This window comes from Leucobacter celer subsp. astrifaciens (genome assembly GCF_001273835.1).
GTDB classification, from domain to species: domain Bacteria; phylum Actinomycetota; class Actinomycetes; order Actinomycetales; family Microbacteriaceae; genus Leucobacter; species Leucobacter celer.
On sequence record NZ_JHEI01000131.1, the window covers coordinates 1 to 57,671 of the forward strand.

Below are 57,671 nucleotides of genomic sequence, written 5' to 3' on the forward strand. Positions count from 1 at the left end.
CGGGCACGGTGCGGCCCCGCGAGCGGGGCCCGGCGCGACGCTATCCCTCGCCGCCCGCGCGGCGTCCCGGACGCGTGCCGAGCTCTCCGTCGACCTCGTCGGCGACCTGCGTGCGCCGGGCGGTGTCAGGCGATTCCTGCTGCCAGATCTCCTCGAGGTCCGCGGCCAGCTCGGCGTCCCCTCCGGGCTTCGGCTCGCGAGGGCTCCCGTTGTCGTTGTGCTCCGTCATACCTCCACGGTAGCCCCGGTGGAGAGGACGGCCAAGAGGCTCGGCGGGATTCGCGCGTCGACCGCGGAGCAAGCGCTTCGAATAGGCGACATTCCACGGTTTCGGCCGCTGAATCCGAAGCTCAACGCTGTCTTGAATGACGGTTTCGCCCATATACTGATCTGATGGGCATTTATCGTGATCTGGGACGGAATCCGGGCGTCTTCCGCATACTGGTTTCGCAGCTCACCGCCCGATTCCCGTTCGGGATGCTCTCGATCATCATCCTGCTGCACATCCAGCTCGCCTACGGCGACTTCACCTCGGCAGGCATCGTGCTCGCGACGCAGAGCATCGGACAGGCGATCTCGGGTCCGCTGAGCAGTCGCCTCATGGGGCGGTGGGGTATGCGCCGGGTGCTCACCATCACCTCGCTGCTGTGCTCCGGGCTGCTGGTGGCGATCGCGCTCGTGCACCTTCCGCTCCCCATCGTCGCCGGCATCGCCTTCCTGATCGGCCTCTCGACGCCCCCGGTCACCCCCGCGGTGCGCACGCTGTACCCCAAGCTGGTCCCCAACAACCAGCTCTCGGCGCTGTTCTCGCTCGACGCCTCGGCGCAGGAGATCATCTGGGTGCTCGGCCCCGTGGTCGCGGTGTTCATCTCATCCCAGTTCGGCACCGCGGCCGGCCTGTGCGTCGCCGCCGCCTTCCTGCTCGGAGGCGGAGCCTGGTTCATCATGAGCCGCGCCGTCGGCGAGGTGAAGCTGCTGCCGTCGAGGCGCGGCCTCGGCGCGGTGCTGCGCTACCCGACCGTCGTCATCTCCACCGTCGTCGGGTTCTTCTTCGTGGCCTCGTTCGCCGCGATCGAGGCGGGGATCGTCGCCGCGTTCGCCGGATCGGGCGGGCACGGCGGCTCCGGTGGGCACGGCAGCATCGAGTCCGGCATCGTGCTCGCGATCTTCGCCGGCGGCTCACTGGTCGGCGGCCTGCTCATCGGGCACCGGGCGATGCGTCCCTGGTCACCGCTGCTGCGCATCGGGATCGTCCTGGCCGGCACCGCGGCCTGCCTGGTGAGCCTGAACATGTGGTGGCTCAGCGTCGTGCTCTTCATCGGCGGGCTCGGAACGGCCCCGGTGTTCGCCGCGATCTCGAACATCGTGAGCTCGACGGTCAAGTTCTCCGAGACGGCCGAGGCCTACGGCTGGATCGGCACGGGCCAGCTCGTGGGGGTCGCCACGGGATCGGCGCTCGGCGGTGTGGCCATCGATGCCGGCGGAGCCCACGGGGCGATCCTCGTCTCCACCGGCCTGCTCATCATCGCTGCGGTGTGCGCGGCGGTGACGATCCGCTGGATCCCCGATCTCAAGGGCCGCACCGTCGAGCCGCCGCCCGAGACCGGCACGCTCTCCCTGCCGCTGCCATAACGATCCGGCGACGCCCGGCGAAACCGCCGAATTCTAACGCCGCCCTAACCCGGTGCGACGTATGGTGTGACCATGAAGCGTCGATCAACCCTCCCCGCGCTGCTCGCAGCAGCTCTGCTCCTCGCGCCGCTCTCGGCGTGCGCCGCCCTGCCGGGAACCGGCGGAGGCGCCTCCAGCTCCGAGAGCTTCGCCGGCCCGGAGATCGCCCATGACGCCGCCGGCGCAGACGGAGCGTTCGAGGACAGCACGCAGGCGGTTGAGGATCGATCCTCGCGCTCGGTGATCCGCACGGGCGAGATCTGGATCGAGGTCGCGAACCCCGGTGCCGCCGCCGACGAGGTCGCCGAGATCGCGCAGCGCGCAGGCGGCTCCGTGGAGTCCGTGACCGTGCATCGCGCGAGCGGTGACGCAGCTGCAGGTGCCGATCTCACGCTGCGCGTGCCCGAGGACCGACTCGACGAGACCTACGCGGCGCTGACCGGCGTAGGCGATGTCGTCACCCAGAGCCGCTCGGCCGTCGACGTGACGACCGAGCACGTGGACCTGCAGGCCCGCGTCGCGGCGCTCGAGGAATCGGTGGAGCGGCTCACCGAGCTCATGGCCGGCGCCGAGACGACCACGGAGCTGCTCGAGGCGGAGGCGGCGCTGTCGCAGCGCCAGCAGGAGCTCGACGGGCTGCGCGCACAGCTGAAGTCGCTGGAGGGCCAGGTCGACGAGGCGACCATCTGGGTGTCGCTCAGCACGAGGTCGGCGCTGCCCGGCGGCGGGCCGGCAAACTTCTGGGAGGGCCTGCTCGCCGGCATCGACTCGCTCGGCGCGGCGGGAGCCGGCGCTCTGGTGGTGCTCGGGATCCTGCTGCCCTGGCTCGCGCTCGCGGCGGTACTGGCCCTCGCGATCGTGCTCATCGTGCGAGCCGCGCGGTCCCGGGGCCGCGCGCGTGCGGCCCGTGCCGCGCAGGAGCGGCAGGCGGCCCAGGCTGCCCCGCCGGAGCACGCCGCGCAGACCCCGCCGGCAACCGCCCCCGGCGCCTACGCGGATCCCGCGGCCCCGGTCCCCGCGGCCGACGCCGCGCCTCAGTACCCGCCGACGCCGCCGAGCAACCCGCTGTAGGGCAGCGCGCGGCCGAGGATGCGCTCGGCGGCGCGGTGCCCCGAGCACAGCGCCGCGGTCACGGTCGCAGGATCCTCGGTCCAGGTCGCCTCGCCCGCCAGGTGCAGCACCGCCGCGGCGGCATCGGCGCCCCGGCCGGGTCCGGCTCCGATCGGGGTCGCGATGTCGTCGTGGTCCTCCGGCCGCGACCCCACGGTCATGTAGGCGTACGAGCCGCGCGCGTAAGGATCGTCCTGCCAGTGCGTGATGCGTGTGCGCGCGGGGTCCGGGATCGACTCCCCGTAGATCTCGCGCAGCGCCGTCATCACCGACGCGATCACTCGATTCTCGGGCCAGTCCCGGATCTGCTTGGCGCACTCCCCCGCGGCGAAGGTGAGCAGCGTCGGCTCGCCGCTCGGGCCGCTGAGGTCGTACCAGGAGTGCCACCACTCGGCCGCATCTCCCTGGCGCCGGATCGCGTAGACGTCGGACTCCCAGAAGCGCTCGGGGAATCGCAGGAAGATCTTCTCGAAGGCGTTCATCTCGAGCGCGTCGATGGCTCCGGCCACCGGCTCGGGCAGCGGCGGATCGAACCGCACGGCATCCGATTTCAGCACGCCGATGGGCAGCGTCACCACGGCTCGGTCGGCCGCGAACACGCCGTCGGCGGTCGTCGCCTCCACCCCGGATTCGGACCAGCGCACGCCGGTGACCTCGTGTTCGAGCCGCACGTCGAGCCCCTCGGCGAGATGCGTCGCGAGCCGATCGTATCCCTTGGGGAACACTACCTCGTCGCCCTCGATCGCGTCGTCGTCGAGGCCGTGCGCGTCGAGCAGCACCGCGTCGGCGCCGTACTGCTCTTCGGAGCGGTGGTACAGGAACTCGGTCACCCGCTCGGCACGCTCCGGGTCCCACCCCTGCTCGGCCGCGACGGCGCTCACCGCGGCGTCCGAGACGTCGGCGTACGAGCTGTCAGCAGCCGTCTCCGCGATCACCCGCACCAGCTGCGCGTCGACCGCCGCGACATCCGCGATGAACCGCTCCGCCTCGGCATCGCTCAGCCGCCCGCCGTCGGGCCCGTAGTAGGCGATGGGCCGCCCGCCCGCCTGGTAGCTGCCCACCGTGAACTCGGTCGCGGGCATGCCGAATCCGCTCGTCACCTCATGCAGGGGGCTGTTCGAGATGCCGTGGATCCACGAGGCCCCGAGGTCGGTGACGCGGCCGTGCTCCCGCTCCGAGTGCACGCGCCCGCCGATCCGGTCGCGGGCTTCGAGCACCACTACCCGTCGGCCCGCTGCAGCGAGCAGCCGCGCCGCGGTGAGTCCGGAGACACCCGCGCCCACCACGATCGTGTCGAATCGCTCCGTCATCGGATCCTGCACCTTCTCTGCTGAGACTCACCGTCGAGCGACGCCGTCCGAACGACACCGCACATCGGGAACAGAATACCCGGGCATCATCGGCGCTGCGCGCGATCGCCGTCGCCGCGCGGGTCAGCGCGTGCGGGCGGCACGGGAGTCGAGCGCCTCGAGCAGCGAACGCTCCTTCCTGATGACGCCGGGGTTGCGGCGCAGCCAGGGACGGAGGACCCTCGTCACCGCGGGCATCATGACAAAGGTCATCAGCGGCGCGAGCACGGTCACGACCATCGCCGACCGCAGCGGGATCGCGATGTCGCCCCACCACGGCAGCAGCGAGATCGCCCACGCCGACAGCACGTTCACGGGGTACATGCCGATCCAGATGGCCAGGGCCTGCTTCCACCGCTGCGGGGCCGATCGCACCACGACGGTGCGGATGCCGCCGGTGCGGGTGTCGACGCTGCGGCGCAGCTGCGGCCCGTCGAACCAGCCCTCGATGCCGGTGCGACGCTGCACCCGCGCATCGAGGACGAGCGGGGAGCCCTCGTCGAGCCAGCGCCGTCGCTGTTCCGACTGCTCCCAGCCGATGAGCGAGCGCTCATCGGCGAACCGGTAGATCACGTGCAGCACGCTCTCGTCGCCGCTGTCCCGGATCACCCCGCCGCCGAGGCACCCCTCGAACTCGCGGGCGAGGCGGAGCCCCTCCTCGACCCAGGTGACGGCGTCACCGGTGCGAGCCGGAAGCGTCTGCCGCCTGACCTCGACGGTTACGGGGGTTCCCATGCCGACCATTCCAGCGCAGGACTGTGTCCTCCGCGTTACGCTCCGTCACCGGTGCGTGAAGTCCCGGTTACGTTTCGCGCAGCGGGTCTCGGGCAGAGACCCGCCGCGATCCCGACTCACTCGTCCGGCACCAGCACCGGGGTGTCGCGGTTCAGGCTCTCTCCGCGGAAGAACACCCTCGAGTTCGGCCGCAGCCACCAGATCGACATCAGCACGAAGCCGAGGAAGAGCGCACCGACGCCGATCACGAACGCACCGCCGACGCCGAGCAGCACGGTCTCGCTGTAGTCGGTGCTCCACATGTCGATGCACGACTGCACGAAGGCGTAGCCGAGCAGCAGGCCTCCGAGCGCCGGCAGGATGCCGCGCATCCAGAGATTGCGCGCGCTGTCGCGCAGCGTATCCCGGAAGTACCAGACGCAGGCGAACGAGGTGATGGCGTAGTACAGCGCCACCGCGAGACCCATCGAGGTGAGCGAGTCGGCGAGCACGTCCTCGGAGATGATCGACATCGCCACGTAGTAGATGATCGCGGTGACGCCCATGAGCGTGGTCGAGAACCACGGCGTCTTGAACTTCGGGTGCAGCTCGGCGAACTTCGCGGGCAGCGCCCGGTAGACCGCCATCGAGAGCGTGCCGCGCGCCGTGGGAAGGATCGTGGTCTGCGTCGAGGAGGCGGCCGAGAGCATCACGCCCAGGAGCAGGAACCAGCCCCACGGTCCGAACAGCACCCCGCCGAGCACCGAGAACACGTCATCGAGGTTCGCCTCGTTCGTGAGGCCGAAGCCGGTGTCGCCGAAGCCCGCGAACATCATCACCGCGATCGAGACGCCGACGTAGAGGATGATGAGGATCACGATGCTCGACAGCGCCGCGCGTCCGGGCGTCTTGCGCGGGTTCTTCGTTTCCTCGTTGAGCGCGAGGCAGGTGTCCCACCCCCAGTAGATGAAGAGCGCCAGCAGCACGCCCTCCATGAAGCCCGACCACTCGGTGAGCTGGGCCGGGTTGAACCACTGCCAGTCGAAGGCGACCGATCCCGCGTTGCTGCCGTCAAGCGCGTGCACGAGCGCGAGCACGCCGAACAGCACCATCGCGGTGATCTGGACCGTCATGAGCACCATCTGCAGGCGCTCGCCCATCTGCACTCCGATGGTGCTGACGAAGGTCATGATCGCCATGAACACGACCGAGGTCGCGACCACGATGGTACGGTTGTCGGCGAATTCCTGATTGCCGAGCAGCAGCCAGAAGTACTTGCCGGTGATCTCGCCCACGTTGGCGAGCACCATGATCGCCGACACTGCGACCGCCCAGCCGCCGAGCCACCCGACCACCGGCCCGAAGGCCTTGGTGCCCCACACGAATGTGGTGCCGCAGTCCGGCATCTCGCGGTTGAGCTCCTGGTAAGCGAAGGCCGCGAAGATCATCGGGACACAGGCGACGATGAACACGAGCGGCGCCTGCGCGCCGACCGCGAGGATCACGTAGCCGAGCGTCGCGGCGAGCGAGTAGAGCGGGGCCGTCGAGGCCAGGCCGATGATCGTGGAGCCCACCACCCCGAGCGCCCCGGCATTGAGGCCCTTGCCGACGTGGATATGACCCGTGTCGGTAGCGTTGCCCAGCGTATGTTTTGCCATGGGCCTATTCTGGGGCATCCGAGCACGTTCCGGGAACCGGCTCCCGCCTCTCCGCGACGACGCTGTTCCCCGTCGATGTCGTCGATATCAGCAATGCATTGCGTGAAGTTATGGCTCATATTGCATTTTGTAACAATCGTGTTTGGCCTGCGGGTTCCTCGAACCTACGCTCGGTGTTCATGACCCCCTCCCCGTCGCCGCGCCCTGCGCCGGCCTCTCGCCGACGACCCGCTCGGCTCCTCCTCACCGCCGCCGTCGTCGGACTGCTCGCCCTCTCCTCCTCCTGGGCGAGCGGCGCGCCGGCGGAGGCCGCGGTGTCCGACCGCTACAAGTACTTCGGCAGCTCGGCCTCGGGCACGAGTATCCGCACCACCGCGTCCGCATCGAACTTCTCCACCCGGCTCTACAACCTGACCGGCCAGAGCGGCGCCACGAGCACGAGCGGCTACTCGGTGGATTTCGGCGGCACACCGCCCCAGAACAACAACGACTACACCGAAGCGGCCTGGGCGGAACTGCCCCGGGCCTCGGCCGTGGAGAACGAGGGCCGAGTGGAGTGGATCCTGAAGAACTCCTATCCGCGCGTCACGACGACCGTTCTGCGCGATACGCTCCGAGCCACGGCCGGCTATCAGGCCTTCCCCACCGGCTACTTCTCGGAGAGCGATGCGATCGCGGGAACGCAGGCCGCGATCTGGCACCTGACCGATGGCGTCTCGCTCGACCTGGACAACACCAACCCGAACAACGCACGCGTCAAGCTCCTCTACCAGTACCTGCTCGAGTTCTCGGAGGGCCAGGCGCCCGCTTCGGCGCAGAGTCCCCGCGTCGAGATCCAGTCCGGAACGGGGCGCACCGAGTTCTCCGTCGAGCCGCAGAGCGCCTTCGGCCCCTTCGTCCTCGATGCGAACATCGAGGCGACGCCGACCGTCACCGGCCCCGCCCGGCTCGTCGACGCCTCGGGTCAGGCCCTCACCGGCCCCCAGAGCGCCGGGACGACCTTCTGGGTGCAGCCCACCGCATCTCCCGCGGCAGCCGGCTCTGCGACGATCTCGGCGCAGACCGCCTCGGCCACCACGACATCGGTGCACGCGATCTTCGGCAGGCAGCAGGTCTCCCCCTTCGCCGCCCGCGAGACGCTGTCGACGCTCTCGAGCTCGTCGCAACGCGCCACCGACAGCCTCGAGGTGAGCTGGGAGATCGACCAGAACTCCCCCGAGCACTACGACGCGAACGGCGAGGCCACCGAGCGCGGCTACGTCTACCACCCGCGCGCCGAGCTGAGCCCCACCCTCGAGCGGATCTTCTTCACCGACGGCACCACGACCCGGACCGACCTCGTGGGCCTGACCTCGACGGGGGCCCATCAGAGCGCGAACGTCTACTCGGCCGCGTTCGCCGACACCGCCGTCGACGCAGCCCAGGGCCCGAATCTGCCGAGCGGCACGCGCTTCCAGGAGGAGGACTGGTCCGCGAACGGGCACCTGACCGAGAACCCGCACCAGGGCGCCGTCGCACGCGTGCTCCAGAGCTCCTACCCCGAGCTCAGCGTGGCGCAGCTCACCGCGGATCTGAAGGCCGCGAATCGGCTGCCGCAGAACTCGGGGAACGTGAAGAACTGGGAGGCGATCGCGGGCACCCAGGCGGCGATCTGGCACTTCACCGACGGCAAGCGCCTCGACACCACACGCTATGCGAGCCCCGTCTCCGCCTCCTCGGCAGCGACCGCGGAAGGCTTCGACCCCGGGGCCGTGCTCGACGGCGATCCCTCGACCGGCTGGCGCGCCGCAGGCCCCGGCGAAGCGATCCTCGAATTCGCATTCCCCGCCGACTTCGAACCCCGCTCCTACGCCGTGACCACGCTCGCGGGAGGCGAGCAGGGCGGCACACCGACGTCCTGGAGGCTGCAGCGCAGTTCCGACGGCGTCACCTTCTCCGACGTCTCCACGGGATCGGTGAGCCACACCTTCGCGGGCGGCGATCCCGAGACCCGCGCCAGCAACAACATCCCTCCGGGCGCGAGCTACGGAGCCTATACGACGATCTACCGGATCGTGTTCTCCGGAGCCGCCGATCCCGAGCAGCCCGTGCAGATCGGCGATGTCGCGTTCACCGGCTTCGGCGTCTTCGGCACGCAGCCGAACTACGAGTATCGCGAGTACGCGAACGGCACGAACGTGGTGCAGACCTACCTGCATCTCGTCGCGCTGGGCGAGTCGCAGCCCGTGCCGAACCCCGAGCCCGCCGCGGCGCTCACAGGAGCGCAGGAGCGCTACGAACGAGACGACCTCGCCGCACCGATCGGGCCGTTCCTCTACGAGGGCGCACTGGCCGCCGAGATCACTCTCACGGGCCTCGACGCCGCCGCGGGGGCCGGCCTGCTGCTCCCGGCAGACGCGCTGCCCGATCCCGCCCCGGCAGCAGGAGGGGATGCGACCGCCGCGCCGCAGATCTCGGCCGCAGCACCCGCCGCGTACGCAGGCGCGGAGCCGGTGAGCAGCCTCGTGCTCGCCCCGGGCGACTCCTTCTATCTCCAGCCGGGCGACGACGAGAGCGGCGAGGCCGTGTTGACGGCGATCACCACCGCCGTCAACTGGACCACCGCCCGGGCGCTGACGGGCACCACCCAGGCGGGTTCGCCCGGGCCGACCCTGACCCGGCTCGGCGTGCAGGCCACCCGCGCATCGTTCACCTTGCACGTGCCGTTCTCCCTCGCGCAGGGGTCCGGCGAACCGCCGGTCGAGATCGACGACGAGGAGCCGGTTCCGATCGACGACGAGGCACCCGCGACGGACGACGACGCGCCCGTGACGGACGACGACGCGCCCGTGACGGACGACAAGACCTCGGATGTCGAGACGGTGTCCGATCGGACACTGGAGGTCGCACCGTCGACGGCGGCTCCGGCCGGCTCGCTCCCGGAGACCGGGGCCCTCGGCGACGCGGCGACGCGGCTCGCGGTGGCCTCTGCCGCACTGCTCGCCCTCGCGTTCGCCGCCTTCGCCGCAGCACGGCCCGTCCTCACGGGACGACGGAACCTCTCCGTCCCCGCAACGGAGCGGAGCCGACCGTGACCCCGCTGCTCGCTCTCGGCGCGCTCCTCGGGCTGCTCGCACTGACCGCCGTCCTGGCCGTGGTCGTGCGGAAGCGACCCGGTCGCGCGCGGCGCATCGAGCACGGGGACGGCCTGGTCCCCCAGGAGCTCGGCGTCGATCGCCTCGGCCCGGAGGGCACGGTGGTGCAGTTCAGCACGGCGTACTGCTCCCGCTGCCCCGGCACGCGCCGTGTCCTCTCAGAGCTCGTCACACGCTACGCAGGCGTCGACTTCGTGCACGTCGATGTCACGGACCAGCCCCGGTTGGCCTCGAAGCACAAGCTGCTGCAGACGCCCACCGTGCTGATCCTCGACGGCGGGGGCGTGCCCCGATCCCGCTTCACCGGCACCATCGACCGTCGCACCATCACCCGAGAACTGGAACTGATCGCAGGAGATCCTCATCATGACTGACACAGACAGCTCCCCCGCCGGCGCAGACCGGCCCGCCGGCGCCATCGACGCGCGCGGCCCGCGGGTGAGCGCGGGCTTCACCTCTCTGCTGCTGCTCGTGGGCATCGCATTCGCCCTCATCGGCAATTCGACGGAAGGATCGCTGGCGTCGCTGACCCTGGGCGAGCGCGTCGCCGATCCCGGCTTCCTGATCCTCGCCCTCGTCGCACTGCTGTTCGCGTGGTCGCTGATCTCGGCGAAGACCCAGCCCCTCTCCGCCCTGTTCCGCGCGGTGATCCAGCCCCGCCTGTCGGCTCCGACCGAGTGGGAGGATCCGCGTCCGCCGCGCTTCGCCCAGGGAGTCGGGCTGGTCGTGGTCGGAGCAGGGCTCGTGCTGCACCTCATCGGCGTGCCGTGGGCGCTCGTGATCGCGGGAGCGGCCGCCTTCGTGGCCGCCGCGCTCAACGCTTCGATCGGCTTCTGCCTCGGCTGCGAGATCTACCTGCTGCTCGCGCGCGCCGGGATCACGGGCCGTGGTGGCGAACGGGCGGCATGAGCAGCTCCGATAGAAACTGATTCCGTAGCTCAGAAGAGGTTTCGCTTTCGATTTCGTCGAATAAATCGCGGTAGGACGCTCAGAACTCGGCGCGAGCCCAGCTAGTGCTGCGCAGCGAGGTGTGCGAGACTGGGCGCGTACCAATCCCCGACGAAGTCACTAAGGAGTGAGTCATCTATGGGCACCTTCGCCGTCATCAATCCGGCCACGGGCGAGACCGTTGCCGAGTACCCCGACGCGACCGCTGAGGAGATCGAGGCCAGCCTGGCCTCGGCGCAGAAGGCCTACCAGGAGTGGGCCCGCAAGACGACCGTGGCCGAGCGCGCCGCACTGGCCGCCCGCGCCGCCGAACTCTTCGACGAGCGCAAGGACGAGCTGGGCGCCATCATCAACCGCGAGATGGGCAAGCCGCTCGACCAGTCGATCGGCGAGGCGGAGTTCTCGGGTGCGATCACGGCCGCGTTCGCCGCGAACGCCGAGAAGTGGCTCGCCGACGAGGAGCTCGAGGTCGAGGACGGCCTGCGCTCGTTCTTCCGCTTCCAGGGCACCGGCGTGATCCTCGGCATCATGCCGTGGAACTACCCGTACTACCAGGTCGCCCGCTTCGCGGTGCCGAACCTCATCCTCGGCAACACGATCGTGCTGAAGCACGCGGCGCAGTGCCCCGAGTCGGCGCTCGCACTCGAGCAGCTCTTCCGCGATGCGGGCTTCCCCGAGGGCGCCTACGTCAACGTGTTCGCGACCCACGAGCAGATCGCCGACATCATCGCCGACGACCGCATCCAGGGCGTCTCGCTGACCGGCTCGGAGCGCGCGGGCGCGATCGTGGCCGAGCAGGCCGGTCGCGCGCTCAAGAAGTGCGTGCTCGAGCTGGGCGGCTCCGACGTCTTCCTGGTGCTCGACACCGATGATCTCGACCACGCGGTCGAGCACGCCGTGGGCGGCCGCATGGAGAACACCGGCCAGGCCTGCAACGGCTCGAAGCGCATCGTCGTGCTCGACAAGTACTTCGACGAGTTCAAGGAGAAGTTCGTCGCCGCGATCGGCGGGCAGAGCTACGGCGACGACTTCGGTCCGCTCTCCTCGGCTCAGGCCACCAAGACGCTGGCCTCCCAGGTGCAGGGTGCGCTGGATCAGGGCGCGGAGGTGCTCGTCGGCAACAACGAGCCCGAGGGCAACGTCTTCACCCCGACCGTGATCTCGAACATCACGCCGGCGATGGACGTCTACAGCCAGGAGCTCTTCGGCCCCGTCGCGCAGCTCTACAAGGTGTCGAGCGACGAGGAGGCCATCGAGCTGGCCAACTCCTCCCCCTACGGCCTCGGCTCGGTCGTGATCTGCGACGATCTCGAGCGCGCCGAGCAGGTCGGCAACCAGCTCGACGTGGGCATGGTCTTCATCGGCGGCGCCGGCCTCGAGGGCGCCGACGTGCCCTTCGGCGGCGTGAAGAAGTCGGGCTACGGCCGTGAGCTCGGCAAGGTCGGCATGCTCGAGTTCGCCAACAAGAAGCTCTTCCGCTTCGCCGCGAAGTAGGCTCGGACAACAGAGAGGGCCCCGGGATCCGTTCAGGATCCCGGGGCCCTCTCTGCGTCCGCTTCCCCGCCGGCGCCGGCGCACCCGAACCCGGCGTTCGAAGCCGATGGTTCCAGCGCCGATACTTCGCCCGGTTTCGAACGCGCAGCGCGGGTCGAGCCGCGGTGCCGCCGAGTCGAACGCTAGTTCTCCAGCAGCAGTCCCTCGAAGAACTCACCCAGCTGCTCGGGGCGGTCGAGCGGCAGGATCGCCGATACGTAGTGGTCGGGACGCACCACGACCACGGCGCCCTCTCGCGAGATCCCGCGCAGCTCGAAGATGTCCTCATCGGGCAGCGCCGCGTAGATCTTCTCGTAGTCGGTCAGCCCGAAGGGCCCCGATGCGGGCAGGAAGAGCCTCGATGCCTGCGAGATATCGACGCTGTGATGGTGCTGCTGGTACACCGCCTTGACATCGAAGATCGCGTCGATGTCCGCGCCCTCCGGGGTGAAGCGGTGCAGCGGCGACGCCTCGTTCGAGAGCACCCACTCGGCCCAGCTGTTCAGGCGCTCGCCCGAGGCGTCGGCGAAGGCGTACACGCGGAAGCGGCCGTCGGCGCGATGGTGATGCCCCAAGTGCAGCTCCACCGCGTCGGAGACGCGCGTGGTCCTCACCGACTTGAAGCGCTTGCCGATCGGGAACCCGGTCGCGAGCTCCTGATTCGCGCCGTCGCTCGTGAGCATCGACTCGGTGTACTCGGTCATGAACCCCGCGGGGAACTCCGCGGTGCGCACGTAGAACTCCGCGACCTCGTCCGGGGAGTCGAACTCCTCGGGCTTCTTCGCCATGAGCGTCGACCACTCGTGGTCGAAGTCGATGAGGTTCTTCGAGGTGACCCAGCGCTCGTCCGAGTACGTCTTGAGCAGGGACTCGGGGCTGCGGCCCTCGAGCACGTAGCCGAGCTTCCAGCCCAGGTTCCAGCCGTCCTGCATCGACACGTTCATGCCCTGCCCGGCCTTGGCGCTGTGCGTGTGGCAGGCGTCGCCCATCAGGAACACGCGCCCCTTGCCGTCGGGCGAGGTCGCCGCGTCGTCGAAGCGGTCGGTGAGGCGGTGCGCCACCTCGTACACGCTGTGCCAGGGCACGTCGCGCACCTCGAGGGTGTAGGGGTGCAGGATCGCATTCGCCCGGGAGATGACCTCCTCGAGCGGGGTGTCGCGCACCTTGCCGCCGTCGTTCTCATCGGTCTCGCCGAGGTCGACGTAGATGCGCGCCAGGTGGTTCCCCTCCCGCGGGATGTGCAGGATGCTGCCGGCCTCCGAGTGGATGATGCACTTCTTGCGGAAGTCGGGGAAGTCGGTGAACGCGAGCACGTCCATGACGCCCCACGCGTGCAGCGAGCTGGAACCGGCGAGCGAGCCGCCGATCGAGCGGCGCACGGCCGAACGCGCCCCGTCGGCGCCGATGACGTACTTCGCGCGCACGACGAGGGTCTCGCCGTCGCCGCCCTCCTCGGACTTGGCGGTGTTGATCCCCGCTCCACTGTAGCCCGAGACGCGGCGCAGCGTCACCGCGACGGGGTACTCGCCCTCGCCCGTGACCTCGAGGTCGATGAACTCGTACCCGTAGTCGACGTCCCCTCGGGCCGGGGCACGGCGCGCGTACTCGGCGAAGTAGTCGATGACGCGGGCCTGGTTGACGATGAGGTGCGGGAACTCGCTGATGCCGCTCGGGTCGTCGGGCGTGATCGAGCTGCGGACGATGTTGGCCGGGTTCTCCGGGTCGGGCGTCCAGAAGTCGGTCTCGGTGATCTGGTAGGCCTCCTGGATGATCTGCTGCGCGAAGCCGAAGGCCTGGAAGGTCTCGACGCTGCGCGCCTGGATGCCGTCGGCCTGGCCGAGCACGAGACGTCCGTCGCGGCGCTCCACCACGCGGGTCACCACGTTCGGGAACTGCGCGAGCTGGGCCGCGGCGACGATGCCCGCCGGTCCCGAACCGACGATCAGCACGTCGATCTCCTCGGGAAGCTCCTCCGGGCGGTTCAGGCCGACGCCTGCGGCGGGCTGAATCCGAGGATCGGTGGAGACGTATCCGTGGTGGTGGAACTGCACTGTTTCTCCTCACTGCGCCGTGGCGGTGGATTCCACGTCACAATGTTCTATAATTGAACATGAAGTTTGAATATCGCACAGTAAGGATAAACCGCCTCGCGCGTTCGCACAACATCCGACTCCCCGGCATCCGCCAGAATGGTTCACATGACTTCCACGAGCGACACCCCGGCGGCCACCGCCGGCTCTCAGACCGCAGGGTCGCAGACCCTGGCCCGAGGCCTCCGCGCGCTCGAACTGCTCGCCGAGGCCGAGCAGCCGCTCTCCATCGCCGACCTCGCGCAGCGGCTGGGCGTGCACCGATCCAACGCATACCGCGTGCTGCGCACCCTCGAGCAGCACCGCTTCGTCACCCGCGACCAGGCCGGCCGGATCCGGCTCGGTCCGAAACTCACCGTGCTCGCCCGCGGCGTCGCCCCCGCCCTGCACACCGCCGCGATGCCCGCCCTCACCGAACTCGCATACGAGCTCGGCATGACCGCGTTCGTCACGGTGCTCGACATCGACGACGTCGTGACCCTCGCCACCGTCGAGCCCGCGAACGTCGCCGCCAGCGTCGCCCGGAACCCGGGCGTGCGCCACCCCGTCGATCGGGGCGCCCCCGCCCGGGCCATCGAATCGTCCCTCACCGCCTCGGAGCGCAAGGCCTTCCTCGGTTCCGGCGAGCTCAGCGCCGCAGCCATCGAGGCGCGCCGCAACCGCTACGCCCTCAGCCACGACGAGGTCATCGACGGCGTCACGAGCATCGCCGTCCCCCTCCGCATCGACGGCGAACCCCCCGCCGCGGTCGCCGTGGTGCACTTCAAGCTTCCCGAGCCCCTCGACTCCGTCGTCGAGGCGCTGCACGACGCCGCAGATCGCATCGCGCAGAGCTACCGCTGATCCCGACCCGCCGATCGAGCCCCGTCGAATTCACGGCGCCCGCCCGCCGATCGAGCGGAGTCGAAATCACGGCAAAGCCCGCCGATTGAGCGGAGTCGAAATCACGGGCGCAATGCCATGAATAGTCACTGTCGAGGAACGACTCGCGCGATATGTACTATAGGTAGCGTCCAGCTCGGTCGGTCCGTCTCCGACCCGGCCGGCTAAGGCGCTCGAAAAAGGGGCGTTGCTGTCAGGGCTACGACGCCCGGCGAGACATACACGGTTTCCCTTGTCATTCGAGTTCTTCTCAAAAGGATCTGTGATGTCCACTTCTGCCCCCACGCTCGTCTATACCCTCGCGACCGCGCTCGCCCGCCACGCCGACCGCAGCTTCGGCCTCATGGGCAACGGCAACGCCCACCTCATCCAGAGCCTCTCGGAGCTCGGCGTGCCCTACACCGCCGTGCGCCACGAGGCCGGCACCGTGGCCGCGGCCGACGCGTACACCCGCGTCAGCGGCCGACTCGCCATCGCCACCACCACCTACGGCGCCGGCTTCACCAACACCCTCACCGCCCTGGCCGAGGCCGCACAGGCCCGCACTCCCATGCTCGTCGTCGTCGGCGACGCCCCGAGCGGCGGTCCCCGCCCCTGGGACGTCGACCAGGAGATGCTCGCCGCGGCCCTCGGCGTGCGCACCCACATGCTCTCCGTCGCCGGCATCGAGCGCACCGTGGATCGCGCCGTCTCGTACGCGCAGCGCGTGCGTCGCCCCGTCGTGATCGCCATCCCCTACGACCTCGTCACCGAGTCGGCCGTCCAGCCCGCGATCGCCTCCGCCGAACCGCAGGGCATCGACCTCAACGACCCCGCCGTGCTCGCGTCGCTGAGCGCGTCGGTCGCCGAGATCGCCCCGGCCCAGCCCGTCGCCCCCGTGGTGCCGCAGGGACTCGGCGGTCCCGCCGGCCACCAGATCGAAGCGGCCGTGCGCGCGCTGCTCGAAGCCGAGCGCCCCGTCGTGATCGCCGGCCGCGGTGCGCACCTCTCGGGCGCATCGGCCGAGCTCGGCGCCATGGCCGACACGCTCGGCGCACTCACCGCGAGCACCGCGCTCGCCCGCGGCATCTTCCCGGACCAGCGCTTCGACCTCGGTGTCACCGGCGGCTTCGGCCAGCAGGCGGCCATGGCGACGATCGAGGCCGCCGATGTCGTGCTCGTGGTGGGGGCGGGCCTCAATCAGTTCACCATGCGCTTCGGCGACCTCTTCGGGGCCGGTGCCACCGTGATCCGCATCGACGACGAGCAGGTCGCTCCCCCGAAGACCAACCGTCCCATCACGCACCTGCTGCTGCAGGGCGACGCCCGAGCCACCCTCGGCACGCTGCTGGGCGCGCTCGTCGAGGCGGGCCGGGTGCCGGGCGGCTGGCGCGAGAGCGTACTCGGCCTCGAGCCCGGAGGGGCGCTGCGCGTGCGCGACACCGGCTTCGCCGAGCACCCCGACGGCATCTGCGCCGACGGTCGCCTCGACCCCCGCAGCGTCGCCACCCGCGTCGCCGAGCTGCTGCCCGCGGATCACCACATCACCACGGACGGCGGCCACTTCATCGGCTGGGCAAGCATGTACTGGCCCATCGCCTCGCCCGAGCGCCTCATCATGGTGGGCACCGCCTACCAGACCATCGGCATCGGCTTCCCCACCGTCGCCGGTGTCGCAGCCGCAGCCCCCGGCACCACCACGGTGCTGAGCACGGGCGACGGCGGCGGCCTCATGGCGCTCGCCGACCTCGAGACCGCGATCCGCACCTCTCCCAGCAACGTGATCGTGGTCTGGAACGACGGGGCGTACGGCGCCGAGGTGCATCTCTACGGGGCCATGGGCCTGGACGAGGCTCCGATGCTGATCCCGGACATCGACTTCGCGGGCGTCGCGACTGCGCTCGGTGCGCAGGGCGTGCAGGTGCACCGCCTCGAGGACCTCGAGGCCCTGCGCGCCTGGACCGCCGCCGGCGCGCAGGGCACGATCCTGCTCGACTGCCGCATCTCCCGCAGCGTCGTGGCCGAGTACCAGCGCGAGATCCAGCGCGTCAACGGCCTCGACGTGGAGTAGCGGACACCGCTCACGTCCAAATACTTCGGCTCTCACCGTTCGTTCGGACGGAAACCTGTGAATTCGTCCGAATGAACGGTGAGAGCCGAAGCATTGGCGGTGGCCGCCGGGACCGCAGTCTCATCCCCCTCCGCCCGCCGGTTTCTCTCCTCGCGCGCCACCTTCCCTCTTCGCGCGCCAGTAGTTGTCACCTCAGGGCACGCGAGGCAGCATCTACTGACGCGCGAAGGTAGAGGAGCGACGGGGAGGTGAGTCGGGATCAGGAGAGCGGTAGACCGTGTGCACTACCTCCGGGCAGTAGCGGCCCGGTCTCACCCGCGGGTGGGATCAGGCCGCTACTGCTCGGCGCGGGTGTAGACGGGAACACCCTCGATCCAGGTCGAGACCACGCGGGCGCGGTGCAGCTCATCGCTCGGCATCTCGAACGGATCGGGTTCGATCACCACGAGGTTCGCGAGGTAGCCCTCGCGCACGCTGCCGGTGTCGTGATCCCGGTGGTTCACGTAGGCGCTGCCGGAGGTGTAGGCGGCGAACGCCGTCGCGAGGTCGAGGCGCTGGCGTTCTCCGCCCAGGGGTTCGGCGTCGACGCCCGGAGCCACACGGGTGACGGCGACGTGGATCGCCGCGAGCGGATCCGCGCTCGACACCGGCCAATCGCTGCCCGCGGCCAGGCGCGCGCCGTGCGCGTGCAACTCGCCGAACGGGTACTGCCGGGCCTCGGCGCCCTGCTGCAGGAAGGGCAGGGTGAGGGTGTCGAGCTGCTCCTCGTGCGTGGCCCAGAGCGCCTGGAGGTTCGCTATCGCGTCGACCTCCGCGAAACGCGGGGTGTCGGCTGCGGAGACCACCTGCAGGTGAGCCAGGTGATGCCGCCCATCGCTCGGGCCGTTGGCTGCGCGAGCGGCCCGAACGGCATCGAGCGCGTCGCGCACGGCTCGGTCGCCGAGGGCGTGGAAGTGCACCTGCATGCCCGCCGCATCGAGGCGGACGACCGCCTCGCGCAGAGTCTCGGCATCGATGAAGGAGATGCCGTGGTTGCAGGTGTCGTGTCCGCGCGCATCGCGGTAGGGATCGATCATGGATGCCGTGAAGTTCTCGGCGACCCCGTCGACCATCATCTTGACGGTGCCGAGCTCGAAGCGCTCGGCCGATCCGCTGTCGCGGCGCTCGTCGCGGCGCGACAGCATCGTGTCGATCTGCTCAAGACCGGCCGCGCGATCCCACCACTGGGCGCCGACGACGTGCACCTTGAGCGCACCCTCCGCGACGGCCCTGAGGTAGACATCGCGGCTGCCCATCTCGGCGCCCTCGTCGCCCACCCAGGCGTCCTGCCAGCCCGTGATCCCCAGCGCGAGCAGCTCCTCCTGCGCTCGCAGCAGTCCGCGGTAGGCGAGTTCTCCATCGGTCGCGGGCTTCACCGCCGAGAAGAGGCCGCCGGCCCCCTCATGGAAGGTCCCGGCAGGGAAGCCGTCGGCCTCGCGCTCGATCCGCCCGTCCTCCGGGTCGGGGGTCGCAGCATCGATCCCCGCCCGCCGTATGGCCTCGGTGTTCGCCCACGCGCTGTGATGATCGCGGCTCATGAGGAAGACGGGTCGATCCGGGACGATCGCGTCGAGCAACGCGCGACTCGGGGACCCTCCTGGGAAGTGATCCATCGACCATCCCCCGCCCAGGATCCACTCCTCCTCCGGGTACGCCGCCGCGTAGGCGGCGACCGTCGCGACCGCTTCGTCGGCGTTCCCCGCCTCCGTGAGGTTGCACTGCAGCAGCTCAACGCCGGCTCCCACGGGATGCACGTGCGCGTCTTGGAACCCCGGAGAGAGCAGTGCTCCTTCGAGAACGATCCTTCTGGTGGTGGGGCCGACAAGCGCATCGGCCTCCGCTTCGGGGACGACGGCGCTGATGCGCCCCCCGGTCACGGCCACGGCGTATCCCGTAAGTGGATCTCCTGAGCCGGTGAACACGGCTCCTCCGGTGAACAGCAGATCGGCGGCCATGTCGGTTTCCCCTCGTCGTCGGCGGGATCGGTGTGATCGGGACAGCGTGAGCGCACCGCGGCGGACGCTTCGCTCATCTCTGAGGCGATCCGCAAGGATGTCACCTCGCTCCAGAACTATCCGATCACGTCGTCGAATCACCCGTACCGATGCGAACACGAGCCTACCGCGGGCGGCGGTCTCAGAGCACGCCGACCGCGATCCCGCCTTCCTCGGCGGGGCCCGAACCCCCGGGAGTGTCAGGATCGCGCCGCGAGCCCCTCAACGAGCCGCGCGAAGGACTCGTAGGCGCGCCGGGGGTCCATCGTCTGCGCCGCCACGCCGATGGCGGCCTCGCGCAGTGCCCCGACCAGCAGCACGGCGGCGCCCCCCGCGTCGACGTCGGCGGCGACATCGCCCGCGGCCTGCGCCCGCTCCAGCTCCTCGCGGATCGACACGACGCTCGCACCCGAGCCGATGCCCCGCTCCTCCCCGTCCACGACCAGGGTGGGGCCGGAGACGTTGTAGAAGTGGCCGATGCGCGCGTCGCCGGCCAGATCGAACATCGCACGGGCGTGCGCCACGATCCTGCCCCGCCAATCGTCCGCGGCGAGCACGGCCTCGCGCGTCCGCTCGACGAGCTGCCGGCCGAGTCTCGCGTAGGCGGCGCGCAGCAGTTCGTCGCGACCGCCCGGGAAGTGCGCGTAGACGGTACCGCGGGAGATGCCCGACTCCGCCGAGATGCGATCGATCGTCGTCTCCGAGAGCCCCCCGCCGGCGACGACGGCGAGCACCGCGTCGACGAGCTCGCGCCGGGTGCGCAACTGCCGCCGCTCGCGCAGACTGGTCGGTCGGCTCTCGCTCTCCCCGTTCACACTGCCCATTCTAGGGATCACCCTCCACCCCGCTCTCCACCGTGCCCTCCACCCCGGGACACGCCGCGCACACCACGAACCGGCACTTGTGCAGACGACCTCACTTTTCTATACTCGGAGTATAGTTTTCTGCCGGGATCCCAGCAATCACGTCAGTTCCTCGAAAGGACACGCATGATCACCGTCGATCTCACCGCGGCGACAGAGCTCGCTCGCGAGGCCCTCGCCGAGTACGGCCTGGCGCCCGACACCGAGCTCACCCTGCTGAAGCAGCGCGAGAACTTCGTGTTCTCGCTCGGCCACGGCGGCACGGACTACGTGCTGCGCGTGCATCGTCAGGGCTATCACAGCGACGAGGAGCTCGGCTGCGAACTCGACTTCGTGCGCGCCCTGCACGGCGAGGGCGTTGCGGTGCCCCACTTCGTGCCCCTGAGCGATGGCCGCGGCTTCTGCGTAGCGGGCGCCGGGCACCCGGCCGGCGCGCACCAGATCGACCTGCAGCACCTGATCCCCAACCACGGCAACTTCGGCGACGAGCGCACGGGCGTCGACGGCACCGCCGCGATCGACCCCGCCGACTTCGCCGAGCTCGGGCGGCTCGCGGCGCGAGTGCACGATGCCACCGAGCGGTCGGGCTACACGATGGCGGTTCCGCGCGACGACTGGGACCTCGACGGCCTCGTCGGCCCGGAGCCCGCCTGGGGCGATCCCCTGCGCATCGAGGAACTCGCCGGCGAGGATCGCGCGGCCGTCGTGGCCGCGATCGCGCGCATCCGCGAGGAACTGGGCGCCTACGGCTCCCCCGCTCACCGATTCGGCCCCATCCACGCCGACCTCACGCCCGAGAACGTGCTGCGCACCCCCGGCGGTCTCGTGCTCATCGACTTCGACGACTTCGCGGCCGGCTGGCACCTCTTCGACCTCGCCACGGCGCTCTACTTCTACACCCCGCACCCCCGCTACGCCGAGTACCGCGACGCGCTCTTCGGCGGATACGAGTCGGTGCGACCGCTCGACGACGCCGACCGGAAGGTCTTCCCGGCGATCCTGCTGGCGCGCGGCCTCACCTACCTCGGCTGGTCCGCCGACCGCCGCGGCGAACCGACCGCGGAGTGGCACGCCACCACGGTGCTCCCCCACATCGTCCGACTGTCGCGCGAGCTCGTCGCCTCCGCATGAGCGTCGTTCCCGCCCGACCACCGATTCCGTATTCGTGGGCGAGATCCTGCGACTCGCTCCGCTCGCGCAGGATGACGAACGGGACCACCCGCTCCCGCAGGATCACGAACGAGACCACCCGCTCCCGCAGGATGACACCAGAGAAACCCGAGGAGAACGCAGAATGACCTCCAACGCCGAACTCATCGAGCGCCGCAACCGCACGATCGGCCCCTACTCGCCGCTCTTCTACACCGAGCCCCTGCAGTTCGTGTCGGCCAAGGGCGTGTGGTTCACCGAGGCGAGCGGCGAGCGCTACCTCGACGGCTACAACAACGTGCCGCACGTCGGCCACTGCAACGACCGCGTGGTCGCCGCGCTCGCCGACCAGGCCGCCACGCTCAACGTGCACACCCGCTACCTCAACGAGCGCGTGGTCGACTACTCGGAGCGCCTGCTCGCCACCTTCGAGCCCCGCCTCGACCGCATCTTCTTCGGCAATTCGGGATCCGAGGCCAACGAGCTCGCGATCCGCATCTCGCGCCAGCTCACCGGCAGCACGGGCATGATCGTGTCCGACTACAGCTACCACGGCACCACGATCACCCTCGCCGGGCTCACCACCGGACTCAAGACGGCGATCCCCCTCGACCCGAACGTGCGCACGCTGCGCATCCCGGATCTGGATCGGGATCCCCGCCCCGAGGCCGAAGTACTCGCGGAGACGCTCGCCTCGCTCGACGCGTCGATCGCGTCGCTGCAGGAGGCCGGCTTCGGCGTCGCCGCCTGCCTCTTCGACCCCCTGTTCTCCACCGAGGGCATGCCCCGCCTGCCCGAGGGCCTCGTGCAGGGCATCGCGGATCGCGTACGCGCCGCCGGCGGCATGGTCATCGCGGACGAGGTGCAGAGCGGCTTCGGGCGCACCGGCACCCACATGTGGGGCCACCAGTACGCGGGCATGGCGGCGGACCTCGTGACCATGGGCAAGCCGATGGGCAACGGCCATCCCATGTCGGCGGTGGTGACGAGCGAGGACGTGCTCGATCGCTTCGGCTCGCAGAACGAGTTCTTCAACACCTTCGCGGGCAACCCGGTCTCGGCCGCCGTCGGCGAGGCCGTGCTGCTCGAGATGGAGGAGGAGCAGCTCATGGCGCGGGCGAAGACCCTCGGCGACGAGGCAGCCGCGCGCTTCCGGGAGTTCGCCGCGCGCTACGACTTCGTGCGCTCGGCCAAGGGCGTCGGCATGTTCCTGGGGCTCGATTTCGCCGTGGACGGCGAGCCCGCTCCGCAGCTCGCGAAGCAGGTCGTCGAGGCGATGAAAGCTCGTAAGGTGCTCATCTCGAGGATCGGGCGCGACGAGAGCGTGCTCAAGGTGCGCCCGCCGCTCGCCTTCGGCGCGGAGGAGCTGCCGATCCTGCTCGACGCGCTTGCCGATGCTCTGTCGGAAGTTTAAGGTGTATCCTCTCGGCAGGTAGATCGAAGAAGGTGATTGGCTGTGCAGATCGCTCCGCAACGAGGCGGCGCCTCGCGCCCAGAGTCTCGCCCCGCCCAGGTCGACAGCCTCGGGGGCTTTCGCAATCTGGTGTCATCGTCGTTCGTGCCGCTGCGCATCAGCACCGAACGCGATGACGCCTTCTCGGCCCGGCTGACAGCCGCAGACGCCGACGACATCGTCTTCACGGAGGTGGCCGCGAGACCTCACCTCGTCGAGCGCACCCCCGAGACCATCGCCAGCGGCGGCAGCGGCTACTACAAGGTGAGCCTGTTGATCTCCGGCAGCAGCATCCTCGTGCAGGACGGCCGCGAGCTCGTCATGCGGCCGGGCGACCTGACCGTGTACGACACGTCGCGCCCCTACTCGCTGCTGTTCGGCGAGGAGTTCCGCAACCTCATCATGATGTTCCCGAAGGACCGGCTCGACATCCCGATCCCCTTCACGGAGCAGCTCACGGCGGTGTCGTTCGCGCAGGAGCACAGCGGCCTCACCCCGGTGATCACGACCTTCCTCTCCCAGTTCCCCGCTCAGCTGACGCACCTCTCCGACCGCGTGCGCGCGAAGCTCGCCCACACCAGCCTCGATCTCATGGGAACGCTGTTCTCCACCATCCTCGACGCCGACCCGGGGCAGCGCGACCCGCACCAGGTGCTGCTGCAGAAGATCTACAGCTACATCGACCTCCACCTCGCGTCGCCCGAGCTCTCCCCCGGCAGCATCGCGGCCGCGCACTACATCTCCACGCGGCACCTGCACTCGCTGTTCCGGCAGGCCGACACCACGGTGTCGACCTGGATCCGCGAGCGGCGTCTCGAGCGCTGCCGCACCGATCTGCTCGATCCGGTGCTCAGCGACCGCACCGTCTCCGCGATCGCTGCGCGCTGGGGCTTCACCGACGCCGCGCACTTCAGCCGCGTCTTCAAGGCGAGCTACGGCGTCTCGCCCAGCGAGCTGCGCCGCTTCTGATTCGTGCTCCGAGCGCCCGCCCGGCCCCTCGGCCGAGCGGGTGCTCGGTGCGCCTTCTGCAGCGCCGGATCCGCGTTTTCGGCGCCACACCGCAACCGAGTCGTAATACTCGTTGTCCAGCAGTGCACGGGCATTGTCTGTAGCGGTGCTGATCGGTTCGCGACGCCCCGCGAGTGCTTACAGTGAGAGCACATTCCGAGCGATGAGGCTCGCCTGGCGCGCACCGCCCTCGGAACCCCGCTGTATCGATTCCAAGGGAGGAAGCCGGGACGATGACGACCCCCGACACCAGCACCATCGCAGCCGACCCGAACGAGTGGCGCACCTACGACGAGTTCGCCGCGGGCATCGACACCTTCCGACTGCCGAACACGAGCCTCGAGGGCCGTTCCCTCTCCCTCGTCCTCGAAGACGGCTCCGGGCTCGACCTGGTCTTCGGCGCCGATACCGCCCGCTGGAGCGCGACCGGCGCCTTCGCCACGGACGGCGAGCTGAGCGACCCCTACGACGCCGTGCGCGTGCGCGACGACGTCGTCTTCGTGAACCTGCCCATCGAGTCGCGCGAGCGCGAGGCCATCACCGTCGTGTTCTCGGAGACGACGCATCGCGCGCTCGTCGCCCGCTCCGAGATCGGCGAGGAGGACGTGGAGGGCGAGCCCCGCGTCGACCAGACCTTCTGGTCGGCCGTCACCGACGCGGGCGAGCCGAGCGGTGAGGTGCCGGGGCCGTCGCGCGATCTGATCGGCATGCGCAACCTCTACCGCTACAGCCCCCACCACCTCTACGAGCACGTCTACATCTCGAGCCAGCGCTACGCATGGCAGTGCGTGGAGGGCGTGCAGCGCGGGCACGGCGACATGGACATGTCGACCGTCTGGAAGTTCGCCGACGGCCTCTACCTCTTCTGCTTCCGCGAGTTCCGCATCGCCGTCGCGAGCGTGTGGCTGCACGACCTCGGCTACCAGCTGCACACGACCGGCGTCTTCCTCGGCATCACCGGCGAGGGTCGGGCCGAGCACTCGCGCGCAGGCGGTCGCATCTACCCGATCGGCACCGTCAAGTACCCCGACGTGCAGCCGGTCTGACTCCGATTCACTGCTCCATTCCCACTCCATCCATCCGAGAGGACACACCATGAAATCACGCATCCTGGGCGCTGCCGCGCTGACCGCGGCAGCCGCACTCGTGCTGAGCGGCTGCGCAGGCGGTGAGGGCGGCGGCGAAGGCGCACCGATCAAGCTCGGCTCCGTCAACACCATCAGCGGCCCCGCCACCTTCCCCGAGGCCTCGGAGGCCGCGAAGGCGGTCTTCGACAAGGTCAACGCCGACGGCGGCATCAACGGCCGCATGATCGAGTACAAGGTCACCGACGACAAGGCCGATCCCGCCACCGCCACCGCATCGGCGCGCGAACTGGTGGGCAGCGACGAGGTCGTCGCGCTCGTCGGCAGTGCGTCGCTGCTCGACTGCGAGATCAACGCGAAGTACTACGAGCAGGAGGGCGTCCGCTCGGTCCAGGGCATCGGCGTCGACCCCGGCTGCTTCAGCTCGCCCAACATCGCACCCACCAACATCGGCCCCTTCAACGACACCACCCTCACGATGCTCTACGGTTCGGAGGAGCTCGGGCTCGAGAACCTCTGCGTGCTGACGAGCGTCATCGGCTCCACCGGCCCCGCCTACCAGGCCGCGGTCGACCGCTGGAGCGAGATCACCGGCAAGCAGCCCACCTTCGTCGACGACACCGTGCCCTACGGCGGCGCCGACTACACGCCCTACATCGTGAAGGCGCGTGAGGCCGGCTGCGACGGCATCGTCGCCAACTCGGTCGAGCCCGATGCGATCGGCCTGATCAAGGCGGCGAACCAGCAGGGCTGGGACGACGTCACCTTCCTGCTCCTCACCTCGGTGTACAGCGAGAGCTTCGCGGCCGCCGTCGACAACAGCGCGGCCGGCGTCTACGTGCCCGCCGAGTTCTACCCCTTCACCGAGGACAGCGACGTCAACGCCGACTGGAAGGCGCTGATGGACGAGAACGGGATCACGCTCACCTCGTTCAGCCAGGGCGGCTACCTCGCAGCGACCTTCCTGGTGGAGGTGCTCGAGAGCATCGACGGCGACATCACCCGTGAGAGCGTCAACGAGGCGCTGAGCGGCATGGCTCCGATCGCCAATCCGATGATCGCCTACGAGTACCAGTTCGACAAGATCGCCGCGCAGGACTTCCAGCCCGGCGGGTGGCCCGTCGTGCTGAAGTCGGGCACCAACGCCTGGGAGCAGGCGGCCGACGACTGGCTGATGATCCCGGCGAACTGACCCAGCCGGCTTCAGACCGGTTCCGCACCCAACCGCTGCCCGGGTGAGTGAGCGGAGCGAATCGAAACCACTCCTCGTGAGGATTTCGACTCGCTCCGCTCGCTCGATCGGCAGCCAGCTCTGAAGGAATTCCATGCCTCACAGTCCCCACCCCCGACCGGTCCCGCGGAGGCGGCCGTGAACGGCGGCGCGCTGCTGCAGGGCGCGCTCTCGGGTCTCGCCGCCGGCGGCGTGTACGCGGTGTTCGCCGTCACGCTGACCCTCATGTCCCGCCTGGTGCGCGTCGTCAACTTCGCCCAGGCCGCCACCGGCATGTTCGCCGCGTTCATCGCGGTCTGGTTCGCCAGCAAGCTCGGCATGCCCGTCTGGCTCGCGACGGTCGCCGGCATCGTGGTCGGCGCGCTGCTCGCCGCCATCATCGGCTGGATCGCCGCGACCTGGCTCTCCGAGGCCGATCTCTCCACGCGATCCGCGATGACCGTCGGCCCCTTCCTGCTGCTGATGTCGCTCTCCTACATCATGTTCGGCAACAAGCCGCAGCCCTTCTCCCCGATCTTCAACGGCCCCGCGTTCACGGTCGCGGGCGTCGTGGTGAGCTGGGTCACCGTCATCACGGTCTCCCTCGCGATCGCGGTCGCCCTCGCATCGGCGCTCGTGCTGCGCAAGACGACGATCGGCACGAAGCTCCGCGCGCTCTCCGACCGCCCGACCACGGCGGAGCTCATCGGCATCTCGTCGAAGCCGCTGGCGATCGGCGTGTGGGCCGTGACGGGTGCGATCAGCGCCATCACGATCCTCATCATCGCGCCGACCCAGTCGAACGACGCCGTCAGCCTCTCCATGCTCATCATCCCCGCGGCCGCGGCCGCGCTGCTCGGCGGTTTCAAGCGCCTCGACCTCGCGGTCGTGGGCGGTCTGCTGCTCGGCCTCATCAACGGCATGGTGGCGCAGATCGGCGAACTGGCGCTCGTGCGCAACTTCGTGCCGCTCCTGTTCATCGTGATCCTGCTGCTGTGGTCGCAGCGAAAGGAGGTGTGGGATGCTGCTCGCTAATAGACGCCTGCGCAACGTCCTGCCCATCGCCGTCGCCCTCGTCTCGCTCGGAATCGCCTGGGCGCTGAGCGTGGGGCTCTCCGGATACACCGTCTACCTCGCGATCAGCATGGTGACGGCGACGATCTCGATCCTCGGTCTCGGCGTGGTCACCGGCTCGGCCGGCATCATCGCCCTGTGCCAGCTCACCTTCGGCGCCATCGGCGCATGGGTGGTGACCTTCCTCAGCAAGCACGAGGTCCCCGGCGGCTTCGCACTGTGGCTGATCGCGGGCGCGGCCGTCGCGGCGCTCGCCGGCGTGCTGCTCGGCCTCCCGGCGCTGCGCCTGCGCGGCGTCAATCTCGCCGTCGTCACCCTCGGCGCCGCGGCCGCGTTCGACGTGCTGCTGGTGCAGACCCAGTTCCCCGGCCAGACCGAGGGGCTCTCGGTGGAGCGCCCCGGGCTGTTCTCGAGCGACCGGCAGTACTTCTTCTTCGCGATGATCGTGCTCATCGTCTGCGCCTACCTGGTGTTCCTGCTGCAGCGCAGCCGGGTCGGCAGCAGCTGGAAGGCCGTGTCCTTCTCGGAGCGCGGCACCGCCGCCGTCGGCCAGAGCGTGCGCCTCGCGAAGCTCTCGGCATTCGCGGTGAGCGCCGCGCTCGGCGGCGTCGCGGGCGGCCTGCTGGCCGGTCAGGTCGGGATCCCCTACGCCTCCAGCTTCACGCCGATCATGTCGCTCGCGCTCTACATCCTCGCGGTGATGAGCGGCGCGTACCTCATCGACATGGCGATCTTCGGCGGTGTGCTCTGGGTGCTCGTGCCCGAACTCCTCAAGCGGTGGGGCGTGCCACAGGACTGGGGCTTCGTGATCTTCGGCCTGCTCGGCATCCAGGCCCTCACGAGCGGCTCGAACCTCGGCGAGGCGATCCGCGGCGGATTCCGCAAGCGGGCCAGGAAGCGCAAGGCGGCCGGCCCGGAGACGGTCCCGAGCGAGGTGGGCACGAGCGTGCTCGACGTCTTCGCCGTGCCCGAGGCCTCGGAGCCGATCCCCGCAGACGCCGCACCGGTGCTCGAGGTGCGCGGTCTCGGGGTGCAGTTCGGCGCGCTCAAGGCCAACGACGACGTGTCGCTGCAGGTGAAGCCCCGCAGCATCATGGGCCTGATCGGCCCCAACGGCGCGGGCAAGTCGACCTTCGTCGACGCGGTCAGCGGCTTCCTGCCGCAGCACACCGGAACGGTGCTGCTCGACGGCGAGGACATCACCCGGCTCTCCCCCGTGGCTCGTGCCCGCAAGGGCCTGCGCCGCACCTTCCAGCAGGATCGTGTACCCCCGCAGCTGACGGTCGAGGCCTACGTGCGCTTCGTGGCTCGCAAGCGGCTCGACCATGACGAACTGGCCGACGCCCTGGCGTTCCTCGGCTGTCCGCCCCCGGAGGAGCAGCTCGCGAGCGTCGATGTCGGCACGCGACGCCTCATCGAGGTCGCAGCAGCGGTGCTGTCGGGACCGCGCGTGCTGATCCTCGACGAGCCCGCAGCGGGTCTCTCCCACGAGGAGCACCTGCAGTTCGGGCACCGCCTCACCCGGATCCCGTCGCGCTTCGACACCGCGATCGTGCTCATCGAGCACGATCTCGACCTCGTGCGCTCGGTGTGCACGGAGCTCACCGTGCTCGATTTCGGCAAGGTGCTCGCGCAGGGCCCGAGCAAGGAGGTTCTCGACGACCCGGCCGTGATCGCGGCCTACATGGGAGATGCGGAGATGACGCAATGAGCGAACTGCAACTGAGCGGCGTCACCGTGAGCCGCGGAGCCGGCCCGGTCGTCTCCGACGTCGATCTCACGCTGCGCCAGGGAGAGATCCTCGCGCTCGTGGGGCCGAACGGAGCGGGCAAGACCAGCCTGCTCGAGTCGGTCTCCGGGGTCATCGGACACTCCGGCGGCGACATCGCCATCGACGGGGAGTCGATCGCCAAGTGGAAGCGGGTGCAGCGCTCGCGCGCCGGCATCGCGCACATCGAGCAGGGGCGGGCCATCTTCCCCTCGCTCACCGTGCGCGAGAACCTGCTGCTCACGGCGAAGACCGACGCCGCGCTCCAGGAGGTGCTGCAGTCGTTCCCCGAGCTCGAGAAGCGCATCGACTCGCAGGCGGTGCTGCTCTCGGGCGGCGAGCAGCAGATGGTGGTGCTGGCGCGCGCCTTCGCCTCGCGGCCGCGCTTCCTGCTGATCGACGAGATGTCGCTGGGCCTCGCACCGGTCGTGTTCATGCGACTGCTGCCGCTGATCCAGCAGTTCGCCGAGTCGGGCGTGGGTGTGCTGCTGGTCGAGCAGTTCACGCACCTCGCGCTCGGCATCGCCGACGACGCGATGGTGGTCTCGAGCGGGCGGGTGAGCCACCCCCAGGGCCCGGCCGGGGTGCTCGAGGAGGACGAGGCGCTGCTGCGTCGCGCCTATCTCGGCGGGTGATCCGCACCGCCGGTCGAGCGGAGCGGACCAGCCCCTCGCCGGTTGAGGGCAGCTGCGCAAGCGGAGTCGAAACCCGGGAAAGGATCCTCGATTTCGACTCTGCTGCGCTCCGCTCAATCAGCGGAAGGAGCTGCGCTCCGCTCAATCAGCGGCGGGCTCCCGCCGCGCTCAATCGGCGGGAGGGTCCGCCCGGATCACATGCCGGCGTGCTCGAAGGCGACCGTCGGCAGGTCGACGATGTGCGCGCCGCCGTCGGCCACGAGCACGGCGCCCGTCATGTACGAGGACTGCGGCGAGCCGAGGAAGCGCACGATGGAAGCGATCTCAGCGGGATCGGCCGGGCGCCCCAGCGGCACGTCGCGCGTCACCGCCGCGTAGCCCGCCTCGCGGTCGGCGATCTCCGGCGCTTGCTCGGCGAACTCATCCATCTCGGAATCGGCCATGGGGGTGCGCACCCAGCCGGGGCAGACGGCGTTGACTCGCACGCCTCTGCGGCTGTAGTCGCGCGCCAGACTGCGGGTGAGCCCGATGAGCGCGTGCTTGCCCACGGTGTAGCCCGCCACCGAGGGGCCCGCGAAGAGCCCCGCCAGCGACGAGACGATCACGATCTGCGCGCCGCCGTGGCGCTCAGCCGTATCGAGCAGCGCCGGCAGCGCCTCGCGCGCCATCACGAAGGCCGTCGAGAGATTGACCTTGATCGACGACTCCCAGTCGTCATCGCTCGTCTCCCCGACCGGGGAGAATCCGTGGCCACCGGCGTTCGCGACGACCACGTCGAGCCGTCCGAACTGCTCGACCACCTGCGCCACCGCGGCTCGTGCGGACGCGCCGTCCGACGCGTCGGCGACGACTGCGGTACCGCCGATGCGAGCCGCGACCTCCTCGATCGGACCCGAGCGGCGTCCCACGACCACCACACTCGCCCCCTCGCTCGCGTAGCGCTCGGCGATCGCCGCTCCGATGCCGGTGCCGCCGCCGGTGATGACGACGACGCGTCCCTCGTTCTCGCTGTTCCCGGGTGCCATGAGGATCCTCTCTGATCGATGCCCGGTGCGCCCGGGCCGCAGCCGCAGCCGCTTTCACGGTTTCATCCTCCTCCGTCGCGGCCCCGGGCACGACCACCTCTACGCTCCCATCGCATCGGTTTTCGCCCACAGTCAACACCGCTCCGGCCGCTCTTGCGATACTGAAGGTGGAAGATGTTCTGCCGTACAGCCGAACCCGAGGACGTCCAATGCCGCACACCCCCGACACCACCCACACGCACGGAACGCGGGTCACCACGCCCGCCGTCGCGGTGCACCCGCTCGATCCCCTGACCGGCGATGAGATCTCCGAGGCGCGGCGGATCCTCGCCGAGGCCGGGCACTTCACCGAGCACACGCGTGTGCCCCGCGTGCTGCCCGTCGATCCGGCGAAGTCGGACCTCGCGGCCTGGCGGCCGGGCGACGCGCTCGATCGCCGCCTCCGAGTGACGCTGCTCGACCGCAGCACCGGGGTCGCCGCCGAGGCGATCGTCGCCGTGACCCGCGGAGAGATCGACTCGTTCCGCGTGCTCCCCAACACGGAGGAGCCCTACGGCCAGCCGCAGTACCTCTTCGAGGAGTACGCCGACGCGGCCGATATCGTCAAGGCCTCCTCGGAGTGGCAGGCCGCGATGCGGCGCCGCGGTCTCGAGGAGCACATGGAGCTCGCCTTCTGCTCCCCGCTCGCACCCGGCTTCTTCGGCCGGGCGGACGAGGTCGGCAAGCGCATCGTGCGATCGCACACCTACCTCCGGTTCGACGACCGGGACAGCCCGTGGGCGCACCCCGTCGAGGGGCTCGTGGTGCACGTGGACCTCACCGAGCGCCGGGTGATCCGCATCGACGACGAGGGCGATGTGCCCGTACCCGAGCAGCACGGCAACTACGGCCTCGACGTGCAGGGCCCCGCTCGCACGAGCCTCAAACCCATCGAGATCACGCAGCCCGAGGGGCCCTCGTTCTCGGTCGACGGCGGTCTCGTGCAGTGGGAGAACTGGAAGTTCCGCGTCGGCTTCACTCAGCAGGAGGGTCTGGTACTCAACCAGATCAGCTTCCGCGACGGAGACGAGGATCGCTCCATCGCGACCCGGGCCAGCGTGCCCGAGATGGTCGTGCCCTACGGCGACACCTCGGTGAGCCGCTTCTGGATCAGCTACTTCGACGCCGGCGAGTACCTGCTCGGCAAGAACGCCAACTCGCTCGCGCTCGGCTGCGACTGCCTCGGCGTCATCCACTACTTCGACGCTTTCGTGGCCGACGACCACGGCAACCCCGTCAAGATCCCTCAGGCCATCTGCATGCACGAGGAGGACTACGGGATCCTCTGGAAGCACACCGACCTCGAGGGAACCCCCGAGACCCGCCGCAGCCGTCGCCTGGTCGTGAGCTACTTCTCGACGATCGGCAACTACGACTACGGCTTCTTCTGGTACTTCACCCTCGACGGCTCGATCCAGGTCGAGGCGAAGGCGACCGGGATCGTGTTCGCGGGTGCAGGGATCCCCGGCAGCGACAATCCGCACGCCCCCGAGATCGCGCCGGGCATCTTCACGCCGGTCCACCAGCACCTCTTCTGCGCGCGCATCGACGCGGCCATCGACGGCGAGGACAACACGCTGCACGAGGTGGAGGCCGTCAGGATTCCGACGGGACCCGACAATCCCCACGGCAACGCCTTCACCTGGTCGGACACGCAGCTGACGAGCGAGGCGCAGGCGCAGCGCGTCGCCGACGGGCTCGCCAGCAGAGTCTGGGAGGTGCGCTCGGCGCACCGCACGAACTACGTGGGCCAGCCCACCTCGTACCGCCTGATTCCCGAGGGCAAGATGCTGCTCGCAGCGCAGCCCGAGTCGACGGTGCACGGGCGCGCGGCCTTCGCCACGAAGCATCTCTGGGGCACGCAGTACGACCCCGAGGAGCTGTATCCCGCCGGGTTCTACCCGAACGCCCACGCGCCCGGAGCGGGTCTGCCCGAGTGGACGCGGCAGGACCGATCGCTCGACGGCGAGGACATCGTGCTCTGGCACACCTTCGGGCCCACCCATATCCCGCGCACCGAGGACTGGCCCATCATGCCCGTCGACTACTCGGGATTCTGGTTCAAGCCGCACGGCTTCCTCGATCAGAACCCGGCGATGGATCTGCCCGATGACGCGCGCGCCTCGTGCGGCGCCGGCGGGTGCTGCTCGGACGGCGGCTGCGGCTGCTGCGCGGGATCCGAGTGCACCTGCGGCGGCGCGAACTGCGCCTGCGGCAGGTAGCGCTCCGCGCCCGGCCGGCTCTCCCACATCCCCATCACGAACGGAGTCACTGTTGACCACCTCTCCCGATCTCATCCTCACCGGCGGCCGCGTCTACACCGTCGACCCCGAGCAGCCCTGGGCCGAGGCGATCGCCGTCTCCGCCGGCCGCATCGCGGCGGTCGGGGCCTCGTCCGAGCTCCTCGCGCTCGCCGGCCCTGACACCGAGGTGCGCGACCTCGGGGGTGCTTTCCTGATGCCCGGCCTCATCGATGCCCACAACCACCACGCGATCGCGGGCGAGGAGGAGCTGTTCCAGCTGCGGGTGCCGTTCGGCGCGCACCTCGACGGCATCGTCGACGCCGTGCGCGAGCACGCGGCGGCGCTGCCCGCCGACGCGTGGGTGGTCGGCGGGCCATGGGCGAGCGATCGCCTGGGCGAGGTCAACACGGCCGAGGCGCTCGCGCGGCTCGACGAGGCCGCCGGTGGCCGCCCCGTCATGCTCTCGGACGACTCGCACCACAACCGCTGGGTGAACAGCCGGGCCATGGAGATCGCCGGCGTCGGGCCGGGCCAGCCGGGCGTGGTGCTCGACGCGGAGGGCCGCGCGACGGGCGTGCTGCTCGAGGCCGCGGGCATCCCCGTCGCCCGCGCACAGCGGGAGGCCGGCGCGCTGACCGCCGAGCAGCAGCGCGAGTCGTCGCGGCACGGAGTCGGGATCCTGAACTCCTACGGCGTCACCGCCTTCCAGGACGCCGCCGTCTCGAGGCCGACGCTGGAGGCGCTGCGCTCGCTCGACGCGGCCGGCGAGCTCGACGCCTGGGTGGTCTCCTCGATGCTCATCAACGACGACATCTTCGGGTACGCAGAGATCGGCGACGACCTCGTCTTCACCGGCGAGCAGTACCGCACCGAGCACCACCGGCCCGACTTCGTGAAGATCTTCCTCGACGGGGTGCCGCCCACCCGCACCGGGGCCTTCCTCGAGCCCTACCTGCCCGACGACGTGCACGGCGCGCACTTCCACGGCGAGACGCTGTTCGATCCGGCGGAGCTCACCGACTGGCTGCGCCGCGTCGCCGAGGTGGGGCTCTCGGCGAAGGTGCACTGCACGGGAGACGCGTCGGTGCACGCCGTGCTGAACGCGGTCGAGACGCTGCGGAACGAGGGGGTCACCGGCACCCGGTACCAGGTGGCGCACGGCCAGTTCATCCACGCCGACGACATCGCCCGCTTCGCCGAGCTGGGCGTGGCCGCCGAGATCTCCCCCTTCATCTGGGTGCCGGGCCCCATCGTCGAGGCGATCCGCGAGGTGCTGCCCCGCGAGCGCGCCGACCGGATGCAGCCCAACCGCTCGCTGCTCGACGCCGGGGCCGTGGTGGCCGGCGGATCGGACTGGCCCGTCTCCCCCTCGCCGAACGCGTGGGAGGGCATTCACGGCCTCGTCACGCGCGAGGATCCGAGCGGCCAGTACCCGGGCACGCTGTGGCCGGAGCAGGCGATCACCCTCGGCGAGGCGATCGCGGCCTTCACCATCGGCGGGGCGACGGCCATGGGCCTCGAGCACGAGACGGGATCGCTCGAGGCGGGCAAGTCGGCCGATTTCGTGCTGTTGGATCGCGACCCCTTCGAGCACCCCGCCGGCGAGCTCGTGCAGACCACCGTCGCCGAGACCTGGTTCGCAGGTCGCCGGGTCTACACGCGCGACTGATCCGTCTCACCCGGGGCCCGGTCACCCCCGGCCCCGTCATCCTGCGCGAGGAACGAGTCGCAGGATCTCACCGAGAGATTCTGCGACTCGCAAGCTCGCGCAGAACGACCATTCGACGACGAGAGCGAGAACCGCATGCACAAGCTCACCGTGCTCTACCCCGAGCCGACCGACCGCGCCGCGTTCCGGGAGTACTACCTGAACACGCACCTGCCGCTCTGCGCGAAGCTTCCGGGGGTGCAGGAGATCACCTACTCGCTCGACGTCTGCGAGCCCGGCGAAGGGCCGTACTACGCGATCTTCCAGGCGACCTTCGCCGACGAGGCCGCGATGGGCGCCGCGCTCTCGTCGCCCGAGGGGCGAGCCGTCGAGGCCGATGTGGCGAACTACGCGACGGGCGGGGTCACCGTGATCCCGCACGCCGCGCAGTCGTTCCCCGTCGGCTGAGGCGCCCGCTCCGCTCAACCGGCGAGCGGCCTCCGCCGTTTGAGCGAGCCGAAGGCGAGTCGAAACCCGAGGTCCGATGACTTCGATACTTCGGCTCGGCCAGGCTCCTCCCTCAGCACGACGCTCTGCTCAACCGGCGAGCGGCCGCTCACCCAGCGGCGAGGACCCGCTCGACGCGCGCCGCAGCGGCGAGCAGCTCGGTGTCGCGGCCCGGGGCGCCGTCGAGCAGCAGCCCCACCCCCGAGTGCCCGAGCAGCGGCCCGAGCGGCAGCGCCAGGCTCGGCGAGCCCACCACGGTCGCGAGGCGCGTGAACGTCGTCATCCTGTCGAAGAGCTCGTGCCGCTGCGCCAGGGCGAACCCGGCGGACTCCTCCGCGAGGGGCGGCAGGATCGGCAGCGCCGGCCGCAGCACGGCGTCGACCCAGTGCCGGCCGAGCAACGCCAGGCAGGCGGAGCGGGCCCGGGCGCAGTCGTTCAGCAGCGTGTGCAGCCGCGCGGTCCAGGCACCGCCGGCCGTGGCCTCGATGCTCGACGCGAGCAGGTGCCGCACGTGCGGATCGACCGCACGCTCGAGCACGGCCTCGAGCGCGGGCAGGCGGTCGTCCCCGGCGAGGAAGCTCCGCAGCGACGGCGCCAGCTCGTGCAGGCCGAGGTCGGGCTCGAAAGCGCCGACGGCGCGGTCGAGCGCGGAGAGGTCGACCGGCACGAGCCGCACGTCGGGGGCCGCGGCGAGCCGGGCGACAGCCGCCGACGCCCCGGCCGCGACGGCGGCGTCGCAGCGGTCGAGGTCCGCCGCGTCGAAGCCGATGCGCAGCGGCGCCCGATGCGCTCCACCGGCGCTCCGGGCGGTCGTCGCGCCGACGAGCTCCCCCGCGAGCACCGCGTCGAGGCGGCGCAGCGAGGCGAGGTCGGCGGCCATCGGTCCCGCGGTGTCGCGCGAGAACGCGATGTTCACGGCGCCATCCTCGGGATAGCGCCCGGTGCTCGGGCGGAATCCCCAGGTATCGGTGCAGACCGCCGGGATGCGCGTCGATCCGCCCGTGTCGCTGCCGATGCCGTAGCGGCAGACGCCCGCGGCGATGATCGCCGCGTTGCCGCCGCTCGAGCCTCCCGCGACCCGGCCCGGCTGCACCGGGTTCGCCACCGCTCCGGTGGCGCTGTGCGTCGATGTCACCCCGAGGGCGAGTTCGTGCAGATTCGCCTTGCCGATCACCACCATCCCCCGCGCGCGCAGGCGGGCCACTACGGTCGCGTCGAGGCGCGGCGCGTATCCGCCGAGCGCCGGGGTCGCGGCGGTGGTCGGCAGGCCGGCGATGTGGATGTTGTCCTTGACCGCGATGGCACGACCGGCGAGCGGATCGGTGGGCGGCCGCCCGATCCTTGCCGCCCGCGCGAGGTCGCGCTCGACCTCGGCGGCCCCGGAGACGGTCGCGAAGGCGCCGCCGCCGAGCGCTTCCGCGGCGTCTCGGGCCTGCAGCGTCTCCTCGACGGCGCCGGAGGGCAGCCCGGCCGGCATCAGTCGGCGAGCTCGGCGACCGCCTCGCCGATGCGGCGCAGCACGGTCGGGTCGTGCTGCGAGCGGGCGCCCGGCACGTAGCGCAGGCGCTCGATCTCGCCGCCCGCGAAGCGGAAGCCGTCGCCGTGCCGCTCGTGCAGCTCCCAGTCGACGGGACCGCCGTAGTCGTAGCCGACGCTGATGCCGGTGAAGGGCGCCATGCCGAGCAGCATCGGCACGACGCCGATCTCGGCCGAGAGCTCGCCGTCGACCTCGAGCCGCAGCCGCCAGCGCAGCCCCTCGAGCTCGTCGACGCGCAGCACGAGCTCCCGCGCACCGGGCCGCAGCGCGGCCCCCCGCGAGCGGTGCATCTCTCCGTAGGCGTTGTAGGCGAGGATCGGCGCACCGTCCTCGATCCCGAGCAGATACCCGCCGCCCTGGTCCCCGTGCGCGACGATCACCCCGGCCGCGTCGGCCTCGAGCACGAGGGCCGCCTCGACGGCGAACGACTTCAGCACCGTGAGCTGCGCCGAGCGGAAGCGCTCGAGCGGCGGGCGGAACGGCACGAGAGCGACCGGCGCGGCGAGCGCGGCCTCGGTGTCCGGTCGGTTCGTGTGCAGCGAGCCGTCGTCGTCGAGTGGGAACACCGCGTTGCGCCAGGCCTCGGAGCGCCAGCGCTCGGCGAGTTCGGCCACGCGCTCGGGCTGGGACGCCGCCAAGTCTCGCGTCTCCGTCGGGTCGTCGGCGAGGTGGTACAGTTCCCAGCGCCCGCCCGCGGCGCCGTCCTCGCGGCGCGGCGGCACCGGCGACACCGCCTTCCAGTCCCCGTCGACCATCGCACGACGGCCCACGCACTCGAAGTACTGCGCCTCGCGGCCCTCCGCCTCCGGGTCGCCGAGCACCCCCGCCACGCTTCGCCCGTCGGGATCCTGCGCCGGCCGGCCGCGCAGCTCCGCGAGCGGGGGCACGCCAGCGAGCTCGAGGATCGTGGGCGCCAGATCCGACACGAATACGAACTGGTCGCGCAGGCCGCGCGCGCGGACGGGCGCGGCGGGCCAGGACACGATGAGCGGGGCGTGCACGCCCCCCTCGTAGGTCGACGACTTGAAGGAGCGGAACGGGGTGTTCGAGACCCGGGCCCACCCGGTCGGGTACTGGGAGAAGAGTCTCGGCCCGCCGATCTCATCGGGATCGCGCGGCACATCGCGCACCCAGCCCTCGGGCAGGGGTGCGGAGTGCCCGAACTGCGCGAAGTAGCTGCGCGTGCCGCTGGGTCCGCCCTCGGCGGTGCCGCCGTTGTCGCTCGCGATCACGATCACGGTGTTCTCGCGTTCGCCGAGTCGTTCGAGGTGCGCGACGAGGCGTCCGACGCTCTGGTCCACCTCGTCGACGGCCGCCGCGTACACCTCCATGTGGCGCGCGAACAGCGCACGATCCTCGTCGCCCAGCTGTTCCCAGCGCGGGATCCGATCGCCGTCGGCGATCGCGTCGTCGGGCAGCTCGGCGTGCGGCGGCACGATCCCGATCTCGCGCTGACGCGCGAATCTCGCCTCGCGCAGCGCGTTCCACCCGGCCTCGTAGCGGCCGCGGTGGCGCTCGATGTCGCCCGCCTTCGCCTGGATCGGACCGTGCACGGAGGTGTGCGCGTAGTAGAGGAAGAAGGGCTTGGCGGCGTCGTTGACGCGCAGCCCGTCGATCATCGCGAGTGCCTCGTCCGTGAGCTCATCGGTGAGGAAGTATCCCTCGGGGAACCGCTGCACGTCGACCGCCGAGTTGTCGCGCACCAGCCGGTGCGGGTGGTGCAGCGAGGTGAAGCCGTCCATGCTGCCGAAGTAGCGGTCGAAGCCGCGCTGCAGCGGCCAGGAGGACTTGTCCGCGGCGTCGTGCAGGCGCGACTCGAGGGTCAGGTGCCACTTGCCCACCGCGAAGGTGGCGTAGCCGCCGGCGCGCAGCGACTCCGCGAGCGTGGGGGCGTCCTCCGGCAGCTCGCAGGTGAAGCCCGGGTAGCCGGGATCGGTGTGGGCGACGAAGCCGAAACCCGCGCGGTGCGGGTTGAGCCCCGTCATGAGGGCGGCCCGGGCCGGTGAGCACATGGGAGCGGTGCGGTAGTTCGTGAACACCCAGCCGTCGCCGGCCAGCGCGTCGATGTTCGGAGTGGGGATCTCGCTGCCGAAGGGGCCGAGGTCGCTGAAGCCGAGGTCGTCGACGAGCATCACGATGACGTTCGGGGATCCCGCCGGGGCGGCGGGGCGCTCCCGCCACCACGGCGACGACTCCGATGCGAACTCCGCCGCCCGTCCGCCGAACGACTCGTACCCGCGCCGCGGAGCGGAGTCGCGGTCGCGCCGCGGAGCCGGATCGGCGACGGCCGGCTGCTCCCCCACGGTCAGCCCGCCTTCCGGATGTGCTCGAAGACGCGGGTGCGCAGCTCGGCGAACTCCGGGCGGGCGCGGGTGGCGATCTGGTCGCGGGGCCCGCCGAAATCGATGTCGATGATCTCGGTGACGCGGGCGGGCCGCTCGCCGAGCACCACGACGCGGTCGGAGAGGTAGACGGCCTCGTCGATGTCGTGGGTGACGATGACGATGGTCATCCCGAATTCCTCGCGGATCTTGAGGCAGAGGTCCTCGAGCTCGAAGCGGGTCTGGGCGTCGACCGACGCGAAGGGCTCGTCCATGATGAGCACCTCGGGGCGGTACGCGATCGCGCGTGCGATCGCGACGCGCTGCTGCATGCCGCCCGAGAGCTGCCACGGGTACTTCGACTCCGCGCCGGCCAGGCCGACCGCGGCGAGCGCCGAGCCGATCCGCGTCTCCCGCTCCTCGCGGGAGATGCTCAGGCGCTTGAGCGGCAGACGCACGTTCTTCTCGACCGTGAGCCACGGCATGAGCGAGCGCGTGTACTCCTGGAAGACGAGCGCCATCTCCTCCGGGGGCCCGTCGATCGGCTTCCCGTCGATGCTCGCCACGCCGGAGCTGATCGACTGCAGCCCCGTGAGGCACTTCAGGAGCGTCGTCTTGCCGATGCCCGACGGGCCCACGATGCACGCGATCTCGGCGGAGCGCACGTCGAAGGTGAGATCGGCGATCACGGGCACGGGGCCCTTCTTGGTGTCGTAGGTCTTCGCGAGACCCTGCACGCTCAGACGCACCGGCGCGTCGGCGAACGAGGTGGCGTTCATAGGTTCTTCTCCTGCTGTCGGATGGCGATGTACCAGCGCAGCACGCGGCGCCGGAAGAGTGAGAGCAGGGCGGTGGCGGCGTAGCCGATGATGCCCAGCACGAGGATGCCGACCCACATGTCGGCGATCATGAAGGACTGCTGCGCGAGCAGCGTCCGTGCCCCGAGTCCCTGGGAGGAGCCGAGCATCTCGCTCGCGATCATCACGACGAAGGCCGTGATCAGGCTCACCTGCATGCCGGAGAGGATGCGAGGGCTCGCCTCGGGCAGGGCGACCGAGAAGATGCGGTCCCACCAGTGCAGCCGGTAGATCCGGCCGACGGCGCGACGATCCGGATCGGTGGCGTGGATGCCGTCGATCGTGGAGATCAGCACCGGGAACACCGCCGACAGCGTGATCGCGAGAATGCGCGTCTCGTTGCCGAAGCCGATCAGCGAGACGAAGATCGGCACGAGCGCGACCGGCGGGATGGCGCGGAAGAAGTGGATCGTGGGTTCGATCAGCCAGGACAGCCACCGCATCGTGCCGAGCACGATGCCGAGCAGCACGCCGATCACGCACGCGAGCACGAAGGAGAGCGCCAGGTTGCCGACGGAGGATCCCACGTCGCCCCAGAACATCGGGGTGCCGAGCAGGGCGACGAAGCGCTCGAGGATTCGCTGGAGCGGCGGGAAGAAGGTGTTCGTGGAGCTCGCCGAGGCGATCCACCAGAGCGCCAGCAGCAGGATCGGCACGACGATCTCGGCGCCGATCAGCACCCACTTGGGCAGGCTGCTGCGCTTCAGCCGACGCGCTTCCCGCGTGCGGATGAGGACGGTCGACGTGGACGCCATCACACCACCTGCTTCCGGTATTGGGGATGCCAGTGCAGCAGGCGGCGCTCGCCCCACTGGCTGAGCCCCTGCACGATGAGCCCGAGGATGCCCAGGATCAGGACGTAGGCGAACAGCTGCTCCCGGTTCCCCGAGATCTGCGTCAGCAGGAGGCTCTGACCGAGTCCCGGTCCGCCGCCCAGCAGCCCCGCCACCACGGCGACGATCAGCGCGGTCGGCGCCGCGACGCGAACCGCCGTTCCGATGTAGGGCAGAGAGCTCGGCAGCACGATGTGGCCCAGGATCGACGCGCGGCTCAGGCCGTACGACTGGCCGGTGGCCTTCGCCACGGGATCCGTGTCGAAGACACCGGCCGAGGCCTGCACCACGATCGAGACGAAGCACCCCATGAATACGAGGAACACGCCCATGCCGGCGGTGGGGCCCAGCACCAGCACGACCACGGGGAGGATGACGATCGGCGGGATCGGCTTCAGGAATTCGAGCGGCACGCGCGTGGCGTGCATCGCGAGCGGCGACACGCCGATCCCCACGCCCAGCAGCACGCCGGCCGCCGTCGCGATGATGAGGCCCAGCAGCGCCATGTACACCGTGTCCCAGGTGGCCACCCACATCTCGGGAGTGGTCAACAGGTGGAACAGGGCGCTGAAGGCCTCACCGGCCGTCGGCAGCGGCGACCCGGCCAGCGGGCCGACCGTCGCGGCGAACTGCCACGCCCCGACGGCCAGCACCACGCCGAGAGCACCGATGCCGTACTGCAGGATCTTGGATTCTCGCATGATCATCCCATGTGGATCAGGCCGTCGAGGTCGACGGGCTCGGCGAGGAATCCGAGGCTCACCATCTTCTCGTTCGGGCGCTCGATGTCTTCGAGCCTCACTTCGAGCGGCCACACCGGCAGCTTCACGTCGTCGATGGTGAGGCTCGACTCGGTGTAGTCGAGGCCCGCCTGGATCGCGACGTCCGGGTTCTCGGTCGCGTACTGGTTGGACTTGACGATGGCGCGCTGGAAGGCCGCGATGGCATCCGCCTTGTTCTCGATCGTCGAGACCCCGGCGGTCCAGATGCCCGTGGCGCCGGTCTCGAAGAAGCCCACGGAGGGCGCGGAGATCTGAGCCGCGCCGGCGGCTTCGGCCTCGGTCGTGAACGGGCTCACCAGGCCGGCTGCGTCGACGTTGCCGCTCTTGAGCGCTTCGACGGCCGATGTGAAGTCGAGCACCACCCAGTTGACACCGGCCCTCGGATCGACGCCGGCCTCGGCGAGCTCGCCCGCGATCACGACCTCGAGCTGCGCGTTGCGGGCCGGAACCGCGATCGTCTTGCCCGCGAGATCCCCGACCGAGGTGATGCCGCTGTCGACCGCGGCGAAGAGGCCGGTGTCGTCGAACGCTGCGGGGTCGTCCGACTCCAGGGCATCTTCGGGATACCCGTCTGCGGCGCCCACGATCCGCAGCGGCACACCCTGGCTGAGGGCGTTGAGCAGCGGGATGCTCGGCGAGTAGGCGATGTCGACCTGGCCGCTCTGGGCGGCCGCGAGACCGGCCGGAGGATTGGCGACGATCGAGGTCTCGATCTCGAGCCCCTCCTCCGCGAAGAACCCCTGCTCGATACCGGTGAGCAGGCTTCCGTCCGAGGTGAGCCCGATCGTGGCGACGCTCAGGGTGGTGAGCTCGCCGCTCTCTCCCGGCGCCGCGCCGGCATCGCCTTCGCCCGGGCCGGAGGAGCCGGAAGCGCAGCCGGCCAGTACGAGCGCTGCCGAGGCCGCGAGCGCGAGAGCTGCGGCGAGGCGGTTGGTTTTCTGCATGAACGACTCCTTCGTCGGTGGGAGACAATCCCGGTGGGGGTCCGCCGATCCGTTTTAATCACCAATCGGTGACTAAAGGATAATCTCCCCGCGCAGCCGTTCGGTAACGGGCGGATAACGATTAATCACCAATTGGTGACAATAAACTTCGAGTGTCTTCGAAGGCCGGTCCTCTCCACCGGGGAACCCTATGATCGAGGTGGAGACCCGCGGAAGGAGCCCGCACCATGCCGAAGATCGTGGATCACGACGAACGCCGAGCGCACATCGTCGAGGCCGTCACCCAGATCATCATCCGCGACGGCTTCGACCGTGTCACCATGCGCGCCATCGCCACCGAGGCCGGCTACGCGCACGGCGCGATCGCACGCTACTTCCCCGATAAGAAGAGCCTGCTCACCGCCGCCTTCCTGCAGGTCTTCCAGGGCTCGCACGAACGCACCCTGGAGCGGGTCGAGGGGGTGCGCGGGCTCGCGGCGCTGCGGCAGATGCTCCTGGAACTGCTGCCGTTCGAGCAGGACGGGCCCCAGCGGTCGCGGGTCGTGCTCTCGTTCTGGGATCGGGCCGCTCAGGACCAGGAGCTGTGGGAGATCCACCACGAGAACATCGTGCGCCGCCGCGAACTGATCCGACACTTCCTCACCGAGGCGCGCGAGGACGGCGAGCTCGTGCCGGGCCTCGAGATCGACGATGCCGTCAACCGCGTATCGGCGCACAACGCCGGCTGGCAGATGATGGCCGTGCTCGTGCCCGAGGCCGCCGACCACACCAGCCTCCTCGCGAGCATCGACTCCATCCTCGCGGCGCTGCGCGCCGATCGCGGAGCCGGGCAGGGCCGCGCGGCGTCCGCCGCGTCCGCCGCCTGAACCCTCACCACGAGCCGCCGGGTCCCGTGAATCGCCACGGATCACGGCGGCTCGCCGGGGTCCGCCGGCTCTCGCCGGCAGCGACGGCGGCCTCCCCGAACCCCGAGAGAACGGTTCGGAGGAGGCCGCCGCCCGTCGGTCACGACGCCGGCTGGATCTGCCGCAGCGTCGGGAACATCATGCCCGTCACGGGCGTGAGCTCGATCCCCGCATCTGTGAGGAACACGTTCTCCGACTGATACCAGACCACGAACCACGCGGCCTCGGTGATCAGCCCGTTCAGACGGACGATCTCGCCGTCCTGCTCCGCCCCGCGCGGTGCGGCGAGCGCCGTGTCGACCTGCTCCTGCAGCTCAGGGAACTCCGAGATGTCGGGAGCCGGGTTGTACCACTGCGGCACCGTGAGCTGGCGGGCGATCGTGGCCACGGGTTCGGCGTCCACCGCGAGCGACACCAGGAACATGGGGTAGTTGCCCGCGTTGGACTGGTAGTCGGGCATCTGGTACTCGTCCCAGGTCAGGCGGATGCCCAGTTCGGCGAACGTCTGCTCGACGATCGGCTGCCACGCCTGGAACGCGGGGGCCATCGGCATGGTCACGTCGAAGCCGTCTGCGTAGCCCGCCTCGTCGAGCAGCTGCTTGGCCCGCTCGATGTCGTAGGCGTAGCGGTCGTCGAGGGCGGGATCGTGCCCCGGGTACCCCGAGGCGAACACCTGGTTGGTGTAGACGCCCATACCGCGTCCGATGGTCTCCAGCACCTGCGCGCCGTCGAAGGCGTAGTTCAACGCCTGGCGCACGCGCTCATCGCCGAGCGCGGGTACTCGGGCTCCGGTGTGATCGTTGATGCGGATCCCGGTCCACGAGGCGACCTTCTGCGCGACGTTCCAGCCCTGCGCCTCGGCGGTGTCGAGCATCGAGGCGTCGGCGAAGATGACGTTGAGCTGCCCAGCCTCCATCGCGTTGAGCCGCGCGCTCGGCTCCTGCAGCGGCATGATCGTCACGGTCTCGAAGGGAAACTGCTCGGCGGCCCAGTGCCCTTCGACCCGGTCGAAGTGGTATTCGGCCCCGGGCACTGTCGAGTCGTTCAGCGTGTACGGCCCCGATCCGACCGGCGCATCGGCCGCGGTCCCCGCCTCGATGACCTCGGGCGCGACCATGTAGCTGCGGCCGAGTCCCATGAAGTACAGCAACCGGTCATCCCGCTCGCGCAGGTGGATCGCCACGGTGTCGCCGTCGACCGCCTCGAAGCGGTCGACGTTCAGATAGGCCTCCTGCGACACCGTGCCCGCCCGGAGGAACTCGAGGTTCGCGACCGCGGCGTCGGCGTCGAACTTCTCGCCGTTCGAGAACTCGGCGTCATCACGCAGATCGAGGGTGATGGTGAGCGAGTCGTCGGAGATCTCCCAGTCGGTTGCGAGCGCCGGCACCGGTGCACCCTCTCCGTCGAGAGCGATGAGCGGATCGTAGACGGCCGAGAGGTACGGGCCGTTGAAGCCGATGTCGGCGGCACTCGGATCCCACGTCACCAGGTCGAGGAAGTTGCCGATCTTCAGCTCGGACGGGGCCTCGGATGCGCCGTTTCCGGCGCCGGGCGATCCGCCTCCCCCGGCGCAGGCGGTGAGCGCGAGGCCGGAGACGGCGACCCCGGCGACGACGGCGAGGATGCGTTTCATGATGGTCCTTTCGATGGGATGGGTCGGGTGTGCTGCAGGACTGGATGGAGTGGACTCACTCGGCGGCGACGGCGACGGCGTCGCCGATGGCGTGGATCACGGTGGGGTCAACGGGCGAGCGCGCGCCGGGAACGTAGCGCAGCCGCATGATCTCACCTCCGGTGAAGCGGAAACTGCGGTGAGCCTCGTAGACCTCCCAGTCGACGGGCCCGCCGTAGTCGTAGCCCACGCTGATGCCGGTGAACGGGGCCATGCCGAGGAGCATTGGCACCGGATCGAGCTCGGCGCCCGTGCCCTCGTCGTCTCCTGCGCTGCCGTCGACCGTCAGGCGGATGCGCCAGCGCAGGCCGTCGACCTCATCGAAGCGCAGCCTCAGGCGATGGGAGCCGCACCCCGGGTGCGGAGCCCGCGCGCGATGCATCAGCCCGTAGGCGTTGTAGGAGACGAGCAGGCCTTCCCGGTCGAGCGCCAGCAGGTATCCGCCGCCCTGATCCCCGTGGGCGACGATCGCCCCCGAGGCGCCCTCGCCCAGCCGCACCTCGGCCTCGATCGAGAAGGAGCGCAGCACGGTGAGACGCGAGGCTCGGAAGCGCTCGAGCGGCGGCCGGAACGGCACCAGCTCGACGGGCTCCGACAGCGGCTGCTCGCTCGCGGGACGGGTGGCGAAGAGCGAGCCGTCGTCGGCGATCGGGAAGACGGTGTTGCGCCAAGCCTCGACGCGCCAGGTCTCCGCGAGCCGACGCACGCGCTCCGGCTCCGCTCGCGCCAGGTCTCGCGTCTCGGTGGGGTCGGCGGACAGCCGGTACAGTTCCCAGGGCTCGTCGCGCGGGTCCGACCGCACCGGGCCGCCCGCGGGAACGAGCGCCTTCCATTCCCCCTCGATGAGCGCCCGGGCGCCCGCGCACTCGAAGTACTGGCGATCCCGCGCCGCGGCACCCGGATCGCGCAGGCTCGGCCCGAGGCTCGCGCCGTCGACCTCGAGCGTCGGGCGCCCCGCGCGCTCCGCGAGCGGAGCGACCCCCGCGAGATCCAGCACGGTCGGGGCGATGTCGGAGACGAAGGCGAAGTTCCGCTGCACGCCCGGCGCCGCGTACTCCCGGGGCGCCGCCGGCCAGGAGACGATGAGCGGCGCGTGCACGCCGCCCTCGTAGACCGAGCCCTTGAACGAGCGGAAGGGTGTGTTCGAGACGCGAGCCCACCCCGCGGGATAGTGACCGTGCACGCGGGGGCCGCCGATCAGCTCGAGCGGGCGGGGCACATCGCGCACCCAGTCCTCGGGCAGCGGCGCGCCGCCGACGAACTGCGAGAAGTAGCTGCGGGTGCCGGTGAGCCCGCCCTCGGCCGTACCGCCGTTATCGCTCGCGATCACGATGATCGTGTTGTCGAGTTCCCCCAGCCGGTCCAGCCGATCGACGAGGCGGCCGAGGCTCTGGTCCACCTCGTCGACCGCCGCCGCGTAGACCTCCATATGCCTGGCGAAGAGCCGCTGCTCCTCGAGATCCAGATCATCCCACGCGGGAATCCGCTCGGCGCCGACCCGATCGTCCTCGGAGAGCGCCGTCTGCGGCGCGACGATCCCCAGCCGCTGCTGCCGGGCGAAGCGCTCCGCGCGCAGCACGTCCCATCCGGCCGCGTACCGATCCCGGTATTTCGCGACGTCCGCGGGCTTCGCCTGCACCGGCCCGTGCACGGCCGTATGGGCGTAGTACAGGAAGAACGGTCGGCCGCGATCGTTCGCGCGCAGCTCGTCGATCATGGCGAGAGCCTGCTCGGTGAGGTCATCGGTGAGGAAGTAGTCGTCTGCGAACTCGAGCACCGGCAGCACCGAGTTGTCGCGCACCAGCCGGTGCGGATGGTACTGGGTGGTGAATCCGTCCATGCTGCCGTAGTAGCGGTCGAAGCCCCGCTGCAGCGGCCAGGACGACTTGTCGGCCCCGTCATGCATCCGGGACTCCGGGGTGAGGTGCCACTTGCCCACCATGAAGGTCGCGTAGCCCGCCGCGCGCAGCGACTCCGCCAGCGTGGCCGACTCCTCGGGCAGCTGGCAGGTGTAGCCGGGGTATCCCGGATTGACGTGCGCCACCATGCCGAACCCGGCGCGGTGCGGGTTCAGCCCGGTGAGCAGGGAAGCCCTGGCCGGGGAGCACAGCGGCGCCGTGTGGTAGCCGGTGAACACCCACCCTCGCTCGGCCGTCGCGTCGATGTGCGGGGTGTCGATCTCGCCGCCGAAGGGGCCGAGGTCGCTGAAGCCGAGGTCATCGACCAGCATCACGACGACGTTCGGGGCGCCGGGCGCGGCTCGGCGGGGCTCGGGATACCAGGGCTCGGAGGTCGAGGAGCGCTCGGTCACCACGCCCCGGAAACCCTCGTATCCACGCGCCTGCGTCCGATCCATGCTCCGCACCCTCCTTTGGGAGACCAATTGGTCTCTGAAAAGATAGCACGCTTTCGAGACCAAGTGGTCATGAAAAGTGAAACTCGGTACGCTGGACGCAGATCCCCTCCCCGAATCGAGAATCCAGATGCCGAAGATCGTCGACCACGACGCCCGTCGCGATGAGATCGCCGAGGCCGCCTGGCACGTCATCGCCCGGGAGGGCTTCGACCGCCTGACCATGCGCCGCATCGCCGCGGAGGCCGGTACCGCGCACAGCGCGTTCGCACGCTACTTCCCGGACAAGGAGTCCCTGCTCACGGCAGCCTTCCTGCGTACCAGAGCGCTCGCCGACGCCGCCATCGCCGAGCGCACGCGAGGACGACGCGGGCTCGATGCGCTGCACGAGTTCTGCCTCGCGGTGCTCCCCTTCGGCGAGGACGGCGAGCTGCACGCGCGCGTCGCCCTCGCATTCTGGAACCACGCGGCGCAGAACCGCGCCTTCTGGAAGACGCAGCGCGCGCACGCGCGCCAGTGGCGGGCGAACATCATGCAGATGCTCGAGGAGGCCCGCGAGCTGGGCGAGATCTCCCCGCACGTCGACCTGGTGACCGCCTCCGACGAGATCGCGGCGTCGAACATGGGCTGGCAGACGATCAGGCTCCTCATGCCCGAGTTCGCCTCCGACGAGCGCATGCGGGCCTCCGTGGCCACCCTGCTCGGGAGCATCGGCTCTCCAGTGGAAGCGGTGGGCCGATGAACCCCGCCGGCGAGAGTCCGCACTGCTGCGGCCCGTCACGCGCCTCGGACGATACGGCCGCTGCGACCACCGGCGCCGCCCCCGCTTCGCGCCGCGCCGCGAACAGCACCGCGGGCGGTGCGGGGCTCCACGCCATCGAGCAGTGCGCCGTGCCCGCCGGCTCGTTCCTGATGGGCGACTCCTCGGGCGACGGCCTCGCCGCCGACGGCGAGCTGCCGCTGCACCGGGTGACGCTCGAGACCTTCGAGATCGATGCGACACCCGTGACGAACGCCCAATTCGCCCGCTTCGCCGACGCCACCGGATACGAGACCGAGGCGGAACTGTTCGGGATCTCGGCGGTGTTCCACCTGCTCGTGGAGGCGCCGACCGCCGACATCGCCGGACCGACCTCTGGAACACCGTGGTGGATCGGGGTGCGCGGCGCCGATTGGCGGCACCCCGGAGGGCGGGCGTCGTCGCTCGAGGGGCGTTCCGAACACCCGGTCGTGCACGTGAGCTGGCACGACGCCATGGCCTACTGCGACTGGGCCGACCGCCGGCTGCCGACCGAAGCCGAGTGGGAGTACGCCGCGCGCGGCGGGCTGACGGCCGTGACCTTCCCGTGGGGAGACGACCCCATCGACGGCAGCGACGGCGTCTGGCGCGCCAATGTGTGGCAGGGATCCTTCCCCGCTCACAACACCGCCGCGGACGGGTGGATCGGCACGGCGCCCGTGCACTCCTTCGAGCCCAACGGCTACGGGCTCTGGCAGCCGGTCGGCAACGTGTGGGAGTGGTGCGCCGATCGATTCGATCCGGGCTACTACGCCGAGTCGCCGGAGTTCGATCCGCCCGGCCCCGAGCGGGGCGGCCGACGGCTGCTGCGGGGCGGCAGCTATCTCTGCCACCCCTCGTACTGCAACCGCTACCGCAACTCCGCCCGGTCGAGCAACACCCCCGACTCATCGATGGGCAACGCGGGCTTCCGCACGGTCGGCCTGCGCTGATCCAACCCCGTCCGCCGTCCGCCGGTTGAGCGAGCGCAGCGAGTCGCCGGTTGAGCGGAGCGCAGCGGAGTCGCCGGTTGAGCGGAGCGCAGCGGAGTCGAAACCCGAGATCCCGAGCCCCCGGGTTTCGATACTTCGACTCGTCGCTGCGTTCCTCGCTCAGCACGACGCTCGCTCCGCTCGCTCAATCAGCGAGTGAGCTTCTGCGCTCCGCTCGCTCGATCAGCGGCGCAGGCTGCTCCTACCGCTCACCGGCCAGCACGAAGCGCGCGCCCAGCTCGCCGATCAGCACGGCGGGGGCGTTGGTGTTGCCCGTCGTGACGCGCGGCATGATCGACGCGTCGATCACCCGCAGCCCGTCGACCCCGTGCACCGCGAGCCGCGGCGAGACCACGGCCAGCTCGTCCACGCCCATCTTGCAGGTGCCGACCTGGTGGTGGTACGTCGCCAGGGTGTTCCGCACGTACTCCACGAGCTCCTCGCCGTCGCCCACCTCCGGGCCGGGATAGATCTCGGTGGCACCCCAGCCGCCGTCCTCGGGTGCGGCCGCGAGCGCCGACTGCCGGCCGATACTGCGGCACTGCCGCACCGACGCGACGAGCGATGCGACGTCATCCTCGTGCTCGAGCGCGTGCGGATCCAGCAGCAGCGGATCCTCGGGATTCGGGCCCGACAGCCGGATATCACCCCGCGACTCGGGAGTCACCAGGCCCGCCAGCAGCGAGAAGCCGTTGCTGCCCTTCGGCTCCAGGAAGTCTCCGTACATCGGTACCGAGAAGTGGATCGGCTGCGTATCCGGCCGGTCGAGATCCTCCCGGCTCTTCCAGAACAGGTGCGACTGCGTCACCGACACGCCCTCGCGCGGCGGATCGATCGGCGTCGCGGTGTCGAAGATCACCGGCGAGAGGTAGTGGTCGTGCAGGTTCTTGCCGACGCCGGGCAGGTCGACGCGGGGCGCGATGCCCACCTCGCGCAGCTCGTCGGACGGCCCGATCCCGCTCCGCAGCAGCACCCGCGGCGAATCGATCGCACCCGCGGCGAGGATCACCTCGTCGGCGAACAGCTCGCGCAGCTGGCCGCCCTGAGCGAAGCGCACGCCGACCACCCGCGGACGGCCGCCGCCGGCCCCGTCGGCATCGTCGGCGAAGATCAACTCGTGCACGTGGCAGCCCACCTCGAGCGTGATGCGATCCCGCACCGGCTTCATGTACGCCATGTAGGTGTTGAAGCGCTTGCCGTCGCGGATGGTCACCTGCTGCTGCGAGACGCCCTCGATCGATGCTCCGTTGTAGTCGGGGTTGCGCGGCAGCCCCTCCTCGACCGCTGCGTCGATGATGGACTGCTGGATCGGCGACAGCTCGTACTCGTCGGTGACGTCGAGCAGCCCGGTCGTGCCGTCCGACCCCGTACCGTGCAGCGCGGGGTCGCCCGCACCCCGGTAGTTCTCGATCGCCTGGTAGACGGGCAGCACGTTCTCCCACTCCCAGCCGGGGTTGCCGAGCGACGCCCAGTGATCGAAGTCCTCCGGCACGCAGCGCACCCAGATCATCGCGTTCAGCGAGTGGGATCCGCCCAGCACCTTGCCGCGCGGCCAGTGCAGGCGATGTCCGCCGGCGCCCTCCTGCGGCACCGTGAAGTAGTCCCAGTCGTCGGGGCTGTGCCACAGCTCCCCCATGCGGCTCAGATCGTGGATCGCGGGGTTGGTGTCCTCGCCGCCGGCCTCCAGCAGCGTCACCTCGACACCGGCGTCGGAGAGCCGACGCGCGACCACCGATCCCGCAGATCCCGCTCCCACCACGATCGCGCTCTTCGGCGCCGCGGCCGTTCCTGACTGGTTCGACATCAGAACTCCTCTCGCGCGCGGCTCCGTCACCGCACAGTTCCATTCAGAATCCCATCACTGCACCTCGGCGGTCGAGAGCGGACGTGTCTTGTGCCCGCTGAGTCAAAGCGCCTGCGGTACGGGTCAACCGCGCCGGAGGGCTCGGCGCCCCAGGGCGAGCGCCAGACCACCGACGATGCAGATCAGCGACACTGCGAGCGCCAAGCTCGGGGTCTCGCCTCCGGTGCGCGCGATCTCTGCTTCGCCGCTGAACGCCCCGGTTCCGCGATCCCCCGCGCTCTGGCCGGATCCGGCCGCGTCGCCGCCGCCCTGCGAGTCGCCGCCGGCTCCGGAATCGCCGCTCGCGGCGGAGTGGCCGTCTGCGCCGCTCTCGGCGTCGCGCCCATCGCCGTCGGGTCCGCCCGAGCCGGGCTCTCCGGGGATCGGGGTCTCCGCAAGCAGGATGCGGCCCTCGAGCACGGGCGACACGGGGCTGTGTCGCACCAGATAGGTCTCCAGCATCGGCGTCGCGGATCCGTGATCCGCGACCGTCTCCGCATCGATCGCACCAGGGAACTCGGCCCCTCCCGCCGGCAGCGCCACCGTGTAAACGGTCTCGGGTCCAATCGGTTCGCCGCCGACCGTGACGCTGTGCACCTTCGGAGCGCCGTCCGCGTCGATCTGGTAGGCGGCGCCGCTGACGTGGATGAACTCTCCGGACTCCGCGGGGAAGTCTCGGATGCACCGGTCGATGTAGAGGAGGATCTGCTGCCCGGTCATGCGCTTCGTGACGATGCCGGTGTCCACCCGCGCGATCTCGAAGAGCTGCCGTCGGGTGATCGGGCCGGGAGGAATGTTCCCGCCGACGTAGCCGGCCGAGAGGAATGCGATATCGGCGTCGGTCGCCTCCCGCACCGCATCGGCGAACATGTTGGCGACGGCAGCCTCTCCGGTACGCACGAGAGAGCGCGATCCGTCGAGGTGGACGAGGGTGGAGCCGATCTCTTCGGCAAACTGCGCGTCGACGTCCGAGCGCAACTGCTCGAGGGCCGCCTGAGTCTCCGGTCGCGGCGGGAGCTCAGAGAGCGCCGCGAGATCGCGGAGCTCGGCGGATACGGACCGCACCTCGCCATCCACCAGCTCAAGGTCGACGCGGCCGATGTACTCGGAGAATCCGCCGGCCTGCGCAATCAGCGTTCCATCGACCACGAGGCCCTCGGGAAAGGCGGTGTGGCTGTGCCCGTCGATGATCACGTCGAAGTCGGTGATCGCCTCGGCGAGTCTCGGGCTCGACATCTCGCTGTCGAGCTCGCCGAGGTGCACCAGACCGACCAGCAGATCCACGCCCTGCGCGCGCAGATCGGCGACGCCCTCGCGCGCGACCTCAATGGCGTCCACGTATTCGAGGTCGTTCGCCCCCATCAGACCGGAGGCCGGCGTGGTGACGCCCACGAGGCCGACCGTCATCCCGTTCGGGAGCGTCAGCACGGTGGTGGTCGGCGCGATCGGCGCCTGAGTGTCCCGGTACACCATGTTGCCGCCGAGCACGGGATAGCCCAGCTCGGCCATGCGCTGCTCGAGCACCGACGACCCGTAGGTGAACTCCGCGTTGCCGAGCGTCATGGCGTCCAGCCCGAGCGTGTTGAGCACCGGGATCAGGCTCGCTGCCTCGTCGATGGCAGAATAGGGGCTCCCCGCGAAGACATCGCCGGCGTCGAGGAACATCGTGTTCGGATTCTCGGATCGCACGGCCTCCGCATAGGCGGCGGCGCGCCCATAGCCGATGCCGGGTTCGCCTTCGAAGACGTTGGAGTGCACGTCGTTGATGTGCACGATGCTCACGGTGCCGGTGTACGGTTCCGCCGCTGCGGCCGGGGTGGCACCGATGGCCCAGGCGGAGGTCGCCGCGAGCGCGGCGAGCACGGTGATGGACAGTGACCTGCGTACTCTTCGTCGGTGAAGCATCCTCCGATGCTAGGCAGGTCGGCGCAGAGCGAGTTGATCCTGAGCGCATAGCCCTTGTAAAGGTGCGATCGATGCGCGCTCGGCATGCGAAGCAATTTTCCGTCTACACTGGAGGAGAAAAACTCCGCCGCACGCCGAAGGAAGCCGCCATGCCGAAGATCATCGATCACGATCAACGACGAAGCGACATCGTCGACGTCACCTGGGAGCTGATCGTGGAGGGCGGGATCGAGGCCGCGACGATGCGGGAGATCGCGTCTCGCGCCGGCTTCGCCAACGGGGCGCTGAAGCACTACTTCACGGGCAAGGACCAGATCATCAAGGGCGCCTACGAGCGCTCGCTGCACGGCCTCGGCGACCGGCTCGCCGCCCACGTCGCGGGCAAGCGCGGCATCGAGGCCCTCGAGATGTCGATGCGCTTCACCCTGCCGATCGAGGAGGGGGACGCCACGGCCGCCCGGGTGCTGCTCTCGTTCTGGGAGCGCTGCGCGTTCAGTCCCGAGCTCGACCACGGGTACAGCGAGCACCTCGACTCCTGGAAGGCCATGCACCGGCAGTATCTGCGCGAGGGGCGCGAGGACGGCGACATCGTCATCCCGACCCCCGACGAGCAGCTCGTCGACGAGATCGTCATGATGAACATCGGCGCCACCGTGGTGCGCGTCGTCAGCCCGGAGCACGTGAGCATCGACGTGCTCGAGGCCCAGGTCACCGACTTCATCGCGCGCCTGCGCCGCGCCGACTGACGCACGGCGCTCAGCTCCCGGCGCTCGGCGCTCAGCGCTCTCGCGGGGGCCGGAAGGCGAGCAGCCGCGCAGGGTTCTCGACCATGATCCGGTCGAGGGCGGCCCGATCCACCCCGAACTCGGCCAGCGTCGGCAGGAAGTGGTCGACGACGTACCCGTAGCCGTGACCGCCGCAGCGGCGCAGCTGCACCCGCTGGCAGACGTCGCCGCCGAGCACCAGCTGCGAGCCCCAGCCATCGGCGACGAGTTCGGCGAAACCCCGCGCCACACCGCGGTCGGTGAAGGGGAAGAGCGTGCCCCAGGGGCTGCCCGTCGTGCCGAGAAAGTCGGCCTCGACCGCAACGCCCCGCGAGAGCAGCCGCCTGGCGAGATCCATGTCGTCCGCGATCGACCCCGCGTGCCCGAAGATCACGGAGCGCGGATCCGCCCCCTCCTCCTCGAGCGCGTCGAGCACCCGCAGCTTGGCCTCGCCGAACCCGCCCATGTGCAGGGTGATCGGCGCGCCCGTGATCGCCGAGGCCCGGCCTGCGGCGCGCACGCTGCGCATCTCCTGGGGGTCGACGGGATCGCCCTCGGCGCCCACCTCGCCGATGATGCCGGATCGGATCCCGGTGCCGCGCCCCTCGGCGTCCGCCGCACCGACGACGATGTCTCGCACGATCTCGGCCGTCAGCTCCTCGAGGCTGCGGTCGGGGAAGCCCGCGGGGTGCAGATCCTTCTGGTACCACCCGGCCCCCATGACGAGGTGCAGTCCGGAGGCGCGGCTCAGCCGGGCCAGGGCGTGCGCGTCGCGCCCGATGCCGACATTCGTCACCTCGACCATGGTGCCGCCGCCCTGGCGCACGAAGTCGCCGACCTCGTCGAACATCTCGTCGAAGTCGCCGAGGATGTCGTTGTCGGCGCTGGGCCGGCCGCGGCGCACCGCCGCGAGGTTCTCCAGGGCCAGCGGATGCTGCGCCGCGGCCTCCCACTCCCCCGGCCGCGGATTGGACGTGTGCGCGGGGCGCCGGATGTCGAGGAAGAGATGTTCGTGCATCAGGGTGGGGCCGAGCTCCTCCGGCCGCACGGGGCCGAGCACGGTCTGGGCCAGGCCCTCGAGGTTCGGGATCTCGAGTCGGTCGAGATCCGCCGGTCGCGGCTCCGATGCCGCGCCGGAAAGCCGCATGATCCGGGAATCCGTTCCGCTCATACCTCCGCCTCCCCCGTCGTCGCATGCGCCAGCACCCCGGCCGCGTTGGCCCCGCCGACCGCGCGCACCAGGTCGTCGTCCGCTCCGAGCATCCGCAGGTAGGGCAGGAACTGCTGCGGCACGAACTCGAGACCGTTGCCCCCGAAGGCGGTGAGGCGGTGCTTGTTGCGGATCCCGCTGCTGAGCAGGATCCGATCCCCCGCTCCGTGCTCGGCGCAGCGCAGGATCGCGACCGCGACGTCGTGATCGGATACGACCGTGCGCACGTTCGGGATCCGTCCCAGATCGTCGAAGCAGAGCGCCGTGCCGTGCTCCAGCAGCATCGCGAGGCGAGCCCGGTCGATGCCGACCCCCGGCTCCCCCGCATCGTCGCGGTTCGCGACGTACGCGGCGGCACCGGCGAGCACCACCCGCGAGCGGTCGAGCCCGGCGGCATCGACGGCGGCGAGCGCGCGGCGCAGCGCGTCGGCGTCGGACGGGCCCGTCGGCGCGATGCTCCAGGGATCCGAGCGCGGCGCGAGCACCAGGGCGACCCCGGCGTCGTGCGCGGCGACCGCCGCCGCCTCGATCCGCGCGGCGTCAGCGCGATCGACCCCGGGACCGGCCCCGGGACCGCCGGGCAGCGGGAGGGCGCCGACCGCCCCCGCAGGGTGCTCCGTCGCCCGCAGCGCCTCGGCGATGCGGGCGGCGAGGGTCTCGGGATCGGCCGGGACATCTGCCCGGCCCTGCCCCGCGGAGCCGTCGACACCGCGCACGATCGCCACCCCGCTCGCCCGGCTGAGCGCGGCGAGGAGCGCGGGATCCGCGCTCGATCCGCGGCCGGCCAGCGCGACGACCGCGGGGGGCGCTCCGAATCGCGTGCCGGTGCCCGATCCCGCGACGCCGGACGCCGCGCCGCTCGGTGCCGCACCGCCGGATCCTGAACCGTCCGATCCCGCGGCGCCGGCATGCGGGCCGTCACCGTCACCCGGCTCTCGCACCGCGGCGGCGAGCGCATCGAGGGCGGCCTCGGTCTCCGCGCCGTCGATGGTGCGATCGTCGCGGTTCGCCGCCCCCATCATCAGCCGCCCCAGGCGATCCATCGTCACCGGCACGCGCTCGAAGTGCGCCTCGCTCGCGGGTCGGCCGGCGTTCCCGCGGCCCGCGGGCGGAGCGCACAGCAGCGTCTCCGCGGCGAGCACCGTGCCGAGCGATCCGGCGTCGACTCGCCCCAGCACGGTGGTGATCATGGGCACGGCGCTCGTCTGCGCTTCGTTCTTCGAGTCGCTCAGACCGCGGTGGCGACGAGCACGCGCGGGCTGCCGGGCAGCGCCACCAGGCGATCGGACTTCCAACCGGTCTCGGCGAGCCAGCCCTCGACCTGCTCGATCGGGTAGACGAGCGTGCCATCGATGTTGAAGTACTCGCCGGCGTGCAGGGCGTCGATGGCGCGCTGCGTGCCGTCCTGGTCGAGGAAGAAGTCGAGCAGCAGCAGGGTCGCGCCCTCGGCGGCCGCACCGCGGGCCGCGGCGAGGATCGCGCGGTTCTGGGCCTCGTCGAAGCGGTGCAGCACGTGGGTGAGCAGCAGCAGGTCGTGCTCGCCGCCGGGCTCCGTCGACTCCGTGGCGCCCTCCTCCAGGGTGATGCGGTCGGAGACGCCGGCCTGCTCGGCCGCCGCGGCGATGCCGTCGGTGAAGCCCGGCGCGTAGACGAAGCGCGTCGTGAGCTCGGGATTCTGCTGCATCGCCTCGATCGAGAATCCCGCGGCGAGACCCCCGAAATCGAGAGCATTGCGGAACCCCGAGAAATCGAAGGCCTCGCCGAACTGCTCGGCGTGCAGCGCGTTGTAGGTCATGACGCCGTTCATGAAGTCGCCCCAGCCGGCCTCGTCGAGGTCGAGCGTGCCGGCCTCGTCGGTGTCGACGGTCTTGTCGTAACCGAGCCACTGCTTGTAGCTGATGTCGCCCAGGAAAGCGATGAACGGGGTGAGGTCGATCTCTCCGTTGCCCGAGAGGTACTTCTCGGCGTCGGCCTCGAGCGAGTAGGCGCCGTCCTTGCGCTCGAGCAGCCCGAGCGCATTCATGGCGTCGGCCAGCGTGCGCACCTGGCGTTCGGAGTGCTGCGTGGCGTCCGCCAGCTCGGTGACGCTCTTCGGGCCGTCGGCGAGCGCTTTGAAGACGCCGATGCGGCTCGCGGCGTCGAGCTGCTTCGCGCCCATGAAGCCGATGGCGATGTCGACGATGCGTTCGGGAGTTGCGGTCATGATGGAGATCGTCCTTAGCTGTGCGGGCCGCCCCGACAGAGCGGGACGACGGTGTCCGGAGTGATGGCCTGCGGGAAACTCTACAATCGTAGAAACAAAATGTCCAGCGCCGCTTCGATTTATTTTCTACTATCATAGAAAAACAGCGGAGTGCTCGTCCCTCCCGCGTCGGAGGGCCGGATTCCTGGATCCCGGGGCCCGGATCCAGGATTCCCGCTTCGCTGCACCGCGGTTCACCGCATCCACCCGCCGCTTCACCGTCGAAAGGCCACCATGGTTCTCGCAGTCCACCACTTCCCCGCGGCAGATGGCACGCAGCCCCCGGTCGTGCTCCTCCACGGCTTCGCGTCCAGTGCCGCCGAGGATTTCCTCTCGACCGGCTGGGTCGAGTCCCTGCACGCGGCCGGGCGCTCCGTAATCGCGGTCGATCTCCCCGGCCACGGCGAGAGCCCGGCGATCGAGTCGGCGATCGACCCCGCCGAGCAGGCAACGACCTCGGCGGTCGTGGCCGCGATCCTCGAGGCCGTCTCAGCGGCCGCCCCCGAGGGCGACTTCGACGTGGTCGGCTACTCGCTCGGGGCCCGACTCGCCTGGGAGCTGCCCGCAGCGTCTCCGCGGGTGCGCCGAGTGGTGCTCGGCGGACTCAGCCCCTTCGAACCGTTCGCCGCGATCGACCCCGCCGACCTCGAAGCGGTGCTCGGCGGCGCCGATCCCGCCAATCCGCTGGTGGGCATGATGGCCGGCATGATCTCGGCCCCCGGCCGCGACACGGCCTCGCTCGCGCGGCTGATCCCGGGCCTCGCCTCCGAGCCCTTCGCTCCGCAGGAGTCGGCCCCCGCGGTCCCCGTGCTGCTCGTCGCGGGCAGCACCGACCAGATGACGCGGGGCGTCGA

45 protein-coding genes (1 of these 45 running past the window's edge) are annotated in these 57,671 nt (G+C 70.3%); 24 read left to right on the forward strand and 21 right to left on the reverse strand.

From position 1 onward, the window contains the following. Positions 1-40: 40 nt before the first annotated feature. Entirely contained in the window at positions 41-229 is a 189-nt protein-coding gene (locus tag AMS65_RS00465) for a hypothetical protein (protein WP_053382223.1), read from the reverse strand. A gap of 164 nt (positions 230-393) precedes the next feature. Here AMS65_RS00465 and AMS65_RS00470 point away from each other — a divergent pair, with 164 nt between their 5' ends. Together AMS65_RS00470 and AMS65_RS00475 are read left to right on the forward strand one after the other, a co-directional pair. Then, positions 394-1,632, forward strand: coding sequence for an MFS transporter (locus tag AMS65_RS00470; protein ID WP_053382224.1), 1,239 nt, complete (start codon positions 394-396; stop codon positions 1,630-1,632). Positions 1,633-1,704: 72 nt separating this feature from the next. Further along, entirely contained in the window at positions 1,705-2,742 is a 1,038-nt protein-coding gene (locus tag AMS65_RS00475) for a DUF4349 domain-containing protein (protein ID WP_053382225.1), read from the forward strand. On the opposite strand, the gene AMS65_RS00480 is transcribed toward AMS65_RS00475, so the two are convergent. The 3 genes from AMS65_RS00480 to AMS65_RS00490 all read right to left on the reverse strand — a co-directional run bounded on the left by AMS65_RS00480 (position 2,706) and on the right by AMS65_RS00490 (position 6,502). After that, the gene (locus AMS65_RS00480; protein ID WP_053382226.1) at positions 2,706-4,091 is read right to left on the reverse strand and encodes a flavin monoamine oxidase family protein; all 1,386 of its coding nucleotides are present in this window, start codon (positions 4,089-4,091) and stop codon (positions 2,706-2,708) included. The genes AMS65_RS00475 and AMS65_RS00480 overlap by 37 nt on opposite strands. Before the next feature lie 123 nt (positions 4,092-4,214). Continuing rightward, entirely contained in the window at positions 4,215-4,865 is a 651-nt protein-coding gene (locus tag AMS65_RS00485; RefSeq protein WP_157501993.1) for an antibiotic biosynthesis monooxygenase, read from the reverse strand. A gap of 116 nt (positions 4,866-4,981) precedes the next feature. Continuing rightward, entirely contained in the window at positions 4,982-6,502 is a 1,521-nt protein-coding gene (locus tag AMS65_RS00490) for an APC family permease (RefSeq protein WP_053382228.1), read from the reverse strand. 179 nt (positions 6,503-6,681) lie between these two features. On the opposite strand from AMS65_RS00490, the gene AMS65_RS00495 reads away from it, so the two are divergent. From AMS65_RS00495 to AMS65_RS00510, 4 genes are all read left to right on the forward strand, one after another. Further along, positions 6,682-9,576, forward strand: a complete 2,895-nt coding sequence (locus AMS65_RS00495) for a Cys-Gln thioester bond-forming surface protein (protein WP_162231741.1) — start codon at positions 6,682-6,684, stop codon at positions 9,574-9,576. Beyond that, positions 9,573-10,010 carry a thioredoxin family protein gene (locus tag AMS65_RS00500; protein ID WP_053382230.1) on the forward strand — a complete coding sequence of 146 codons (438 nt, stop codon included), beginning with the start codon at positions 9,573-9,575 and terminating at the stop codon, positions 10,008-10,010. Before AMS65_RS00495 ends, AMS65_RS00500 begins: the two co-directional genes overlap by 4 nt. Continuing rightward, positions 10,003-10,545, forward strand: a complete 543-nt coding sequence (locus AMS65_RS00505; RefSeq protein WP_053382231.1) for a DUF4395 domain-containing protein — start codon at positions 10,003-10,005, stop codon at positions 10,543-10,545. Before AMS65_RS00500 ends, AMS65_RS00505 begins: the two co-directional genes overlap by 8 nt. 177 nt (positions 10,546-10,722) lie before the next feature. After that, positions 10,723-12,078 (forward strand): aldehyde dehydrogenase family protein, encoded by a 1,356-nt coding sequence (locus AMS65_RS00510; protein WP_053382232.1) that lies wholly within the window; start codon positions 10,723-10,725, stop codon positions 12,076-12,078. 182 nt (positions 12,079-12,260) lie between these two features. On the opposite strand, the gene AMS65_RS00515 is transcribed toward AMS65_RS00510, so the two are convergent. Further along, positions 12,261-14,168, reverse strand: coding sequence for an FAD-dependent monooxygenase (locus AMS65_RS00515; RefSeq protein WP_053382233.1), 1,908 nt, complete (start codon positions 14,166-14,168; stop codon positions 12,261-12,263). A 147-nt stretch (positions 14,169-14,315) separates the two neighbouring features. Between AMS65_RS00515 and AMS65_RS00520 the strand changes: the two genes are divergently transcribed. Continuing rightward, entirely contained in the window at positions 14,316-15,050 is a 735-nt protein-coding gene (locus AMS65_RS00520; RefSeq protein WP_157501995.1) for an IclR family transcriptional regulator, read from the forward strand. 304 nt (positions 15,051-15,354) lie between these two features. Next, positions 15,355-17,139, forward strand: a complete 1,785-nt coding sequence (locus tag AMS65_RS00525; protein ID WP_053382235.1) for a thiamine pyrophosphate-binding protein — start codon at positions 15,355-15,357, stop codon at positions 17,137-17,139. A 335-nt stretch (positions 17,140-17,474) separates the two neighbouring features. On the opposite strand, the gene AMS65_RS00530 is transcribed toward AMS65_RS00525, so the two are convergent. Further along, positions 17,475-19,133, reverse strand: coding sequence for an amidohydrolase (locus AMS65_RS00530; RefSeq protein ID WP_053382236.1), 1,659 nt, complete (start codon positions 19,131-19,133; stop codon positions 17,475-17,477). Positions 19,134-19,372: 239 nt separating this feature from the next. Beyond that, positions 19,373-19,987, reverse strand: a complete 615-nt coding sequence (locus tag AMS65_RS00535) for a TetR/AcrR family transcriptional regulator (protein ID WP_241489285.1) — start codon at positions 19,985-19,987, stop codon at positions 19,373-19,375. A 174-nt stretch (positions 19,988-20,161) separates the two neighbouring features. On the opposite strand from AMS65_RS00535, the gene AMS65_RS00540 reads away from it, so the two are divergent. From AMS65_RS00540 to AMS65_RS00575, 8 genes are all read left to right on the forward strand, one after another. After that, positions 20,162-21,166: a phosphotransferase enzyme family protein gene (locus AMS65_RS00540; RefSeq protein WP_053382238.1), complete on the forward strand. Its 1,005-nt coding sequence runs from the start codon at positions 20,162-20,164 to the stop codon at positions 21,164-21,166. 163 nt (positions 21,167-21,329) lie between these two features. Next, complete coding sequence (locus AMS65_RS00545) at positions 21,330-22,598, forward strand: aspartate aminotransferase family protein (protein ID WP_053382239.1); 1,269 nt, start codon at positions 21,330-21,332, stop codon at positions 22,596-22,598. A 48-nt stretch (positions 22,599-22,646) separates the two neighbouring features. Then, the gene (locus AMS65_RS00550; RefSeq protein ID WP_053382293.1) at positions 22,647-23,606 is read left to right on the forward strand and encodes an AraC-like ligand-binding domain-containing protein; all 960 of its coding nucleotides are present in this window, start codon (positions 22,647-22,649) and stop codon (positions 23,604-23,606) included. Positions 23,607-23,878: 272 nt separating this feature from the next. After that, positions 23,879-24,691 (forward strand): MoaF C-terminal domain-containing protein, encoded by an 813-nt coding sequence (locus tag AMS65_RS00555; RefSeq protein WP_053382240.1) that lies wholly within the window; start codon positions 23,879-23,881, stop codon positions 24,689-24,691. A 49-nt stretch (positions 24,692-24,740) separates the two neighbouring features. After that, the gene (locus AMS65_RS00560; RefSeq protein WP_053382241.1) at positions 24,741-25,922 is read left to right on the forward strand and encodes an ABC transporter substrate-binding protein; all 1,182 of its coding nucleotides are present in this window, start codon (positions 24,741-24,743) and stop codon (positions 25,920-25,922) included. A gap of 177 nt (positions 25,923-26,099) precedes the next feature. Continuing rightward, positions 26,100-26,975, forward strand: a complete 876-nt coding sequence (locus AMS65_RS00565) for a branched-chain amino acid ABC transporter permease (RefSeq protein ID WP_053382242.1) — start codon at positions 26,100-26,102, stop codon at positions 26,973-26,975. Continuing rightward, positions 26,962-28,725: a branched-chain amino acid ABC transporter ATP-binding protein/permease gene (locus AMS65_RS00570; RefSeq protein WP_053382243.1), complete on the forward strand. Its 1,764-nt coding sequence runs from the start codon at positions 26,962-26,964 to the stop codon at positions 28,723-28,725. The genes AMS65_RS00565 and AMS65_RS00570 overlap by 14 nt, the downstream gene beginning before the upstream one ends. Then, positions 28,722-29,417 (forward strand): ABC transporter ATP-binding protein, encoded by a 696-nt coding sequence (locus tag AMS65_RS00575; RefSeq protein ID WP_053382244.1) that lies wholly within the window; start codon positions 28,722-28,724, stop codon positions 29,415-29,417. The genes AMS65_RS00570 and AMS65_RS00575 overlap by 4 nt, the downstream gene beginning before the upstream one ends. A 194-nt stretch (positions 29,418-29,611) precedes the next feature. On the opposite strand, the gene AMS65_RS00580 is transcribed toward AMS65_RS00575, so the two are convergent. Next, positions 29,612-30,442 carry an SDR family NAD(P)-dependent oxidoreductase gene (locus tag AMS65_RS00580; RefSeq protein ID WP_193786993.1) on the reverse strand — a complete coding sequence of 277 codons (831 nt, stop codon included), beginning with the start codon at positions 30,440-30,442 and terminating at the stop codon, positions 29,612-29,614. Positions 30,443-30,651: 209 nt separating this feature from the next. On the opposite strand from AMS65_RS00580, the gene AMS65_RS00585 reads away from it, so the two are divergent. From AMS65_RS00585 to AMS65_RS00595, 3 genes are all read left to right on the forward strand, one after another. Beyond that, the gene (locus AMS65_RS00585; protein WP_053382246.1) at positions 30,652-32,703 is read left to right on the forward strand and encodes a primary-amine oxidase; all 2,052 of its coding nucleotides are present in this window, start codon (positions 30,652-30,654) and stop codon (positions 32,701-32,703) included. 52 nt (positions 32,704-32,755) lie between these two features. Then, positions 32,756-34,393, forward strand: coding sequence for an amidohydrolase (locus AMS65_RS00590; RefSeq protein WP_053382247.1), 1,638 nt, complete (start codon positions 32,756-32,758; stop codon positions 34,391-34,393). A gap of 135 nt (positions 34,394-34,528) precedes the next feature. Continuing rightward, entirely contained in the window at positions 34,529-34,840 is a 312-nt protein-coding gene (locus AMS65_RS00595) for an EthD family reductase (protein WP_053382248.1), read from the forward strand. Between the two features lie 148 nt (positions 34,841-34,988). Here the strand turns inward: AMS65_RS00595 and AMS65_RS00600 are convergent, their stop codons facing one another. From AMS65_RS00600 to AMS65_RS00625, 6 genes are read right to left on the reverse strand one after another with little or no spacing between them, the layout of a single operon-like run. Continuing rightward, positions 34,989-36,356 carry an amidase family protein gene (locus AMS65_RS00600; protein WP_053382249.1) on the reverse strand — a complete coding sequence of 456 codons (1,368 nt, stop codon included), beginning with the start codon at positions 36,354-36,356 and terminating at the stop codon, positions 34,989-34,991. After that, positions 36,356-38,719: a sulfatase-like hydrolase/transferase gene (locus AMS65_RS00605; RefSeq protein WP_075200776.1), complete on the reverse strand. Its 2,364-nt coding sequence runs from the start codon at positions 38,717-38,719 to the stop codon at positions 36,356-36,358. The genes AMS65_RS00600 and AMS65_RS00605 overlap by 1 nt, the downstream gene beginning before the upstream one ends. A 2-nt stretch (positions 38,720-38,721) precedes the next feature. Then, a complete protein-coding gene (locus AMS65_RS00610; RefSeq protein WP_083451384.1) occupies positions 38,722-39,516 on the reverse strand; it encodes an ABC transporter ATP-binding protein in 795 nt (264 codons plus the stop codon). Then, positions 39,513-40,349: an ABC transporter permease gene (locus AMS65_RS00615; RefSeq protein WP_083451385.1), complete on the reverse strand. Its 837-nt coding sequence runs from the start codon at positions 40,347-40,349 to the stop codon at positions 39,513-39,515. Before AMS65_RS00615 ends, AMS65_RS00610 begins: the two co-directional genes overlap by 4 nt. Further along, on the reverse strand, positions 40,349-41,128 hold the full coding sequence (locus AMS65_RS00620; RefSeq protein WP_053382296.1) for an ABC transporter permease: 780 nt from the start codon (positions 41,126-41,128) through the stop codon (positions 40,349-40,351). Before AMS65_RS00620 ends, AMS65_RS00615 begins: the two co-directional genes overlap by 1 nt. A 2-nt stretch (positions 41,129-41,130) precedes the next feature. After that, positions 41,131-42,153, reverse strand: a complete 1,023-nt coding sequence (locus tag AMS65_RS00625) for an ABC transporter substrate-binding protein (protein ID WP_053382250.1) — start codon at positions 42,151-42,153, stop codon at positions 41,131-41,133. A 227-nt stretch (positions 42,154-42,380) separates the two neighbouring features. On the opposite strand from AMS65_RS00625, the gene AMS65_RS00630 reads away from it, so the two are divergent. Then, a complete protein-coding gene (locus AMS65_RS00630) occupies positions 42,381-43,019 on the forward strand; it encodes a TetR/AcrR family transcriptional regulator (RefSeq protein WP_053382251.1) in 639 nt (212 codons plus the stop codon). Positions 43,020-43,158: 139 nt separating this feature from the next. On the opposite strand, the gene AMS65_RS00635 is transcribed toward AMS65_RS00630, so the two are convergent. Both AMS65_RS00635 and AMS65_RS00640 read right to left on the reverse strand, forming a co-directional pair. After that, positions 43,159-44,691 (reverse strand): ABC transporter substrate-binding protein, encoded by a 1,533-nt coding sequence (locus AMS65_RS00635; RefSeq protein WP_053382252.1) that lies wholly within the window; start codon positions 44,689-44,691, stop codon positions 43,159-43,161. Between the two features lie 55 nt (positions 44,692-44,746). Beyond that, positions 44,747-47,086: an arylsulfatase gene (locus tag AMS65_RS00640; protein WP_053382253.1), complete on the reverse strand. Its 2,340-nt coding sequence runs from the start codon at positions 47,084-47,086 to the stop codon at positions 44,747-44,749. Positions 47,087-47,213: 127 nt separating this feature from the next. On the opposite strand from AMS65_RS00640, the gene AMS65_RS00645 reads away from it, so the two are divergent. Beyond that, a complete protein-coding gene (locus tag AMS65_RS00645; protein WP_053382254.1) occupies positions 47,214-47,825 on the forward strand; it encodes a TetR/AcrR family transcriptional regulator in 612 nt (203 codons plus the stop codon). After that, positions 47,822-48,814, forward strand: coding sequence for a formylglycine-generating enzyme family protein (locus tag AMS65_RS00650; protein WP_053382255.1), 993 nt, complete (start codon positions 47,822-47,824; stop codon positions 48,812-48,814). Before AMS65_RS00645 ends, AMS65_RS00650 begins: the two co-directional genes overlap by 4 nt. A 241-nt stretch (positions 48,815-49,055) precedes the next feature. On the opposite strand, the gene AMS65_RS00655 is transcribed toward AMS65_RS00650, so the two are convergent. Together AMS65_RS00655 and AMS65_RS00660 are read right to left on the reverse strand one after the other, a co-directional pair. Further along, entirely contained in the window at positions 49,056-50,657 is a 1,602-nt protein-coding gene (locus tag AMS65_RS00655) for a GMC family oxidoreductase (RefSeq protein WP_053382256.1), read from the reverse strand. Between the two features lie 123 nt (positions 50,658-50,780). Further along, positions 50,781-52,601: a bifunctional metallophosphatase/5'-nucleotidase gene (locus tag AMS65_RS00660; protein ID WP_083451386.1), complete on the reverse strand. Its 1,821-nt coding sequence runs from the start codon at positions 52,599-52,601 to the stop codon at positions 50,781-50,783. Between the two features lie 149 nt (positions 52,602-52,750). Between AMS65_RS00660 and AMS65_RS00665 the strand changes: the two genes are divergently transcribed. Further along, complete coding sequence (locus AMS65_RS00665) at positions 52,751-53,347, forward strand: TetR/AcrR family transcriptional regulator (RefSeq protein WP_053382258.1); 597 nt, start codon at positions 52,751-52,753, stop codon at positions 53,345-53,347. A gap of 31 nt (positions 53,348-53,378) precedes the next feature. On the opposite strand, the gene AMS65_RS00670 is transcribed toward AMS65_RS00665, so the two are convergent. From AMS65_RS00670 to AMS65_RS00680, 3 genes are read right to left on the reverse strand one after another with little or no spacing between them, the layout of a single operon-like run. Continuing rightward, positions 53,379-54,536, reverse strand: a complete 1,158-nt coding sequence (locus AMS65_RS00670; protein WP_241489287.1) for a phosphotriesterase family protein — start codon at positions 54,534-54,536, stop codon at positions 53,379-53,381. Further along, positions 54,533-55,765, reverse strand: coding sequence for an amidohydrolase family protein (locus AMS65_RS00675; protein ID WP_053382260.1), 1,233 nt, complete (start codon positions 55,763-55,765; stop codon positions 54,533-54,535). The genes AMS65_RS00670 and AMS65_RS00675 overlap by 4 nt, the downstream gene beginning before the upstream one ends. 38 nt (positions 55,766-55,803) lie before the next feature. Then, positions 55,804-56,778 carry a methyltransferase family protein gene (locus AMS65_RS00680; protein WP_053382261.1) on the reverse strand — a complete coding sequence of 325 codons (975 nt, stop codon included), beginning with the start codon at positions 56,776-56,778 and terminating at the stop codon, positions 55,804-55,806. Between the two features lie 273 nt (positions 56,779-57,051). On the opposite strand from AMS65_RS00680, the gene AMS65_RS00685 reads away from it, so the two are divergent. Continuing rightward, positions 57,052-57,671, forward strand: the 5' portion of a protein-coding gene (locus AMS65_RS00685; protein ID WP_053382262.1) for an alpha/beta fold hydrolase. Its footprint extends 112 nt past the window's final position; 620 of the gene's 732 nt are visible here — the first part of the coding sequence; its start codon is at positions 57,052-57,054; its stop codon lies beyond the right edge, outside the window.

What these genes read in the sequence shown, in the direction of transcription:
- AMS65_RS00610 (WP_083451384.1), bottom strand. Translation starts at nt 39,516, where the DNA reads ATGAACGCCACCTCGTTCGCCGACGCGCCGGTGCGTCTGAGCGTGCAG.
- AMS65_RS00555 (WP_053382240.1), top strand. Translation starts at nt 23,879, where the DNA reads ATGACGACCCCCGACACCAGCACCATCGCAGCCGACCCGAACGAGTGG.
- AMS65_RS00655 (WP_053382256.1), bottom strand. Translation starts at nt 50,657, where the DNA reads ATGTCGAACCAGTCAGGAACGGCCGCGGCGCCGAAGAGCGCGATCGTG.
- AMS65_RS00650 (WP_053382255.1), top strand. Translation starts at nt 47,822, where the DNA reads ATGAACCCCGCCGGCGAGAGTCCGCACTGCTGCGGCCCGTCACGCGCC.
- AMS65_RS00675 (WP_053382260.1), bottom strand. Translation starts at nt 55,765, where the DNA reads ATGATCACCACCGTGCTGGGGCGAGTCGACGCCGGATCGCTCGGCACG.
- AMS65_RS00580 (WP_193786993.1), bottom strand. Translation starts at nt 30,442, where the DNA reads ATGGCACCCGGGAACAGCGAGAACGAGGGACGCGTCGTCGTCATCACC.
- AMS65_RS00480 (WP_053382226.1), bottom strand. Translation starts at nt 4,091, where the DNA reads ATGACGGAGCGATTCGACACGATCGTGGTGGGCGCGGGTGTCTCCGGA.
- AMS65_RS00470 (WP_053382224.1), top strand. Translation starts at nt 394, where the DNA reads ATGGGCATTTATCGTGATCTGGGACGGAATCCGGGCGTCTTCCGCATA.
- AMS65_RS00600 (WP_053382249.1), bottom strand. Translation starts at nt 36,356, where the DNA reads ATGCCGGCCGGGCTGCCCTCCGGCGCCGTCGAGGAGACGCTGCAGGCC.
- AMS65_RS00490 (WP_053382228.1), bottom strand. Translation starts at nt 6,502, where the DNA reads ATGGCAAAACATACGCTGGGCAACGCTACCGACACGGGTCATATCCAC.
- AMS65_RS00670 (WP_241489287.1), bottom strand. Translation starts at nt 54,536, where the DNA reads ATGAGCGGAACGGATTCCCGGATCATGCGGCTTTCCGGCGCGGCATCG.
- AMS65_RS00630 (WP_053382251.1), top strand. Translation starts at nt 42,381, where the DNA reads ATGCCGAAGATCGTGGATCACGACGAACGCCGAGCGCACATCGTCGAG.
- AMS65_RS00585 (WP_053382246.1), top strand. Translation starts at nt 30,652, where the DNA reads ATGCCGCACACCCCCGACACCACCCACACGCACGGAACGCGGGTCACC.
- AMS65_RS00660 (WP_083451386.1), bottom strand. Translation starts at nt 52,601, where the DNA reads ATGCTTCACCGACGAAGAGTACGCAGGTCACTGTCCATCACCGTGCTC.
- AMS65_RS00680 (WP_053382261.1), bottom strand. Translation starts at nt 56,778, where the DNA reads ATGACCGCAACTCCCGAACGCATCGTCGACATCGCCATCGGCTTCATG.
- AMS65_RS00485 (WP_157501993.1), bottom strand. Translation starts at nt 4,865, where the DNA reads ATGGGAACCCCCGTAACCGTCGAGGTCAGGCGGCAGACGCTTCCGGCT.
- AMS65_RS00645 (WP_053382254.1), top strand. Translation starts at nt 47,214, where the DNA reads ATGCCGAAGATCGTCGACCACGACGCCCGTCGCGATGAGATCGCCGAG.
- AMS65_RS00495 (WP_162231741.1), top strand. Translation starts at nt 6,682, where the DNA reads ATGACCCCCTCCCCGTCGCCGCGCCCTGCGCCGGCCTCTCGCCGACGA.
- AMS65_RS00640 (WP_053382253.1), bottom strand. Translation starts at nt 47,086, where the DNA reads ATGGATCGGACGCAGGCGCGTGGATACGAGGGTTTCCGGGGCGTGGTG.
- AMS65_RS00475 (WP_053382225.1), top strand. Translation starts at nt 1,705, where the DNA reads ATGAAGCGTCGATCAACCCTCCCCGCGCTGCTCGCAGCAGCTCTGCTC.
- AMS65_RS00465 (WP_053382223.1), bottom strand. Translation starts at nt 229, where the DNA reads ATGACGGAGCACAACGACAACGGGAGCCCTCGCGAGCCGAAGCCCGGA.
- AMS65_RS00635 (WP_053382252.1), bottom strand. Translation starts at nt 44,691, where the DNA reads ATGAAACGCATCCTCGCCGTCGTCGCCGGGGTCGCCGTCTCCGGCCTC.
- AMS65_RS00625 (WP_053382250.1), bottom strand. Translation starts at nt 42,153, where the DNA reads ATGCAGAAAACCAACCGCCTCGCCGCAGCTCTCGCGCTCGCGGCCTCG.
- AMS65_RS00505 (WP_053382231.1), top strand. Translation starts at nt 10,003, where the DNA reads ATGACTGACACAGACAGCTCCCCCGCCGGCGCAGACCGGCCCGCCGGC.
- AMS65_RS00530 (WP_053382236.1), bottom strand. Translation starts at nt 19,133, where the DNA reads ATGGCCGCCGATCTGCTGTTCACCGGAGGAGCCGTGTTCACCGGCTCA.
- AMS65_RS00665 (WP_053382258.1), top strand. Translation starts at nt 52,751, where the DNA reads ATGCCGAAGATCATCGATCACGATCAACGACGAAGCGACATCGTCGAC.
- AMS65_RS00520 (WP_157501995.1), top strand. Translation starts at nt 14,316, where the DNA reads ATGACTTCCACGAGCGACACCCCGGCGGCCACCGCCGGCTCTCAGACC.
- AMS65_RS00575 (WP_053382244.1), top strand. Translation starts at nt 28,722, where the DNA reads ATGAGCGAACTGCAACTGAGCGGCGTCACCGTGAGCCGCGGAGCCGGC.
- AMS65_RS00540 (WP_053382238.1), top strand. Translation starts at nt 20,162, where the DNA reads ATGATCACCGTCGATCTCACCGCGGCGACAGAGCTCGCTCGCGAGGCC.
- AMS65_RS00595 (WP_053382248.1), top strand. Translation starts at nt 34,529, where the DNA reads ATGCACAAGCTCACCGTGCTCTACCCCGAGCCGACCGACCGCGCCGCG.
- AMS65_RS00560 (WP_053382241.1), top strand. Translation starts at nt 24,741, where the DNA reads ATGAAATCACGCATCCTGGGCGCTGCCGCGCTGACCGCGGCAGCCGCA.
- AMS65_RS00545 (WP_053382239.1), top strand. Translation starts at nt 21,330, where the DNA reads ATGACCTCCAACGCCGAACTCATCGAGCGCCGCAACCGCACGATCGGC.
- AMS65_RS00615 (WP_083451385.1), bottom strand. Translation starts at nt 40,349, where the DNA reads ATGGCGTCCACGTCGACCGTCCTCATCCGCACGCGGGAAGCGCGTCGG.
- AMS65_RS00570 (WP_053382243.1), top strand. Translation starts at nt 26,962, where the DNA reads ATGCTGCTCGCTAATAGACGCCTGCGCAACGTCCTGCCCATCGCCGTC.
- AMS65_RS00525 (WP_053382235.1), top strand. Translation starts at nt 15,355, where the DNA reads ATGTCCACTTCTGCCCCCACGCTCGTCTATACCCTCGCGACCGCGCTC.
- AMS65_RS00620 (WP_053382296.1), bottom strand. Translation starts at nt 41,128, where the DNA reads ATGCGAGAATCCAAGATCCTGCAGTACGGCATCGGTGCTCTCGGCGTG.
- AMS65_RS00510 (WP_053382232.1), top strand. Translation starts at nt 10,723, where the DNA reads ATGGGCACCTTCGCCGTCATCAATCCGGCCACGGGCGAGACCGTTGCC.